General features: G+C 65.9%; 40 protein-coding genes and 1 riboswitch. Of the genes, 21 read left to right on the forward strand and 19 right to left on the reverse strand.

The window, feature by feature from the left end:
* A partial coding sequence (locus HU735_RS00005; protein ID WP_186711939.1) for a PAAR domain-containing protein occupies positions 1-231 on the forward strand: 231 nt, incomplete at its 5' end.
* A 101-nt stretch (positions 232-332) separates the two neighbouring features.
* On the opposite strand, the gene HU735_RS00010 is transcribed toward HU735_RS00005, so the two are convergent.
* Positions 333-1,520, reverse strand: a complete 1,188-nt coding sequence (locus HU735_RS00010) for an MFS transporter (RefSeq protein WP_186711940.1) — start codon at positions 1,518-1,520, stop codon at positions 333-335.
* A gap of 112 nt (positions 1,521-1,632) precedes the next feature.
* On the opposite strand from HU735_RS00010, the gene HU735_RS00015 reads away from it, so the two are divergent.
* The 5 genes from HU735_RS00015 (at position 1,633) to HU735_RS00035 (ending at position 6,969) form a co-directional block, all read left to right on the forward strand.
* Positions 1,633-2,553 carry a LysR family transcriptional regulator gene (locus HU735_RS00015; RefSeq protein WP_028691647.1) on the forward strand — a complete coding sequence of 307 codons (921 nt, stop codon included), beginning with the start codon at positions 1,633-1,635 and terminating at the stop codon, positions 2,551-2,553.
* A 98-nt stretch (positions 2,554-2,651) separates the two neighbouring features.
* Entirely contained in the window at positions 2,652-3,821 is a 1,170-nt protein-coding gene (locus tag HU735_RS00020; RefSeq protein ID WP_186711941.1) for a heparan-alpha-glucosaminide N-acetyltransferase domain-containing protein, read from the forward strand.
* Between the two features lie 27 nt (positions 3,822-3,848).
* Positions 3,849-4,047: riboswitch (cobalamin riboswitch) on the forward strand.
* Positions 4,048-4,160: 113 nt separating this feature from the next.
* Positions 4,161-5,174: an ABC transporter substrate-binding protein gene (locus HU735_RS00025; protein ID WP_186711942.1), complete on the forward strand. Its 1,014-nt coding sequence runs from the start codon at positions 4,161-4,163 to the stop codon at positions 5,172-5,174.
* Entirely contained in the window at positions 5,171-6,187 is a 1,017-nt protein-coding gene (locus tag HU735_RS00030; protein ID WP_186711943.1) for an iron ABC transporter permease, read from the forward strand. The genes HU735_RS00025 and HU735_RS00030 overlap by 4 nt, the downstream gene beginning before the upstream one ends.
* Complete coding sequence (locus HU735_RS00035; RefSeq protein WP_186711944.1) at positions 6,184-6,969, forward strand: ABC transporter ATP-binding protein; 786 nt, start codon at positions 6,184-6,186, stop codon at positions 6,967-6,969. The genes HU735_RS00030 and HU735_RS00035 overlap by 4 nt, the downstream gene beginning before the upstream one ends.
* A 415-nt stretch (positions 6,970-7,384) precedes the next feature.
* Here HU735_RS00035 and HU735_RS00040 read toward each other — a convergent pair whose 3' ends face one another.
* On the reverse strand, positions 7,385-7,756 hold the full coding sequence (locus HU735_RS00040) for a GFA family protein (protein ID WP_186711945.1): 372 nt from the start codon (positions 7,754-7,756) through the stop codon (positions 7,385-7,387).
* Between the two features lie 167 nt (positions 7,757-7,923).
* Here HU735_RS00040 and HU735_RS00045 point away from each other — a divergent pair, with 167 nt between their 5' ends.
* From HU735_RS00045 to HU735_RS00055, 3 genes are all read left to right on the forward strand, one after another.
* Positions 7,924-8,079, forward strand: a complete 156-nt coding sequence (locus tag HU735_RS00045) for a hypothetical protein (RefSeq protein ID WP_155952705.1) — start codon at positions 7,924-7,926, stop codon at positions 8,077-8,079.
* Between the two features lie 59 nt (positions 8,080-8,138).
* Positions 8,139-8,618 carry a hypothetical protein gene (locus HU735_RS00050; RefSeq protein WP_186711946.1) on the forward strand — a complete coding sequence of 160 codons (480 nt, stop codon included), beginning with the start codon at positions 8,139-8,141 and terminating at the stop codon, positions 8,616-8,618.
* A gap of 230 nt (positions 8,619-8,848) precedes the next feature.
* The gene (locus tag HU735_RS00055) at positions 8,849-10,351 is read left to right on the forward strand and encodes a sensor domain-containing diguanylate cyclase (RefSeq protein WP_186712317.1); all 1,503 of its coding nucleotides are present in this window, start codon (positions 8,849-8,851) and stop codon (positions 10,349-10,351) included.
* A gap of 41 nt (positions 10,352-10,392) precedes the next feature.
* On the opposite strand, the gene HU735_RS00060 is transcribed toward HU735_RS00055, so the two are convergent.
* The 5 genes from HU735_RS00060 to mqo all read right to left on the reverse strand — a co-directional run bounded on the left by HU735_RS00060 (position 10,393) and on the right by mqo (position 27,593).
* Positions 10,393-10,698, reverse strand: coding sequence for a hypothetical protein (locus HU735_RS00060; RefSeq protein WP_186711947.1), 306 nt, complete (start codon positions 10,696-10,698; stop codon positions 10,393-10,395).
* Between the two features lie 134 nt (positions 10,699-10,832).
* A complete protein-coding gene (locus HU735_RS00065; protein WP_238349724.1) occupies positions 10,833-23,084 on the reverse strand; it encodes a filamentous hemagglutinin family protein in 12,252 nt (4,083 codons plus the stop codon).
* A 161-nt stretch (positions 23,085-23,245) separates the two neighbouring features.
* Positions 23,246-24,397 (reverse strand): substrate-binding domain-containing protein, encoded by a 1,152-nt coding sequence (locus tag HU735_RS00070; protein WP_238349725.1) that lies wholly within the window; start codon positions 24,395-24,397, stop codon positions 23,246-23,248.
* 125 nt (positions 24,398-24,522) lie between these two features.
* Positions 24,523-25,668, reverse strand: coding sequence for a substrate-binding domain-containing protein (locus HU735_RS00075; RefSeq protein ID WP_186711949.1), 1,146 nt, complete (start codon positions 25,666-25,668; stop codon positions 24,523-24,525).
* Positions 25,669-26,018: 350 nt separating this feature from the next.
* The gene (gene mqo / locus HU735_RS00080) at positions 26,019-27,593 is read right to left on the reverse strand and encodes a malate dehydrogenase (quinone) (RefSeq protein WP_186711950.1); all 1,575 of its coding nucleotides are present in this window, start codon (positions 27,591-27,593) and stop codon (positions 26,019-26,021) included.
* A 351-nt stretch (positions 27,594-27,944) separates the two neighbouring features.
* Between mqo and aroQ (HU735_RS00085) the strand changes: the two genes are divergently transcribed.
* Positions 27,945-28,394, forward strand: a complete 450-nt coding sequence (gene aroQ / locus HU735_RS00085; RefSeq protein WP_186711951.1) for a type II 3-dehydroquinate dehydratase — start codon at positions 27,945-27,947, stop codon at positions 28,392-28,394.
* The gene (locus HU735_RS00090) at positions 28,391-29,236 is read left to right on the forward strand and encodes a shikimate dehydrogenase (RefSeq protein WP_186711952.1); all 846 of its coding nucleotides are present in this window, start codon (positions 28,391-28,393) and stop codon (positions 29,234-29,236) included. Before aroQ (HU735_RS00085) ends, HU735_RS00090 begins: the two co-directional genes overlap by 4 nt.
* A 52-nt stretch (positions 29,237-29,288) precedes the next feature.
* Here HU735_RS00090 and HU735_RS00095 read toward each other — a convergent pair whose 3' ends face one another.
* From HU735_RS00095 to HU735_RS00110, 4 genes are read right to left on the reverse strand one after another with little or no spacing between them, the layout of a single operon-like run.
* On the reverse strand, positions 29,289-30,023 hold the full coding sequence (locus tag HU735_RS00095) for an amino acid ABC transporter ATP-binding protein (RefSeq protein ID WP_186711953.1): 735 nt from the start codon (positions 30,021-30,023) through the stop codon (positions 29,289-29,291).
* Entirely contained in the window at positions 30,010-30,657 is a 648-nt protein-coding gene (locus HU735_RS00100) for an amino acid ABC transporter permease (RefSeq protein ID WP_050706137.1), read from the reverse strand. The genes HU735_RS00095 and HU735_RS00100 overlap by 14 nt, the downstream gene beginning before the upstream one ends.
* A complete protein-coding gene (locus tag HU735_RS00105) occupies positions 30,658-31,323 on the reverse strand; it encodes an amino acid ABC transporter permease (RefSeq protein WP_186711954.1) in 666 nt (221 codons plus the stop codon).
* Positions 31,324-31,334: 11 nt separating this feature from the next.
* Complete coding sequence (locus HU735_RS00110) at positions 31,335-32,120, reverse strand: transporter substrate-binding domain-containing protein (protein WP_110739216.1); 786 nt, start codon at positions 32,118-32,120, stop codon at positions 31,335-31,337.
* Positions 32,121-32,381: 261 nt separating this feature from the next.
* Between HU735_RS00110 and HU735_RS00115 the strand changes: the two genes are divergently transcribed.
* The gene (locus HU735_RS00115) at positions 32,382-33,080 is read left to right on the forward strand and encodes a FadR/GntR family transcriptional regulator (protein ID WP_186711955.1); all 699 of its coding nucleotides are present in this window, start codon (positions 32,382-32,384) and stop codon (positions 33,078-33,080) included.
* 6 nt (positions 33,081-33,086) lie between these two features.
* Here HU735_RS00115 and HU735_RS00120 read toward each other — a convergent pair whose 3' ends face one another.
* Positions 33,087-33,749 carry a TetR/AcrR family transcriptional regulator gene (locus HU735_RS00120; protein ID WP_186711956.1) on the reverse strand — a complete coding sequence of 221 codons (663 nt, stop codon included), beginning with the start codon at positions 33,747-33,749 and terminating at the stop codon, positions 33,087-33,089.
* Positions 33,750-33,972: 223 nt separating this feature from the next.
* A complete protein-coding gene (quiC, locus tag HU735_RS00125; RefSeq protein ID WP_186711957.1) occupies positions 33,973-35,880 on the reverse strand; it encodes a 3-dehydroshikimate dehydratase QuiC in 1,908 nt (635 codons plus the stop codon).
* A gap of 513 nt (positions 35,881-36,393) precedes the next feature.
* Here quiC and HU735_RS00130 point away from each other — a divergent pair.
* Positions 36,394-37,767, forward strand: coding sequence for an MFS transporter (locus HU735_RS00130; protein ID WP_186711958.1), 1,374 nt, complete (start codon positions 36,394-36,396; stop codon positions 37,765-37,767).
* 93 nt (positions 37,768-37,860) lie between these two features.
* Positions 37,861-39,771: a hypothetical protein gene (locus HU735_RS00135; RefSeq protein WP_186711959.1), complete on the forward strand. Its 1,911-nt coding sequence runs from the start codon at positions 37,861-37,863 to the stop codon at positions 39,769-39,771.
* Between the two features lie 60 nt (positions 39,772-39,831).
* On the opposite strand, the gene HU735_RS00140 is transcribed toward HU735_RS00135, so the two are convergent.
* Positions 39,832-40,743: a LysR substrate-binding domain-containing protein gene (locus HU735_RS00140; RefSeq protein WP_186711960.1), complete on the reverse strand. Its 912-nt coding sequence runs from the start codon at positions 40,741-40,743 to the stop codon at positions 39,832-39,834.
* A gap of 94 nt (positions 40,744-40,837) precedes the next feature.
* Here HU735_RS00140 and HU735_RS00145 point away from each other — a divergent pair, with 94 nt between their 5' ends.
* A complete protein-coding gene (locus tag HU735_RS00145) occupies positions 40,838-41,929 on the forward strand; it encodes a tartrate dehydrogenase (RefSeq protein ID WP_186711961.1) in 1,092 nt (363 codons plus the stop codon).
* Between the two features lie 282 nt (positions 41,930-42,211).
* Entirely contained in the window at positions 42,212-43,810 is a 1,599-nt protein-coding gene (locus HU735_RS00150; RefSeq protein WP_186711962.1) for a BCCT family transporter, read from the forward strand.
* 93 nt (positions 43,811-43,903) lie between these two features.
* Here the strand turns inward: HU735_RS00150 and HU735_RS00155 are convergent, their stop codons facing one another.
* From HU735_RS00155 to HU735_RS00165, 3 genes are all read right to left on the reverse strand, one after another.
* A complete protein-coding gene (locus HU735_RS00155; protein WP_050707286.1) occupies positions 43,904-44,500 on the reverse strand; it encodes a DUF924 family protein in 597 nt (198 codons plus the stop codon).
* Between the two features lie 3 nt (positions 44,501-44,503).
* On the reverse strand, positions 44,504-45,514 hold the full coding sequence (locus HU735_RS00160) for a class 1 fructose-bisphosphatase (RefSeq protein ID WP_050707287.1): 1,011 nt from the start codon (positions 45,512-45,514) through the stop codon (positions 44,504-44,506).
* A gap of 167 nt (positions 45,515-45,681) precedes the next feature.
* Positions 45,682-48,147 (reverse strand): glycogen/starch/alpha-glucan phosphorylase, encoded by a 2,466-nt coding sequence (locus HU735_RS00165; RefSeq protein WP_186711963.1) that lies wholly within the window; start codon positions 48,145-48,147, stop codon positions 45,682-45,684.
* A gap of 198 nt (positions 48,148-48,345) precedes the next feature.
* Here HU735_RS00165 and HU735_RS00170 point away from each other — a divergent pair, with 198 nt between their 5' ends.
* A complete protein-coding gene (locus HU735_RS00170; RefSeq protein WP_028688402.1) occupies positions 48,346-48,750 on the forward strand; it encodes a YkgJ family cysteine cluster protein in 405 nt (134 codons plus the stop codon).
* Between the two features lie 115 nt (positions 48,751-48,865).
* Here HU735_RS00170 and typA read toward each other — a convergent pair whose 3' ends face one another.
* On the reverse strand, positions 48,866-50,686 hold the full coding sequence (gene typA, locus HU735_RS00175) for a translational GTPase TypA (protein WP_050707290.1): 1,821 nt from the start codon (positions 50,684-50,686) through the stop codon (positions 48,866-48,868).
* Positions 50,687-50,813: 127 nt separating this feature from the next.
* Complete coding sequence (thiI, locus tag HU735_RS00180; protein ID WP_186711964.1) at positions 50,814-52,268, reverse strand: tRNA uracil 4-sulfurtransferase ThiI; 1,455 nt, start codon at positions 52,266-52,268, stop codon at positions 50,814-50,816.
* Positions 52,269-52,682: 414 nt separating this feature from the next.
* On the opposite strand from thiI, the gene glnA reads away from it, so the two are divergent.
* The 4 genes from glnA (at position 52,683) to ntrC (ending at position 57,550) form a co-directional block, all read left to right on the forward strand.
* Positions 52,683-54,089 carry a type I glutamate--ammonia ligase gene (gene glnA / locus HU735_RS00185; RefSeq protein WP_028688405.1) on the forward strand — a complete coding sequence of 469 codons (1,407 nt, stop codon included), beginning with the start codon at positions 52,683-52,685 and terminating at the stop codon, positions 54,087-54,089.
* 145 nt (positions 54,090-54,234) lie between these two features.
* Positions 54,235-54,777 (forward strand): gamma subclass chorismate mutase AroQ, encoded by a 543-nt coding sequence (gene aroQ / locus HU735_RS00190; RefSeq protein WP_186711965.1) that lies wholly within the window; start codon positions 54,235-54,237, stop codon positions 54,775-54,777.
* 254 nt (positions 54,778-55,031) lie between these two features.
* Positions 55,032-56,117, forward strand: a complete 1,086-nt coding sequence (glnL, locus tag HU735_RS00195; protein ID WP_186711966.1) for a nitrogen regulation protein NR(II) — start codon at positions 55,032-55,034, stop codon at positions 56,115-56,117.
* Positions 56,114-57,550, forward strand: coding sequence for a nitrogen regulation protein NR(I) (gene ntrC, locus HU735_RS00200; RefSeq protein WP_186711967.1), 1,437 nt, complete (start codon positions 56,114-56,116; stop codon positions 57,548-57,550). The genes glnL and ntrC overlap by 4 nt, the downstream gene beginning before the upstream one ends.
* Positions 57,551-57,671 lie beyond the last annotated feature (121 nt).

The raw sequence follows: 57,671 nt of genomic DNA on the forward strand, positions 1-57,671 counted from the left end.
CGCCACCTTTGCCCTCTCCACGGGGAAGGCACTGTCATCAGTGGCGCGGCCAATGCCACAGTGAATGGTCGTGCAATCGCACGCATGGGGGATGAGCTCAGCTGCGGTGCGGTCATCGAGACCGGTGCCGCGCATACGCTCATTGAGGGCAGCCCTGCGGCGCGCCAGGGAGACAAGACCAGCCATGGCGGTGTCCTGATCGAAGGCGACCCTGCCTGGCTGATCGAATAAGGATCGGCAGGATTGCAACAAGCCGCCCTGCAGTCATCTCAAACCCGGCAACCGTCCCATCCAAGGTATGAACGCGCCTTGGCTGGACGGTGGAACAGGCCTCACTCGCTCCGTTGCAGTACCAACGTGGCCACCAACGCCAGCACCGCAAACCCACAAGCCACATAACCCAGTGCAGCCAGACCAAGCCCCTGGATCGCCGCGCCCCCCAGCGCGGCACCGGCGGCGATACCCGCGTTGGCCGCCGACACGTTGAGGGTCCCGGCCAGGGCCTGGGCCTTGGCGCCGGCGCGCATCACCCGCACCTGGCACACCGGGAACAGCGCCGTGTAGGCGATGCCCCACAGTGCCAGGGCGCCCACCAGCAGCAGCGGGTTGCCGATCACCGGGGTGACCAGGCCCATGCCCAAGGCCAGCATCGCCAACAGCAGCAGCGTGGCCCGCAGCGGGCTGCGATCGACGATCCGTCCGGCCAGGGCGTTGCCGAGCATGCCCACCAGGCCAAAGCCCATCAGCCACCAACCGACCGCGTTGGCCGGCACGGCGGCAAGCTGCTCGAGGATCTCGGCCAGGTAGGTGTAGGCAGTAAACATGGCGGTGAACACCAGCGCCGAAAGCAGCACATGGGCGATGAAACGACGGTCCTTGAGAATCACCGTCTGCCGCTCCCCTGCGGCGCGGGCCGGAACCTTCGGCAGAGGCGGCAGCCAGGCCCACATCAGCAGCGCCACCAGCAGGCACAGCCCGGCGAGCAACCAGAAGCTGCCGCGCCAGCCGACCAGCCCGGCGGCCAGGGTGCCCAGCGGGATACCGAAGACGAACGCCGCGGTGATCCCCAGGTAGACCCGCGCCACCGCCCAGCCCTCGCGCCCCTGGCCGGCCAGTTGCCCGGCGCTTTCGCTGGCGGTGCCCCAGTACACCGGCAAGGCCAGCGCGGCGAGGAACCGCGCCAGGGCCAGTACCCAGACGTTCGGCGCCAGCGCCGACAGCGCATTGGAGGCGGCGAACAACAGCAGGATGGCGATGAACAGCCCCTTGCGTGGCAGGGCCGACAGCCAGGCGGTGAGCGGCGGCCCGAACAGCATCACGGTCACCGCGAACAGGGTGACCAACTGGCCCGCGCCTGCGACCGACAGTCCCAGGTCGCGTGCCAGCGCGGGCAGCAGGCCAAGAATCAGGAACTCGGTGGTCAGCACCGCGAAGCCGCCGACGGCGAACAGGCCGATCGACAGCCCCACGCGCGGTGCCGGCCGCGTCAAGGTGGCATGGGTCAAGCTGGAGGTGGACATCTACTGCAATCCTCGATGAATGGCAGGCCAGCTTAATCTGGAATCTTGTTCCGATTACTGGTAGATATTCCCTTATCAAGTGAACCAAATTCAGTAATCGCGAGCCCCCGCCATGTCCGCCTCGGAACGCCTGAAAGACATCGACTTCTTCGTCAGCGTGGCCAACGCCGGCAGCTTCATCGCCGCCGCCGAGCGCATGAACCTCACCAGCTCCGCCGTAAGCAAGGGCGTGGCCCGCCTGGAGAAACGCCTCCAGGTGCGCCTGTTCGAGCGCACCACCCGACGCCTGGCCCTGACCGACAGCGGCGCCGACTACTACCGCACCTGCACCCGCGTGCTGGCGGAAATCGAAGAGGCCGAACTGGCCCTCAACGACGAGCACAAGACCCCCTGCGGCAAGCTGCGCATCGACCTGCCGGCCACCTTCGGCCGCCTGCACGGGCTGCCCGCCGTGCTCGACTTCGCCGCGCTGCATCCGCGATTGCAACCGCACATCACCCTCTCCGACCGCTTCGTTGACCTGGCCGAGGACGGCATCGACATCGTCGTGCGCATCGGTGGACCACAGACTTGGCAGCCGGGCATCGAGCACCGCTACCTGGGCAGCCAGCGCCTGGTGTTCTGCGCCGCCCCCGCCTACCTCGCCCGACACGGCACGCCCCGCGACCTGCAGCAGTTGCAGGCCCAGGGCTGCGTGCTCTACGCCTGCGCCGACGGCAGCACGCCGGCCCTGCATTTCGCCGGCGCCCGCCCGGGCCTGGCGCAGCTGCGGCCGATGCCGGGCCGCCTGGCCATCGGCGATGCCGAGGGGCAGGCCCTGGCCATCAGCGCCGGGCACGGCATCGCCCAGCTGCCGACCTGGCTGGTGCAGCGCCAGCTCGACGCCGGGACCTTGCAGCAGGTGTTGCCGGAGTACGCGATGGAGGGGTTGCCGATCAACCTGGCCTGGCGCCGCAACCGCGGGCATCTGCCCAAGGTAAGCGCGACGGTCCAGGCCCTGGCCGAGCGGCTGGGGCCGCTGATTCAGGGCTGATTCAAGTGGAGTGCCAGCGCATGCCTGTATCCAGGCACACACAAATGAAATAAAATAACATTTCATTTGAATGTTATTCCTGCCTGCGACCCGCCTCGATGACCAGCCTCCCGACCGCCCTCCCCAGCCAACGCCTGCACAGCATCGACGCCCTGCGCGGCCTGGTGATCCTGTTCATGCTGCTGGACCACGTGCGCGAAACCTTCTTCCTGCACCGCCAGGTCAGCGACCCGATGACCATCGACGCAATCGACGCCACCGACCCCTGCCTGTTCGTCAGCCGCACCCTGGCGCACCTGTGCGCGCCAGTGTTCGTGCTGCTCACCGGGTTGTCGGCCTGGCTCTACGGCGAAAAGCACCAGGGCCGGAGCGATGTAGCGGCATTCCTGTTCAAGCGCGGCCTGTTCCTGGTGCTGCTGGAGCTCACCCTGGTCAACTTCGCCTGGACCTTCCAGTTGCCGCCGGGCGTGATCTACCTGCAGGTGATCTGGGCCATCGGCCTGAGCATGATCGCCCTGTCGCTGCTGGTGTGGCTGCCACGCCCGCTGCTGCTGGCCCTGGGCGCGCTGATCGTCGTCGGCCACAACCTGCTCGATGGCCTGCACTTCGCGCCACACTCGGCGCTGCATGTGCCCTGGGCGATCCTGCACGAGCGCAGCTGGCTGGAGCTGTCCGACAGCCTGCGCCTGCGCACCTCCTACCCGGTGCTGCCGTGGGTCGGGGTGATCGCCCTGGGCTATGGGCTCGGCCCCTGGTTCAGCCGCGCCAGCGATGCCGGCGAGCGCCAGCAGCGCCTGCTGCTGGGCGGCGTGATGCTGCTGCTCGGTTTTGTCGTCTTGCGCCTGCTCAACGGCTACGGCGAAGCGCCGTGGGCCTTCTACCCCAGCGTCGGGCAAACGCTGATGAGCTTCTTCAACATCACCAAGTACCCACCGTCGCTGCTGTTCCTGGCCATTACCCTGGGCGTCGGCCTGTTGCTGCTGCGCGGTTTCGAGCGGGCCGGCGAGGCCCGCTGGATCGGCCCGCTGGCGGTGTTCGGGGCCGCGCCGATGTTCTTCTACCTGCTGCACCTGTATGTGCTCAAGCTGCTGTATGTGGCCTGCGTGGCGCTGTTCGGCCTGAACCAGGGCAGCCATTTCGGCTTCGACGGCATCGGCGCGGTGTGGCTGGTCGCGGTGCTGCTGGCAGTCGCCCTGTACCTGCCGGTGCGCGGCTTCGCCCGGCTCAAGGCGCGGCGGCGCGACATCGCCTGGCTCAAGTACCTGTAAAAGCGTTTTCAGCCGATGGCCCGATGGTCTACCATGCCGCCCGCCGGTTTCCACACGGAATCAAAAGGGAATCCCGGGCGCGCCGAGGGCGGGCCAAAGGGAACTGCCCCCGCAACTGTAGGTGCCGAGCCTGCGCCATCGATGCCACTGGGTCTGCCGACCCGGGAAGGCCGGCGCCGGCCAGGACGCACCAGTCAGGAGACCTGCCGGCACGCATTCACCAACCGGCGGGGTGTCCGGGATGGTCATCCGCCCCTGGCCGCGTGCTTGCCGCACGACGCCTGGCGATGCCTGTCCGTGGGCCATTCCGTGCACCACCCGACAGGAGATCACCCCACCATGCCGCACCGCCTCGCCACCCTGCTCGCCGGCCTGTCACTGGCGGGCCTGGCCCACGCCGACGCCACCCGCTACCCGCTGACCGTCGACAACTGCGGCCTGCCGCAGACCTTCGCCCAGGCCCCGCAGCGCGCGGTGACCATCGGCCAGGCCGGCACCGAGCTGCTCTATGCCCTGGGCCTGGGCGAGCGGCTGGCGGGCACCTCGCTGTGGTTCAACAACGTGCTGCCCGAGTTCAAGGCGCAGAATGACAAGGTCGAGCGCCTGGCCGACAACGAGCCGGGCTTCGAGGCGGTAGTCGGCAAGCGCCCGCAGCTGGTGACGGCGCAGTTCGAATGGATGGTCGGCCCCCAGGGCGCGGTCGGCACCCGCGAACAGTTCGCGGAGCTGGGCATCCCCACCTACCTGCTGCCCTCGGACTGCGAAGGCAAGGACAACCTGGTGGGCGCCGACGGTACCCGCCTGCAACCGTTCAGGATCGACACCATCTACAAGAGCGTCAGCCAGCTGGCCGAGATCTTCGACGTGCAGGATCGCGGCGAACGGCTCAATGCCGAGCTCAAGGGCCAGCTGAACCAGGCCCGGCAACGCCTGGCCGGCCAGGACCTGAGCCACACCAGCGCGCTGTTCTGGTTCTCCAGCGCCGACCTCAAGGTCGACCCTTACGTCGCCGGTCGCCAGGGCGTGGCCGACTTCATGTTGCAGACCCTTGGCGTGCGCAACGTGGTGGAGTCCAGCGAAGAATGGCCGGCAGTGGGCTGGGAGACCCTGGCCAGGGCCAACCCCACCTGGCTGATCGTCGCGCGCATGGACCGCCGCCGCTACCCCGCCGACGACTACCGGAGAAAGCTCGAGTTCCTGCGCAGCGACCCGGTGACCCGCAACATGGACGCGGTCAAGCAAGGCCGGATCATCGTCCTCGACGCCGACGCCATGCAGGCCGGCATCCGCCTGTTCCGTGGCCTGGAGGTGCTGTCCAGCGCCTTTGCCAGCGGTAAAGCGCCACAACCATGAGCCGTTTGCTGCCCATCAGTGCCTTCGCGCTGTTCGCCCTGTGCCTGGCCATGCTCGCCGGGATCGCCATCGGCGAGACGCGGATCAGCGCCGAGGTGGTCTGGCAGGTGCTGGCCAACCAGTTGTGGCAGGCCGGTCATGCCCTCGACCCGATCGACGCCGGCATCGTCTGGAACTACCGCCTGCCGCGCACCCTGGTGGCCGCCGCCTGCGGCGCGGGGCTGGCGACCTGCGGGGTGATCCTCCAGGCGCTGCTGCGCAATCCGCTGGCCGAGCCGTACCTGCTGGGCCTGTCGGCGGGCGCCTCGACCGGCGCCGTGGCGGTGGGTCTGTTCGGCCTAGGTGGTGCGGTGCTGTCGCTGTCGGCCGGCGCCTTCATCGGCGCGCTGGCCGCCTTCGCCCTGGTGCTGGTGTTGTCGCGGGCCAGCGGCAGCCGCCACGACAATGCGCAGGTGATCCTCGCTGGCATCGCCGGCTCGCAGCTGTTCAACGCGTTGACGGCCTTTCTCATCACCAAGTCTGCTACCGCCGAACAGGCCCGGGGCATCCTGTTCTGGCTGCTGGGCAACCTCAGCGGCGTGCGCTGGCCGGCGGTGTGGCTGGCGCTGCCGGTGGCCCTGGTCGGGCTGGCGGTGTGCCTGTGGCACCGCCGGGCGCTGGACGCCTTCACCTTCGGCGCCGACTCGGCGGCCTCGCTGGGCGTGCCGGTGCGACGCACGCAACTGTTGCTGATCAGCTGCACGGCGCTGGTGACCGCGGTGATGGTCTCGATCGTCGGCGCCATCGGCTTCGTCGGCCTGGTCATCCCCCATGCCCTGCGCCTGCTGCTCGGCCCCGGGCACAGCCGTCTGCTGCCGGCCAGCGCCCTGGGCGGCGCGTTGTTCCTGATCGTCGCCGACATCCTCTCGCGCACCCTGATCGCCGGCCAGGTGATCCCGGTGGGCGTGGTCACCGCCTTGATCGGCGCGCCGGTGTTCGCGTTGATCCTGGTCAGCCGCCGGGGGCGTCCATGACCGTGATGACCGCCCTCGCCCACGCCCCGCTTGCCTGCGAGGGCCTAAGCCTGCGCCTGGGCGACCGCGAAGTGCTGCAAGACATCGACCTGAGCGTTATGCCCGGCGAGACCCTCGGCGTGGTCGGCCCCAACGGCTCGGGCAAGTCCACCCTGCTCAAGCTGCTCGCCGGCCTGCGCACGCCCAACAGTGGCAGCGTGCGTTTGCTGGGCGAGGCGCTGGAGCGCATGCCGCGTCGCCGGGTTGCACAAAGCCTGGCGCTGGTCGAACAGCAGGCCGACACCCTGGACGCCATCAGCGTCTACGACGCCGTGGCCCTCGGCCGCACGCCGTGGCTGTCGGCCCTGGCGCCGTTCGGCGCGGACGACCGTGCCATCGTCGAGCAGGCGCTGGCTGACGCCGATGCCGGCCACCTGCGTCGGCGCCTGTGGGGCGAGCTGTCCGGCGGCGAACGCCAGCGCGTGCACATCGCCCGGGCGTTAGCCCAGCGGCCACAGGTGCTGCTGCTGGACGAGCCGACCAATCATCTTGATATCCAGCATCAGCTGAGCCTGTTGCGACAGGTTCAAGCGCTGCCGGTGACTACCCTGGTGGCCTTGCATGATCTCAACCAGGCGTTGACTTGTGACCGCTTGGCTGTGCTGGACCAAGGGTGGTTGGTGGCCTTGGGGAAGCCTGAAATGGTGCTGACGCCGGAGCGGTTACTGGGGACGTTTGGGGTTCAGGCTCATTATCTGGTCGATCCGTATGATGGGGCGCGGGTGCTGCGGTTTCGTGCCTGAAATGGTTGGGGTTGCTTTGTGGCCCTTTCTAGGTCTTGGACGCGAGGGTTATTGACCGCATCAAGGCCACCAGGTGCTCGCCACGCCCCTTGCAGCGCCTAGGAGATCGAGCGCCGCCCGCGCGGCGCATCGCGACGCAAGGCCGCTCCTACATCTGTTTCGGGCCAGTCAATCCTGTGCCATTACCGGGTCCGCCTTGTTGGTACGACGCGGTTTCAGCGTGGGCACCACTGCCGCTCCACCTGTCTCAAGACGAGCACCAAGGCGGGCAACCATGGCCTGACAGGTTCGGCACGTTGCAACAAATGTAGGAGCGGCCTTGCGCCGCGATGCGCCGCGCGGGCGGCGCTCGATCTCACAGGCGCTGCAAGGCCCTCGCCGAACACCTGTCAGCCTCCCCCCAAATCCCCAACCATCACCCCACCTTCCACCACCGCGGCCGACAAGCCCGAAACGAATGCGAGGTCGGCCGCAGGGCCTGGTCACCCTTGGCATCGAAGCAGCCCAGCAGCAAGGCCACCGTCGGCGCATCGTCAATGGCCCCGAGGGAACTGCCGCAGGTGGCACAGAACGCACGGCTGGAGCCCTCGGACGAGCGATACAGCGCCGGCAAACCACCCTCCCCGGTCCAGGCGACCGCTGCCTTGTCGAACTCCACCCAGCACAGGGTCAGGCTGCCGGAATGTCGCTGGCACTGCCCGCACGAGCAGGTATGCGGAAAACGCGGCTCGCCGCTGGCGGCGAAACGAATGCGGCCGCACAGGCAGCCACCTTTGTAGAGGGTCATGGGGTTACCTTCCTTGGCTGCCGGGATTGCCGCACAATAGCCAACCTGGCGCCCGACGGCGGCGCAAAAGTGTTACGCCGTGTGGCATGCCGACCTGCGCTGCCTTCGTCACCTGCTACAGTGCGCCCCGCGGCCCTTCCGGCCCCTGCAATGATGGAAACCTGCTGATGGAAAGAATGATCCAGTTCGTGGCCGTGGTGGTGGTCTGCACCCTCATCGGCGTCGCCTGCGAACACTACGAAGTGAACCGCTACCTGAAATGGCTGCTGATGGCCCTGCCGGCGATCCTCTGGGTGCGCCTGCGCAATCCGCTGCAACGCTGATTCCTCCGCCACGGGTTTGCAGTACACTCCCAGGCCTTACCGTGCCCCAAGGCCCCGCCATGCCCCGCCTGCCTCGTCTACTGCTCCCCGTGTTGCTGCTCGGCGCCCTCGCCGCCTGCGACCAGAAACCCAGCCGCGAGGAAAAGATCCTCGCCAACCTGCCCCTGCAGGAAGCCTACGACCACAACATCGAGCGCATGGCCGGGCTGCTGGCCATGACCCATGCGCAGGTGCCCGAGGACAAGATCAAGGACGTGCTGCGCAAGCACCTGACCGTCGACGACCAGCGCCAGGACCTGTTCAGGCTGTACAGCGAGGAGCACTTCAGCGACGCCGAGTTCGATCTCATCACTCAGGCCACCCGCGATCCGGCCAAGGCCAGGGAACTGGGCCAGAGCGAGGAAGGCAAGCGCCTGAGCGAGAAGCTCACCACGCTGATGCGTGAAAGCGCCAGCGACGCCAAGGTCCAGGCACTGGTGCAGGAGCGCATGCGACAGGTCGAGGATGACCTGCGGGCGCTGGAGCAGACTGCGCCCTGAGCCTGGATAACAAGGAAGGATAATTCCGCGAGCTCCGTGGGAAACCGGAGTCCCCCTTGTGCTCCAACCCTGCAATTGCGCTCAAGCATGGTCCACCTTGCGCCAAGCGCGTAAGGTGCGTTTTCCGCTGTATCCGACGAGGCCAAGGATTGCGATATTTCACCCCGCACGGACCGCGCCCCGACCTGCGCACGCTCATACTCGCCCTGTGCGCCACCACGGCCCTGGTCATGCTGCTGGCCAGCTACTTCGCCAGTTACCGGGTACAACGGCAACTGCTGATAGACAGCGCCCTGGAAGCCAACCGGGCCTATGCCGCCAAGCTGGCCGCCGTGACCGAGACCACCCTGGGCAACGCCCTGCAGCAACTGGCCTACAGCGCCAGGCAATCTGGCCTGCACCCGGACGACGACAGCCTGGTGCAAGCTGAGATCGACCGCTTGCAGCAGCAGGGCAACCTGTTCAACTCCACCTTGCGAATCGACGCCAAGGGGACCTTGCGCGCACTCTCGCCCGCCCCGCTGCAGCACCTGGCCGGGACCCAGGCGTCCTCACCCGGCGCCCTGGAAGCACTGCGCACACGCCACACGCTGATCTCCACACCCTTCCTGTCGGCGGCCGACAACCTGCTGGTGGTGCTGTCACAACCAATCTTCGACGCCGACGGCCACTATCACGGCTATATCGGCGGCAGCCTGTACCTGCGCGAGCGCAACCTGCTCAACAGCCTGCTGGGCACGCACTTCTACCAGAACGGCGCGTACCTCTATGTCGTCGATCGCAACCGCCGGCTGCTGTTTCACCCTGACAGCAAACGGGTCGGCACCCTGGTCGGCGACAACGCGCTGCTCGACGACCTGCCGAACCTCGACCATGGCACCCGGCGCCTGGTCAACAGCCAGGGCGTCGAGATGCTGGCCGGCTTCGCCACGGTGCCCAGCGCCGGCTGGACCATCGTCGCCCAGCAGCCACTGCGCAACACCGTAGCCCCGCTGCGCCAACTGGTCCTCAATGTGATGGCCATCTCCGCGCCGCTGGCCCTGCTTGGCTGCCTGCTGCTGTACTGGCTGACACAGGTCATCGCCCACCCGCTGCGACAGTTGACCCACGTTGCCCGGGGCATGGGCCAGCAACAGACTACCGAACGCATCCACCAGGTCCGCGCCTGGTACGCCGAGGCCGCCGAGCTCAAGCGCGCACTGCTGTTCGGCGTCAACCTGCTGCAGGAACGTATCGGCCGACTCAACCGTGATGCCCAGACCGACCCGCTCACCGGACTGGTCAATCGTCGTGGCCTGCAACAGGCCCTGCGCCTGTTACAGGCCGAAAAGCGCGGCTTCGCCGTGGTGGTGCTGGACATCGATCACTTCAAGCGGATCAACGACAGCCATGGCCATGATATCGGCGATCAGGTCCTGCAGCAGTTGGCCGGCCTGATGCGCGGGACCTGTCGCGAAGGTGACCTGCTGTGTCGCACCGGCGGCGAGGAGTTCCTGATGCTGCTACCGGGGGCGGGCCTGGAGGTAGCGACCGCTATCGCCGGCCACCTGCGCCTGACCGTCGAACATGCCACCGTCGCACCGATCGGAGGCGTCACCATCTCCCTGGGCGTAGCCAGCTGGCGGCCTGGCGACGGCTGCGACCCCGCCGATGCGTTGAGCAATGCCGACAGGGCGCTGTACCGGGCCAAGCAGAAGGGGCGCAACCGCGTCTGTATCGACAGCCCGGCCTGACGCCTGCTTGTCGGCGGCCCGCCCAGCCGCATCCGTCACGCTCAGGCCAGGCGCCTGCGCGGCACCTGTTCCGGCAGCGGCAAGGCGCCGGTCGCCAGCGCGCGAGCGCGGTCCACGCCCCACACCAGCGCCCGGGTCATGGTCTCGCCCGGCCGCGAGGGGTAGTACTCCTCCAGCAGGGCCTTGCCACCTCGGGCATACAGCCCGAGAAACAGCTGCGTGGCACCAACCCTGGACAGGCGCACCTGCACATCGATGCTGGTGCCGTCGCTCAGTTCCTCGTCATGGCAGCGACTGTGCAACTGCGCATCGGCCCACTGCCAGTAGGTCTCTTCCCTGATTCGCATTGCGCTCGATACTCCGTGTCTGAAATGCCGCGCAAGAAAAGCACAGCCACGAAGCCGCGACGAGGGCCACTCGCCGAAACCATGAGCGGGATCAAGAAACCACAGGAAAAGCCTGCCGTTGGGCGGTTTTGCACTCATAGCAACAGGTTGCCCCGCTCCTCCTCGGTCAACTGCGCCTTCGCCCGTTCGTCCAGCGCCCCCGCGCCCAGCACCTGCACCGGGCTCTGGCGGTTGTACTGGGGATTGAGGCTCGCCCCATCCTGGCCCGGCACCAGACGCTCGCCGCCGAAACCCAGCACCTGCACGGTGATCACCGAAGGCTGGCGCTGCCTGGACGCAGCCTGCTGCTGGCGGCCCGCCTCTTCGGCAGCCTGGCTGGCCGACGATGCCGCGGCACTGGCCGAGGCGATCGCGCCGGTGTTCACCGAGGCCACCACCGGCATGCCCTTGGCATCGCCCTGGACCTGGATGTTGGCAGCGTTGACCACCTGCAGCGCGGCGATGTTGACGTTGCCGGACACGCGGATCCCGGCCTCGCCGGCATCGATGGTGCCCAGCGGCGCAATCAGGTCGATATCCCCCGGTGGCACCTCGGCGATCGGATTGAGCGTGGCGATGCCGGCGCCGGTGCTCGGCACGCTCGGCGCCAGGCCGACGTTGCCCCAGCGGTCGTAGGTGCGCTTGGGCGGGGTGTAGACCACGGTGGTCTTCGAACCGCGACCGGCGTTGATGTCGCCCTGGGCCGACCAGCCGAGGATCGAGCCGCCAAAGGTGGTCATGATCCGGCTCTGGCCGAGCAGGATGCTGCCTTGCGAATACAGCTGGATGTTGCCGCTGCCCTGGGTGATCACCCCGGCGGTGGACGGCGGGGCCTCGCCTTCGATGCCGAACACTTGCTGGCCACCCGGCGTCAGTACCTGAATATCGCCGCCGAAGTCGGTGTGGATGCCCGCACCGCCGTAGAAGGTGGCGCTACCGCCATAGCTGATCGGGTTGCCGGCCACATCGCGCTCCGGGAACAGCGCGGCGATCGCCTGGCGACCGCGCAGGTAGCTGCCGGTGCGCGGGCCGTTGACGTCGTTGTATTCGCGGCCACCCTCGCGCAGTTCGGCGAAGTACACCTGGCGGGCGAAGATCCGCTGCTGCTCGGCAGGCAGCGTGGCGAGGAACGCCCTGCCCGCCTCGGCGTCCCCCTCGAAGGCAAAGCGCGCGCGCAGCCAGGCCAGCAGGTCCTGGTCGTAGACCTTGACGACCTGGCCCGGTTGCCCCGTCAATGACCGGGAAGGATCGGCCAGGTGCTGCGGATCCAGGTAGCGTGCCAACAGGCCGGCGTAGTCCGGCCCCTGCTGACCGGCCCCGACGATAATGGCGATGGACGCCCCGTCGTTACCGGCACCACTGCCGCCGACCCGACCGATGCTGGTGATCGCCGCCTCCTGATAGGCCGAGTCGACTCCCGGTCCGGACTGGTACAGGTTGCGCCCGGCGACCACCTCGAGCTGGCCGGGGCCGGCGACGTTGAAGCTGCTCAGGCGGATGTCGCGACCAGCGCTGACCAGCGAGACATCGCGGCTGTCGGCATGGATGAACAGGTTGCCGCTGGAGTGTGTGCTGGAGTCGTTGCCACCGCCCACCATGCCATCGGCGGCCTGACGCTGGCTGCCCAGCGCGGTGCCGGCGTTGACGATGTCTCGCCCGGCCATGATGCGAACCGCCCCGCTTCCCTGGTAGAGCTTCAGGCCGCGCAAGCTGTAGTCGATGATTTCGCCGCTGTTCAAACCCAGGATGTCACCGTCCAGCGCGTAGAAACGCACGGGGTCTGAGGGTCGCACACTGCCGTCGACATGGGTGTTGAGACCAAAGGTATACAGCGGATACTCCCAGGTGCTGCGCGGCAGGTCACCGTGCAGGTTGGTCGACAGGACCAGGTTCCCCGTACTGGTGCCCAGGAAGGCGGGACGCAGCGGCGTGGGCAGCGCCGATTCGTCGGTACCGCTCTGGCTGACGGCATAGCCGCCGGCATAGATCGAATTACCGGCAAGCAACTGCAAGCGGGTACTGCCCGAAGGCGCGGTCATCAGGGAAGTGGCCGAGGCCAGATCCGCCGAGCTCTGCACCGAGTTGCCGTAGTACAGGTTGCCACTGACTGCGGTGGCACTGAGCGCGGTGGGGTAGAACACTCGACCGCCATGAATCGGCAGGTTACGGGTAGCGATCCGCAGGTTGTCATGAACGATCGGCGCCAGGTTGCCGCCCAGACTGACCAGCTCGACCGACGTGCGTGGCGTCCAGAGCGAGAACCAGCTGCTGCCGCGTCCGGTCATCCGCGCACCATTGTCAGCATTGAACGGCGTACTGTTGAACATCGGCACCCGCCCCGGATCGCCAACCCCCTGCACCACCAGGTCGCCACGGCTGCGCAGGCGCACGCCAGCATCCCCCGGCATCAGCGTGATCCCGCCCCAGGCCTTGGCCCGGGTGGCGGTGTACGGATCGTAGGCGCGTGACTCACTGTTGTCATGCTCGACCCCGTAGCTGCCGTAGATCGACTGCAGCAGCCCCATGTTGGCCGCCTCCACCTGCAGGGCACCACGCAGGTTGACCAGCGCGCCCTGCAGATCGACCAGCGTGTCCGCGGCGGTCACGGCGGACACCCCCGAGTTGAGACCGCCACCGACGCGCAGGTCGAGGTCGCCACCGCCGCTCTGCACCAGGCGCCCATCGGCGGTCACCCGCCCCGTACTGGCCACCACCAGGTTCAACCCCTGACTACGCTGCACATCGACCACATCGACACCACTGCTGCGCACCAGGCCCGCCGCGCCTGCAACACGCACGTCGAGATTGCCGCCGCCGAGCGTGCCGAAACCGGTGAAACCGACCAGATAAGGCAAGGCCTGGCTGCTTGCCGGGTCCTGGGCGAAGCTGCCAAAGTTGAGCCACCAGGCCGCCGGCGTGCCGGCGTCGACCTGGCCCTGGCGCCACAGCCAGTTGCCGACGGCCGCCGACGATGCCTGGCGGCGCGTCACCAGGTCGGTGGGCTTGGGCCCGACCAGGTTGCCGGTCAGGTCGCCGCCAGCGGCGATCAACAGGTTGCCGCCCTGCTGCGGATACCAGGCCCGGTACTGGCCGGTGGTCGATTCGTAGGCCGCGCCCAGGGCGCCAAGCACGCTGCCATCGGCCTGGCGACCGCGGGCCAGCTGATGCGGATCGATGCCCTGCTCGAGCAGGGCCGGCGCCTGGGTACCGGCGGTGTAGACCCCATACAGCGAATCCATGCGCCAGTCGCCGGCACTGAGCAGTTCAAGGTCGCCGGTACCGGTGCGCAAGACGCTGTACAGCTGGGTCTGCGGGGTGATCTCGGCCTTGGTGACGCCGCCCGGCGTTTCGACCTTCAGGCACCAGGTCGGCCGGGCGGTACACAGCGCCAGCAGGTTGGAGGGCACCGGTTGGCCGGGTACCCGCCCAACCGCCAGGTTGGTCCAGAAATAGCTGATGATGGGTTTGGAAGTCTCGATCACCCGCGTGGCGATGTAGTGCTGGTCGGCCAGGCGCAATGCGCCGGCGTCCGGCTCCGGGCGGGTGATGCGGCTGTCGGCGGCGCCCATGTCGGCGCCGGCCACCAGGCGCATCGACCAGGATTGCGAGCCCTCCGGCAGCATCTGCCCAAGCGCCCAGTTGCGTCCCTGCTGACCGGCGATCTCCTGGCGCAGGTCGACCCAGAATACACCTGTGGGCAGCTTGACGTCGGTGCCTGCCGGCAGCAGCGCGCCCACCGCCAGGGCCAGGGCGCCACGCTGGGTCAGCCCTCCCGCAGGCAGGGCGGCGCCCTTGCGCCAGACCCCGCCGCGCACCGCCACGCTTACTGGCAGGCGGCTGCCGGCATCCAGCTGGGTATCGGCGGCGAGGGTCACCGCCTGCTCGAGCAAGGTGCCGGCGGCATACAGGAGATTGCCGGAAGCATCGCGCACGGCGGCATCAAGCACGGTACCGGCCGGCAGGGTCACGGCGCTTGCCAGGGTCAACACGCCGGGCAAGCGGGTGTTGGCCGGCAGCGAGGTGTCGGCGAACGGCAGGTCGAAATTCAGCGTGCTGCCCGCAGGGTAGCGCGTGCCAGCGGCCAGTTCGACACCGCTGCGTGGAATCACCAGGTCACTGTCGAACGGCTGCTTGCCGGGAATCAGGATCCAGCCACGGCCATCCATGCGTTCGCTGCCGGTGGCCAGTTCCGGCGGCAGGAAGCCGTCGCTGATGCTGCCATGGACTTCCAGGTTGCCGCCGGCACGCAAGGCCAGGTGGCCGACCTCGCCGGAACCGCGCAGGAGGGTCTGCGCCGTGGCCGGGTTGAGGCTGGCGTAACGATGGCCGGACAGGTCGAGGTCGCCGCGCACCACCAGGTCGGTCTGGCCATCGCGGGTGGCGATCTCCACGCCGGGGCGCAGGTGCAGGGCCTTGGCGTAGGCGGCGTTGTTCAGGCCGGCCAGGCGGTTGTCGAGCAGGTCGCGATTGGCCAGCGCGGCATTGACGAACAGCACGCTGCGCGCATGCTTGGCGTCGAGATAAGCCTGGTCGATGTACTGGTACGGTCGACCACTGGCCGCGGTGCCGCCATTCGGCGCGTCGGTATAGCGCTGCTGGCCGACCACGGCGATGGACTGCGCACCTTGGATGTCCAGCCTGCCACGGGCGTCGATGGCGATATCGCCGGCGATGTCGCCGCCCACGCGCGGCGCCGTCAATACCAGCGAGCCACGGGCACGGCCGTCGTGTTGCGCGGCGGCGGTGCCGTGGCGCAAGTCCAGGCGAACGCCGGGGCTCAGGGTCAGCAGCCCGTCGCCGCTGGCCAGCTCGATCTGCGCCCGGTTCGGCGCATCGATGATCGCGCCATTGCTGTCGACCCGCAGCAGGCTGCCATGGGCATCGAGCACCGCCCCGGCGGCCAGGGTCAGGCCATGCCCGGCCGCCAGGCGGATGCTGCCGACCTGGGCGCCGCTGGCATCGACGGTACCGGTCACGGTCAACTGGCCGTTGTCCAGCGAGAGGCTGATCTCCCGCGCCTTGAGCTCGCTGCCGATGACCAGGTCGCCCTGGGTGATCTGGAAGCTGCGGGCGCCGAATACCTGGTCGCGGTTCAGGCGCTGGTTGAGCCCGGCAAAATCGTCCACCTGGCGGGCACGGACCGCCACCGATCCCTCGGCGTACGGTACCCGCGTGCCACCGGCGTCATAATCGCCGCTGGCGCTGCCGAGGATCTGGCCCAGCAGGCTGACCTGCCCACCCAGGGCAGTGGCGCTCAGGCGGCCGGCGCGGTTGTTGACGGCGCGAAGGTCGACCAGGCTGCCACTGGCCTGGCGGATGTCACCGGCCGTGCTGGCCAGCAGCAGCTCGCCGCCCCAGCTGTACTGGGTCACGTCGTTGAAGGTCAGGCTGCGCCCGGCCAGGTCGATGCGCGAACGCTCCCCCAGGACCAGCGCCTGTTGCGCCGAAACGCTCAGCTTGCCGCTGGGCAGGCTGAAGGTACCGTCGAGGAGCACCTGCTGGCCACTGAGCGCGAGCTCCGCGCCCACGCCATCGCGGCCGCTGGCCAGCGCGCCGCCCCCACCGCTCACGCGTAACAGGCCACCGGCGCTGATGCGGTTGATCGAACCAGCGCCGCCGGTCCACAGCGGCGTATCCACCAGCAGGTCGCCGCCGCTGTACTGGAAGCCGCCCTCGCTTTGCCAGGCGCCGCGCTGGTGGTACACCTGCAACGCCCCGCTGTGGTTGGCGCTGACCTGGCGGCTGGCGCGGATGTCGACCTGGCTGAAGCCCAGGGTCTGGCGGCTCATGCTGGCGGTGCCGTCGGGCTGGCTGGCCGGCCCGTAGCCGAAGGTCAGGTTTTCCACCCGCAGTTCGAGCACGCCATCGCCACTGCCCGCGCCACCGGCGATGGGTGCGCCGGGCAGCGTGCGGGCGCCGTTCCACACCAGGTTGGCGGTGTGGATGGTCGCCCGTTCGCCGGCCTGACCGAGGCCGTAGATGGCCGGCGTGCCGAGGATCAGTTGCTGCACGCGGTTGCGTCCGGTCAGCGGATCATAGGTGTCGAGCACGCTGTTGCCGAAGAAGTTCAACGAGTCGGCCGCCGTCAGCGACAGGGTCTCCAGAGCAGGAATGCCGCCCTCGGTGCTGCCCTGGAACAGGCGGTCGAGCACTTGCTGGTTGAGTGTCAGCCCCTGGCCCAGCACCCCGGCGTTGGCCGCAGCGGCCAGCGCGGCGGTGGAGCCGACGTTGATCCGGCCCACCGCCAGGCCCAGGTGGCGGGTGCCGAAGCTGACCTGGTCATCGAGGTTGAAGGTACGGTCGGTCGCGGCGAACAGCGAGCCGTCCGAGTACAGGCGGGTCATCCCCGCGCAGTTGCCCGAGGGGCAACCGCCAATGAGGATGCTGCCGGGCGCAAAGACATCGCCTGCCACCGATGGCAGCACGTCCAGGCGGCCGTTGGACAGCGCCAGCAAGCCGTGGGCGTTGGGGTCGATAAGGAAACCGTCATTGGCATCGAACGGCACCGCCCCCTGGCCCAGGGTGATGATACCGGCACCCTGCTCGACGACGATGGCGCCACGCGCCCTGTCGGTGGCAAGGAATACCTCGCCGGCGCGCAGTTCGGCGCCACTGCGCACCAGGATGTCAGCGGTCGACTCCTTGAAGCGCAGCATGTTACCACCCTGGCCGTAGAGCACCTCAGGACGGGCGCCGATGCTCAGTCGCGGCGCCTTGAGCGCGCTAAGGTCACTGGCGCGCAGCGCGACCCGATTGGGTTGCAGCCAGTCGCTGACCTGGCCGTCGGCGAGGATCTCGATGGCCTCCACGCCCAATACCGCTACGCTGCCGCCACGCCCCTCGCGGGCGGCGTCGAAGCGCGCCTGACCGGCAAAGCGGAATGCACTCTCGGGGTCGGTATTGGGTTTTAGGCGCAAGGTCAGCCACTTGCCATCAGCCTCGAGTGCCGCCCGCGGAACACCCTTGGCCAGGGCATCGGCCTTGACGAAGCTGGCGTAGGACATTTCGTTGTACTGGCTATAGCGGCGTAGGGTGTCGGCCGCGGTGAGGATCACCTGCCCCGACAACGGCTGGCGGATATCGGTGTTGGCCACCGACAGGCTGCCCGAGGTGGTCCAGGAACCATTGCGCATGACCTGGCTGATTCCTCGCTGGCCGGCCATGGCCAAGCCGTTGAGCTCGACGCGGAAGGCGCCCGGCAACAGCGCGTAGCTGGCCGGCAGCAAGGTGTAGGTACCCGCCGCCAGCCCCGGGACGCCCTGGTCGAGGGTGATGCGCTGGCCGATGGCCGGGTCGGCCACGCCGGCCTCCCCGGCCAGCGGCGCGTAGTCGCCGGCCAGGCCAGGGACGATGGCATAGATCGGATTGCTCGACAGCGACGGCAGTACCAGGCGGCCATCGGCATCGAGCTGCATCAACGGATGGTAGCGGGCGTCGGTGGAGCCGCCGCGCCCGGAGACGAAGCCGGCGCCGCTCAGTTCGCCGCCGCCGGCCAGGTCGATCAGCGCCCCGGCCTGCACATCGATGCGCTTGCCCGCCAGGACCACCCCGTGGTCGCTATCGCCGGTGCCGCCGATCAGGTTCACCGGCTTGCCGCCGTACAGGTAGCTCAGGCCATCGACCGTGCCACCGTAAGGCATGCGCAGCCCCGCCGCGCTGACCGAAGTGATACTGCCGGGCAGCAGGCGCACATCCTGGCCGTTCTCGCCGGTATCCCCCAGCAGCACCTGGCCAAGCGGCGCCCGCACCACCCCGCCCTGCTCCACCGTGCCAGCGCCCAGGTGCAGGCGGCCGAACACCGACAGCGGCACGCCTGGCGTGGCCTCGCCGACCCGTCCGATCCGCAGGGTGGCGTCGCGGGTGCTCAGCACGCGAGCGTAGGCACCGCTTACCGGATACAGTTGCGCGGCCAGCAATTCAATATCGGCATTGCTGCTCAGCTGGGTCGGCAGCGAGGCGATGTCGCGGCCGAGGAAGCGGATATCCCCTTCACTGCGCAGACGGGTCAGGGCAAAGCCCCGACGGTCGAACTCAAGCTGTCGCCCACCACTGAGGGCCAGGTTGCCGCGAGCGCCCAGGCTCAGTTCGTCGCGCACTTCGAGCAGGTTGGCCTTGACCTGCAACAGTGCGTGCGACGCCTGCTGCGACAGCCCGCCCTTGACCGTCGGGCGCACGGTCTGGTCGCCGCCCAGGTGGTTGCTGCCTGCCAGTCGCACGTAGGGCGCACGCAGGCGGATGCTGCTGTCGTTGGCACTGCCGTCCGCGAGCACCAGGGACCCGGCGTACAGTTGCAGACCCTGGGCCAGGTCCAGCGCCAGCGAGCCATCGAAGGCCAGCACACCGTCGCTGAGCAGGGCGAGGTTGGCGAAGCCACCGCGCTCGACGGTGTCCGCATCCAGGCGCGCATGGCCATAGCGCAAGCGCTGGTCGGTACCGGCCGCGCGGCCGAGTACCAGCTCGCGCGGCACGTTCAGGCCATCCTCCAGGCCATCCTTGCGGTACAGGCCGGTATCCAGGGCCACGCCGAGGCTGCCGCCCGCCGCGCCGACACCGCCGGACCTGGCGCTGAGCGTGCCGTCCAGGCGCAGGCCATAGCTGGAGGCCAGGCTGATGTTGCCACCGGCGCTGGCCATTGCCAGTGGGCCCTGGCCCCGGATGTCCAGCACGGCGCTGGCGCCATCGGCGCGCAAGCGGGCGCCACGGGCGATATCAACGAAGAGGTAGGCGCCGTCGCTGATGCCCTTGGCGTAGTCGATCTGCCCACCAATGACGATGTTGCCGCCGGCGGTGACCCGTCCGTAGCGCCGGCCCTGGCTGTCGAGGGCGGTAAGCGCCTGGCCGGAGACATCGATCAACGCCTCGCTGCCCAGGCGGATCGCACGGTTGTGCAGGCTTTCCTGCACCCCGCTCCCTACCGTTTCGGGCAATGCCTGCAACAGGCTCACCTTGCCACCGGCGGCCAGCAGCGAACCGTCGAGGTTCAATTGCGCGGTACTGCTCAGGGCGATCGACTGCAACGGGTCGACACCGATGCTGGCGCCACGGCGCACTTCCAGCAGCGCGGCCTCGCGGTCCGCCTGGGCCAGCCGGGTATCGCCGGCGGCAAGGCTCAGGCTGGCACCGGCACGCAGGCCCAGCTCGCCCTTGATCGCGTTCTCGCGCACCTGCGGCGGCAGCCACAGGGTGGCCTGGTCGCCGACCGGCAGGCTGGCGTCGAGCAGTTCCACGGGCCGGGTGACCTGCACCTGGGCGCCTTCGGCCACGGTCAACTGTCGCGTGCCACGTACGGTGTAATGGGCGAAGCCGCGGTTGAAGAAATCCTCGCCGAGGGACAAGGCGCTGGCGTCGGCCACGCCGCCGATGCGCACGCGCTCGGCCTGCAGGTCGAGGGTGCCGGCGCCGTTGCTGCCATGGCCGCGCAGCTCGCCATCGAGGCGCAGGCGCCCGTCACCGCTGGTGTTGAACACACCGGCCTGCAACGTCAGGTTGCCGCCGCTGCCACCGCGCAGCTGGTTGCGCTCACCGCGCACCACCCCGCCGGAAACATCCAGCACGCTGGCCTGCCCCAGCAGCACATCGCCGGAGCTGCGCAGCGACAGGCTGCCGCCGTTGCGCCAGGCCATGGCCCCTGCGTCTTCGCGGTCGCTGCGCGCACCACCGACATCCAGGCGCACACCTTCGCCAACCAGCACCTGCGCACGCAATCCGGCCGGCGTGGCCAGGGCGATATCGCGCAGGTCGGCGCCGTCACGCTGGCGCAGCACATCGCCCAACATCATCTGCCCGCCCTTGGCGGTAAGGTCGGCCGCGACCCGCACCTGCGGCGCATACAGGGTCAGTTGCCCGCCGTCGGCCAGGTGCAGCGCCTGGTCGACCTGCACCGACTCGCTGGCGGCAATGCTCAGGCCGCCCAGCGCGAAGCCGTTGAGCAATTCGCTGTCCAGCACCAGTCGCCCGCGCCGCTGCTCGTCCAACGGCGCCTGCAACTGCACATCGGCACTGGCCCCACGGTTGCCGCCAGCCAACGTCACCTGGCGCAGCACCGGGGTCAGGCTGAAGGCCAGGTCCTTGCTGGCGGTGAGGTAGCCCGGCAGCTGCTGGCCGATGACCAGCTGGGCGCCTCGGGCGCGAGCACTATGGACCTGCTTGTAGCCATCCAGCCCGGCCACCGGCGCCTGCACCTGGCGCTCGTCCTGCCAGGTATCGCCGACCAGCCGACCGTCGAGCAATGCGCCCTGGGTGGCCACCACCAGGCTGCCGGCGTCGCGCCCGACGGTGTAGCCCTGTTCGAAGCGCTGCTGCGGCGCGATCAGCGGGTTGTAGAACACACGGGTCTGGGCCCAGCGCGCCGAATGGTCCTCGAAGCCCTGGTACAGGCCGCTGTAAAGCAAGTCGCCCGGCGCCCGCGACAACTCGTACAGGCGCCCGTCCTCGCCACGCAGCCAGCTCTGGCGCACATAGCCGTCCTGCACCGCCAGGGTGCCGCCGGACAGGTTGATCTCGGCGCCAGCGCGGGTGACCAGGTCCTGGCCGGTAAAGGTCACGGTGCCGCCCTGGGCCATCCATTCACCCACACCGTGGCTGCGAGTGCCCAGGTAGCCGCCTACCTCCAGCAGGCCACCCGCGGTGTACCAGCGGTCGCTGGCATGGCCATTGACACCGGCCGCGACGTGCACCAGCTCACGCACATCGACCCACACATCGCTGTTGATCAGCCCGCCCTTGTCACGGTTGCCGGCGGCATCGCGCTGCTCGTTGCCCTGGACATTGATCTTGATGACATTGCTTTCCATCGCCACCTTGACCCCGAGGGCGCCGGCCACATCGAGGCGCGCGCCATCGTCGACCAGGCTGCGCCGGCCGGCGCTGACCGCCACCTGGCCACCAGTGGCCAGGGTCAGCGAACCGCCCTGGAAGTGCACGGTGCCGCCGCTGACCACTTCCACCCGTGACTGCTCGGGACGGTCGATGACCGTGCTGAGGTTGTCGAAGCGCCCCGTGGCCAGGTTGCCGTTGCTGCCGTTGACCACCGCCCTCGAGGCTTCGCGCTGGCTGTCGAGCGCCGCGCTGTCGTCGAGCAGCACGGCGGTGACGCTGCCGCGCTCGAAGCTGACGCTGCCGGTGGCATCGCTGGCGGCATTGAGCAGGTGGATGCTGCCGCGCCGATCCACCGAGGTGCTGGCCAGGATCACACCCTGCTGGCGCACCTGGTGACCGGTCAGGGTGACATCGCCGCCACTGGCCTGGATCAGCCCGCTGTTGCTCACCGTACCGGCGCTGCTGCCGGGCCTGAGGCTGCCCGCCACCTCATTGCCGCGGGTGGTCGAGTAGCGGTTGGCCTCGGTGCCCTGGCCGCGACGAATGTAGAAATCGTCCGCCGCCGCCAGGGTCGCCTGGCCCTTGCCGGCGATGATCTGGCCGTCGTTGCCCACTTCGCTGCCCAGCAGCAGCACGTAGCCGCCAGCGCTGGTGGAGCTGCCCGGTTCCTGGGTACGAATCTGCGCGCCGCGCTCGACCAGCACCTTGCCGGCGGCATTGGTGAAGGTGGCCTGGCTGGCGCTGCTGTCGACGTAAAGCCCGCGCTGGCTGAACTGCTCGTCGCTGACCTGGGCGGCGGCGGCCACCAGGTTGCGCACGTTGACCTGGCTGGTGCCGTTGAACACCACGCCGTTGCGGTTGATCAGCATCACCGTGCCGGGCGCTTCGATCTGGCCATGGATCTGGCTCGGTCGTGCAGCCGGGTCATTGACCCGGTTAAGCACGGCCCAGTCTGCCTGCTGCTCGAAGCGCACGGTGGTGTCGCGGCCGACGTTGAAGGTCTCCCAGTTGAGGATGGCCTTATCGGCGGTCTGCTCGATACGCACCTGGGTCTTGCCATCGGCCTGGCTCTGCTGCGGCGCCTTGGCATTGAGCCAGCCCTGGGTCAGCGGGTTCTGGTCGACCTTCAGGCCGCCCTCGCCCAAGCCGTTGGGCACCACCTGCGGCTGCACCTGGGCCAGGGTCCGACCGTTGGCCTGGGCCGCCTGCTGGGCGGCAATGGCCGCCACCGTGTTGTTGAGGTTGTTCACCGAACGCTGGAACTGCTGGTTCAGTCGCTGCTGCTGGGCCAGGGGCGGTGGCGATCCCGGCAGCACCTGCCCCGCACCGCCAGCACCGGCGCCGCCGCTCGGGGCGCTGGAGGCGCCCTTGGCGGCAAACCAGCCCGAGCTGAACGGCTGCGCCGCGTGGGCGCTGCCCGCCAGCATCAGCAGGGCGATGGCCTGGGCCAGGGGCTTGAGCCGCGGCGGCTCGCCGCGACGCTGGATGGCGGAGGCTGAAAGGGCTGGCTTGGGCATGCCGCGCGACATCGCAGGGTTCCTTGTGCTGGTTCTCGAGATCAGGGGATGGCGGTCGTGATGCCGCTTTGCCATAAGGCGCTCCGGCTGCCGGGGGACCGAAGCTTTGTCATGCAAAGTTCATGGTGCTGGGGTATGGCGTCCGCCTGCGCCCGGCGCAGGCGGCGTGCAGGTCAGGGCCGACCGATGCCGTTGCACACCGACGGGTTGCCGATGTCGGTGCCTTCGCCATAGGCGTTGAACAGGAAGGTCCGACGGATTTCGTCGGCATAGGTCTGGGGCAGCGGCACGAAGATGTTGCCCATCACCGCAATGCGCTTCTGCCCGGCATACAGTTCACCGAGAAAATCGCGGATCGCCTGGGTGTCTGCGGGGTTCTGATAGCACTGGCCGAGCAACAGGTTGCTGTAGCCAACAATGGGATAACCACTGCTGGCGACCGGCAGGCTGCCCGCGCCGCTGCCATAGGTCGGCACCCAGTCGAGCGGGCTGGTGCGCCGGGCCGCGCTGCCCGGAGCCACTGGCGTACCCAATCCAGCCTGGGCGGCAAGTATGGTCGGCAGCGCCGCACTGCCCGGCGCCATGGGCTGCTTGCTCACCCGGGCAACCGCGCTGTTCTTGCCGGCCTCGGTGTAGCTGGCCGCCACGTAGCCGATCGTGCCGTCGTTGAGGCTGACCTGGGCAGTCACTTCGGCGCTGGTGCCGACCGCCAGCCAGTGGGCCGGCTGGGTACCGAGGCTGGCCGTGGCGAACCGGGTCGAGACCCTGAACGCCGTCGGGCAGCTGTCATTGAGGAAGCGCGACAGCACCTCGGTGGTGCCGCTGTCACCGGCGCGGTACACCACCCGGATCGGCGTGGTGTCGGTCGTGCCGAGCAACTGGCCCCAGGTGGCCAGCGAGCCGGAGAACACACCGCACAGCTGCTGGCCGCTGAGCTGGAGATTGTCAGTACCGCTCTTCTTGTAGGGGATACTCACCGCCATGCCTGCCACCGGCACCTGGATCATCGGGCCGTAGGCGCCCTGCCGGGCACTTTGGTAGGTTGCCAGTTCAGTGGCCGTAAGCACCGACTCGCTGGCGGCGAAGTCGACCGGGCTGCCTGCAGCCTGCCAGATCAGCGCCGCATCGTTGGCGAGGAACGCCTGCTTGCCGGCAACGCTGTTGACAGTGGTGTAGTTGAAACCATCCGGCAACAGCCTGGGCAGCTTGATGTTCACCGGATGGCCGGTGTAAAGGAATTTGACTGCCGTAGAGCCGCCGCCATTGACGCCGGCGTGAACCCCTGGGGCCAGCAACGTGGCCAGCGCCAGGGCAGTGAGTTGCAAGCATCGTTCCTTGAACACGGGGAGGACTCCTTCTGCGCGAAATGAAAAGACCCCGACGCCACCCACGGGTGCCGCCAGGGTCCATGCCCGCGCCCAAGGACGCGGGCCACCGGGGGGCTTGCGTATTACGAACGACCGATACCGTTGCACACGTTGGTGTTGGCGATATCCAGGCCTTCGTTGCCTGCGTTGGTCAGGAAGGCCTTCTTGATTTCATCGGCGAAGGCGGCGGGCACGGGTACGAACGAGTGGATACCGATGGCCAGGTCGTGGTTGCCGCTGTACAGGTCGTTGAGGAAGCCACGAACAGCGGTGGCGTCGGCGGCGTCCTTGTAGCACTGGCCAACCAGCAGGTTGGTGTAGCCGACGATCGGGTAGCCAGTGGTTGGGACCGGCTTGTCGCTGGCGCCACGGCCGAAGGTGACAGCCCAGCTGGCCGGGTTGGCGCGGTTGGCGGTCGGCGCGGTGGCGCTGGCCAGGGCGGCCTGGGCGTTGTCGACGGTCGGCAGCACGGCGGTGCCGCTGGCCAGCTTGCTGACACGGGCAACCTGGGCGTTGTTGGCGGTATCGACGAAGTCGGGGCTGACGTAGCCGATGGCGCCGTCGGTGGCATTGACTGCGTTGATCACGTCAGCGCTGCCGGCCACGCCCTGCCAGGTGCTCGGCTCGGTGCCGACGTTGGCGCTGGTGAAGGTGCTGCTGACCGAGAAGGCGGTCGGGCAGCTGTCGTTGAGGAAGCGTGCCAGCAGCTCGGTGGTGCCGCTGCTGCCGGAACGGTAGATCACCTTGATCGGGGTGGTGTCGGCGGTGCCGAGCAGTTGGCCCCAGGTGGAGATGCTGCCGGAGAACACGCCGCACAGCTGCGAAGCGTTGACCTGCAGGTCGCTGACACCGTTGCGGTGGTAAGGGATGGTAACGGTGGTGCCGACGGCCGGGATCTGGATCAGCTTGCCCCAGGTGGCGGCGCGGTTAGTGTCGTAGGTCGACAGTTCGCTGGCGCTGAGCACCGAGTCGGAACCGGCGAAGTCGACGTTGGTGCCGGCCGGCTGGTTGATCGACGCAGGGGCGTTGGTCAGGAAAGCGGTCTTGCCACCGCCGCTGCCCACGCCGGTGTAGCTGAAGCCGCTTGGCAGGATGCCTTCCCAGGTGGCGTTGCCGTTGTACAGCGGCTCAGGCAGGGTGGCGCCGCCACCGACAACAGCAGCCATGGATTGGGCCGAAGCCAGGGTAGCAGCCACCAGGGAGGCGGCGATCACAGTACGCTTAAACATGAAGCAATCTCCTATCGTCGTGTTCGTACGTTGAGTGGGTCGCGCATTGCTGTGGCCACAGGCTGCATACCCTGATCCAGAGGGGCTGGCGGCCTGTCCACGGAGGCAACATTCGCAGCTTGTGGTGACAGGCAGAGGAAAAAACATCGGGAGTTCGGCGGGGAAAAGCTCGGGTGTCGGGGGGCAGTTTGCGGGCTTGCGGCGGGCTGGCCAGGGGCCGGGGCAGGCAGTACGGGAGGGATCGATCCGGAGGATGGCGGATCAGGCACTCGGGAGATTGGTCAGGGGAGAAAAAAACATTGCGCCAGTGCCGGCCACTTCACAGTGGCCGGTTGGTCATGGGCGAGTCTTCAGGGTGCGGCGACCTCGCTGGGCGTCGCCAGTTGCAGGACCTCGCTGGTGTAGGCCCACTCTTGCTGGACCTTGTCCGGGTGCTCGTTCAGGCGGATGCCATAGGACGGAATGATCTGCTTGATCTTCGCCTGCCACTCGGGCGTGGCCACCTTGTCCTTGAACACCTTGTTCAGCAGGTCGAGCATGATCGGCGGCGCGGTCGAAGCGCCCGGCGAGGCGCCGAGCAGCCCGGCGATGCTGCCATCCTTGGATGTCACCACTTCGGTGCCCAGCTTCAGCACCCCGCCCTGGTTTTCGTCCTTCTTGATGATCTGCACCCGCTGGCCGGCCTGCCACAGGCGCCAATCTTCCTTCTTGGCCTCGGGGAAATAGGTCTGCAGCGCGGCGAAGCGGTCATCGTCGGACTGCATCAGCTGGCCGATCAGGTACTGCACCAAGTCGAACTCGCGTACCCCGACCCGCACCATCGGCCAGGTGTTGTGCAACGACATGCTGGCAAACAGGTCGAGCAGCGAACCTTCCTTGAGGAACTTGGTGGAGAAGGTGGCGAACGGCCCGAACAGGATCATGCGCTTGCCGTCGAGCACCCGGGTGTCCAGGTGCGGCACCGACATCGGCGGCGCGCCGGTGGCGGCGATGCCGTAGGCCTTGGCCATGTGACGCTGGGCGATGGCCGGGTTGTCGGTGACCAGGAACGAGCCACCCACCGGGAAACCGGCATAGTCCTTGGCCTCGTCGATGCCGGACTTCTGCAGCAACGGCAGCGCCGCGCCACCAGCGCCGATGAACAGGAACTTGGCGTCGGTAGTCGAGGTGCTGCCGTCCTTGAGGTTCTTGTACTCGACGTGCCAACTGCCGTCGTCGTTGCGGGTGATGTTCTCGACCTCGCTGGACAGCTTGAGGTCGAAGTTGGGCCGGGTCTGCAGGTAGCCCACGTACTGGCGGGTAATCTCGCCGAAGTTGACGTCGGTGCCGATCGGCGTCCAGGTGACGGCGAGTTTCTGGTTGGGGTCGCGCCCTTCCATCATCAGCGGCACCCACTTGGCGATCTGCGCGTGGTCCTCGGAGTACTGCATGGGTTTGAACAGCGGGCTGGCCTGCAGCGCTTCGTAGCGTTTCCTGAGGAAGCGGATGTTGTCGTCGCCCCAGACGAAGCTCATGTGCGGCGTGGTGTTGATGAACGAGCGCGGGTTCTTCAGCACCCCCTGCTTGACCTGCCAGGCGAGGAACTGGCGGGTGACCTGGAACGACTCGTTGATCTCCACCGCCTTGCTGATGTCGATCTTGCCGTCCTTCTCCGGGGTGTAGTTGAGCTCGGCCAGCGCCGAGTGGCCGGTCCCGGCGTTGTTCCAGCCGTTGGAGCTTTCCTCGGCGACCTTGTCCAGGCGCTCGACCATCTCCATCGACCAGCCCGGCTCCAGCTCGTTGAGCCAGACCGCCAGCGTGGAACTCATGATGCCGCCGCCCACCAGCAGCACATCGACCCGCTTGCTGTCGGCGGCATGGGCGTGAAGGCCCAGGGCCAGGACCAGTGCCGCGACTGCCCACCTGGGCGTTTTGCTGATGTTCATGTGCTCTCCCGTATTGGTCGTTCCGTGCGTCTGCGCAAACAAGCTTAGCCGACTGATTTAATCGGGTATGGTCAGGGTGCTGGTTATCGCCTGTACCGGCCCTATCGCGGGGCAAGCCCGCCCCCACGCTGGAACCCTGTTCCCTGCGTGACAGCGCAGCCCGCAAAGGCTGTGTGATCTCCTGCAGGGAGCAGAGTTGCAGGCATCACCAGCGTGGGAGCGGGCTTGCCCCGCGATAGGGCCGGTACAAGCAGCCGATAATCGCCCGCTTTATACGGTCCACCATTTGACCAAACTAACTGGATAGTACAATTATCGAAACATCCAAAAACAACAAAGCGACTCCCCGTCATGACACCCCGAATCCTCGTGCTCAACGGCCCCAACCTCAACCTGCTGGGCACCCGCGAACCCACCCAGTACGGCCACGAAACCCTCGCCGACCTGGCCCGCCTGTGCGCCGCCAGCGCCGCCGAGCTCGGCCTGGAACTGGAGTTCCGCCAGACCAACCACGAAGGCGAGCTGCTCGACTGGATCCATGCCGCCCGTGGCCGCTGCCACGGCATCCTGATCAACCCCGCCGCCTGGACCCACACCTCGGTGGCCATCCGCGACGCCCTGGTGGCCAGCGAGCTGCCGGTGATCGAGGTACACCTGTCCAACGTGCACAAGCGCGAGCCGTTCCGCCACCTGTCGTTTGTCTCCAGCATCGCCGTGGGGGTGATCTGCGGCCTCGGCAGCCAGGGCTACCGCATGGCCCTGAGCTACTTCAGCGAACACCTGCGCGAGCACACGGCATGAACGGCCCGGGCATCCTCGCCGGCCTCATCGGCCGTGGCATCCAGGCTTCGCGCACCCCGGCGCTGCACGAGCGTGAAGGCGACGCCCAGGCGCTGCGCTACCTGTACCGGCTGATCGACGCCGACCAGCTGGGCCTGGACGACAGCGCCCTGCCCGCCCTGCTCGATGCCGCCGAGCGCACCGGGTTCACCGGGCTCAACATCACCTTCCCGTTCAAGCAGGCGATCCTGCCGCTGCTCGACGCGCTGTCGGACGAAGCCCGCGGCATTGGCGCGGTGAACACCGTGGTATTGCGCGAGGGCCGGCGGGTGGGCCACAACACCGACTGCCTGGGCTTCGCCGAAGGCTTGCGGCGCGGCTTGCCCGGCGTCGCGCGGCGTCAGGTGGTACAGCTGGGCGCGGGCGGCGCGGGCGCGGCGGTGGCCCATGCGCTGCTGGCCGAAGGTGTCGAGCGCTTGCAGTTGTTCGAAGTGGACCAGACCCGCGCCCGGGCGCTGGTGGACAATCTCACCCAGCGTTTCGGCGCCGGTCGCGCCGTGCTCGGCGAGGACCTGGCCAGCGCGGTGGCCGACGCCGATGGCCTGGTCAACACCACGCCCGTGGGCATGGCCAAGCTGCCCGGTACCCCCTTGCCACCCGCGCTGCTGCACCCACGGCTGTGGGTGGCGGAGATCATCTACTTCCCCCTGGAGACCGAGCTGCTGCGCCATGCCCGGGCCCTGGGCTGCCGCACCCTGGATGGCGGCACCATGGCGGTGTTCCAGGCGGTCAAGGCCTTCGAGCTGTTCAGCGGGCGCCCGGCCGATGCCGAGCGCATGCAGGCGCACTTCGCCAGTTTCTAGCAAGGCCGCGCTTGCGCAATCTGGGCTGCTCCGCAATGAAGCGATGCAGCCCTCAGGTCCCCGCCACCGCACCGATGAAGTTGGCCAGTTCCACCGTGCGCGGCGCAGCGAACACTTCGCGCGGGTGACCGGTCTCGTGCACCTTGCCCTGGTGCATGAACACCAGCTTGTCGCCCACCTCGCGGGCGAAGCGCATCTCGTGGGTGACCATGACCAGGGTCATGCCCTCCTTCGCCAGCTGGCGCACCACGCCCAGCACCTCGTTGACCAGCTCCGGGTCCAGCGCCGAGGTGATCTCGTCGCACAGCAGCACCTTGGGCGACATGGCCAGCGCCCGGGCGATGGCCACCCGCTGCTGCTGTCCGCCGGAAAGGCGGTCGGGGTAGGCGTCGATCTTGTCGCCCAGCCCTACCCGCTCCAGCATCCGCTCGGCCAGTTGGCGCGCCTCGGCCCTGCCGGCCTTCTTCACCACCTGGGGCGCCAGCATCACGTTCTCGCCCACGGTCAGGTGCGGGAACAGGTTGAACTGCTGGAACACCATGCCGACTTTCTGGCGCAGCGCGCGCAGGTCGGCACGGCCGGCGTCGAGGTACTCGCCATCCACCTCGATCACCCCGTCGCTGATCGACTCCAGGCCATTGAGGGTGCGCAGGAAGGTGCTCTTGCCCGAGCCACTGCGGCCGATGATGGCCACCACCTCGCCCTCCTCGATGCTCAGGTCGACCCCCTTGAGCACGTGGTTGTCGCCGTAGTATTTGTGCAGCGCGGACACTCTAAGCAGGGGCATGCAGCCTCCTTTCCAGGTAACGGGCGCTCAGCGAGAGCGGGTAGCAGAGGATGAAGTAGCCCACGGCCACCAGGCCGTAGATCAGGAATGGCTCGAAGGTGGCATTGGCCAGCATGCCGCCGGTCTTGGTCAGCTCGGTGAAACCGATGATCGAGGTGACCGCGGTGCCCTTGACCACCTGCACCGAGAAGCCCACGGTCGGGGCGATGGCAATGCGCAGGGCCTGGGGCAGGATCACATGGCGCAACTGCTCCAGGCGGCTCATGGCCAGGCTGCCGGCGGCCTCCCACTGGCCCCGTGGGATCGCCTCCACGCAGCCACGCCAGATCTCGGCGAGAAAGGCGCTGGTGAACAAGGTCAGGGCGATGGCCGCGGCCATCCACGCCGACACGTCGATGCCGAACAGGGCGATGCCGAAGAACACCATGAACAGCTGCATCAGCAGCGGCGTGCCCTGGAACAGCTCGATGAACGCGCGCGCGGCTCCGCGCAGCAGTGGCCGGTCACTGATCCGCGCCACCAGCAAGATCAGCCCGGCGACGCTGCCGCAGGCGAACGCCACCAGCGACAGCAGCAAGGTCCACTGCAACCCGGTCATGAGGTTGCGCACGATATCCCACAGGGTGAAGTCCATTCAGCGTCTCCCCATCAGCAGGCGCTGGCCGATCCAGGCCAGCAGCTGGCGCACGACGATGGCCATCAGCAGGTACAGCAACGTGGTCAACAGGTAGGTCTCGAAGGCGCGGAAATTGCGCGACTGGATGAAGTTGGCGGCGAACGACAGCTCTTCGGTGGCGATCTGCGAACACACCGCCGAACCGAGCATGACGATCACGATCTGGCTCGACAGCGCCGGCCACACCTTGGCCAGGGCCGGTTGCAAGACCACGTGGCGAAATGCCTCGAAACGGCTCAGCGCCAGCGCGGCCGCGGCTTCGAGCTGGCCCTTGGGGATCGCCTGGATACCGGCGCGGATGATCTCGGTCGAATAGGCGCCCAGGTTGATCACCATTGCCAGCACCGCCGCCTGCCACTCGCTCAGGCGCACGCCCAGCGCCGGCAGGCCGAAGAAGATGAAGAACAGCTGGACGATGAACGGCGTGTTGCGGATCAGTTCGACGTACAGCCCGAACAGCGCGTCGAACGGCCGCAGACGCCAGGCCCGGGTCACCGCGCCGAGCACGCCGATGGCGACCCCGAGCACGGTGCCGACCAGGGTCAGCTCCAGGGTGAACAGCATGCCCCGCAGCAACAGGTCGCCCTGCGCCAGCACCGGGGCGAAGTCGAATTGATAGGCCATCGCTCAAATGCTCAGAGGTCAGCCGGCAGCGGCTGCTTGAGCCACTTCTCGGCGTTGCGGTTCAGGCTGCCGTCAGTCCTGGCGGCGTCGAGGGTGGCGTTGACCTTCTGCAACAGCGCCGGCTCGTTCTTGGCCAGGCCCACGTAGACCGGAGAGTCCTTGAGCTTGATCTTGAGCACCGGCACCTTGGCCGGATTCTTCGCGGCGATGGCGGCCATCACCACGCTGCCGCTGGCGATCAGCTCGACCTGGCCGGACAGATAGGCGGCGATGGTCGAGTTGTTGTCCTCGAAGCGCTTGATGATCGCGCCCTTGGGCGCCACGGCGCTCAGTTCCATGTCCTCGATGGCGCCGCGGGTGACGCTGATGGTCTTGCCAGCAAGGGCGTCGATAGCGTCGACCGGTGCCTCGGCCGGGCCGAACACCGCCAGGTAGAACGGCGCATAGGGGCGCGAGAAGTCGATCACCGCGGCGCGCTCGGGGTTCTTGCCCAGGCTCGAGATCACCAGGTCGACCTTGCCGGTGGTAAGGAACGGGATGCGGTTGGTGCTGTTGACCGGGGTCAGGGCCAGCTTGACGCCAAGCTTGTCGGCCAGCAGTTGCGCGGTGTCGATGTCCAGGCCGCGGGGCTTGAGGTCCGGGCCGACCGAGCCGAACGGCGGGAAGTCCTGGGGCACGGCAACCTTGAGCACGCCGCGGGCGGTGATGTCGGCCAGCGCGTCGGCCTGGGCCAGGGGCATTGCCAGAGGGGTGGCGCAGAACAGGGTGGCCAGGAACAGGGAGCGGAACGTCTTCATCGAAAGGCCTCGCAGGAGTCCGGAAAGGGGCTGCGATGCCAGTGCACGGGCCATGCCAGCCGTGGGCAAAACACCCGCGATCGGCGTGCCGCAAGGCGCCGATCAGGTCTTACTGGTCTGAACAGTTGTGACCTCGAAGCATCCCGTGCCCCGCTTTCGCGCAACGGCCGCAGGGCCTGCGCCAGGACGAGGCAAGGCTTGCCACGCCGTGCCGATTGCCCGTAAAAGGGAGGCCATCGCCCTCAGACCGGTCTGAACAGCATGCTCGCCACCGCCACGCGTCCCGTCCCGGAAATCGCCCTGCAGGCCATCCGCCAACTGATCGAGCAGGACGGCTACCAGCCCGGCGACGCCCTGCCTTCACAGCGCGACCTGGCCGAACGCCTGGGCGTGAGCCGGGCGTCGCTGCGCGAGGCGTTGTCGTCGCTCAGCGCCCTGGGACTGGTCAGCGTGCAACCGGGCAAGGGGGTGTTCGTCCAGGCTCCGGCCACCGGCCAGCCATCGCCGGGCGGCTTCGCCTGGCCCTATGCCGAACAGGTCTCGGCCGCCGACACCTTCCAGCTGCGCTACGCCCTGGAAGGCTTCGCCGCCGGCCAGGCGGCCCTGGCGTTGACCGCCGATGACCTGGACGCGTTGCAGGCCAACGTCGAGGCAATGGCCGTGGAGTTGCGCGCCGGGCGCTTCGAGGCCGCCGCACGCCTGGACTTCGCCTTCCACCAGCGCTTGCTGCAGGCCAGCGGCAACCGCGCGATGCTGCAGGTGATCACCGCCAGCCAGGATATTTTCCTGGAAAGCCAGAAGCTGCCGTTCATTCGCCCCGAGCGGGCCATGGAAACCTGGCAGGAGCACCGCAAGATCCTCCGCGCCCTCGCCCGCCGCTCCCAGGCCGGTTCGCAACGGGCGATGCAAGAGCATATCCGCAACGCCGCGGCGCGCACCGGGGTGGTGTTCGCCGGTTGAGCGGGGTCAGGCCTTGATGTAGCGCATCACCGCCTCGCAGATCACCTGCTTTTGACGCTGCTTGACCTGCTCGTCAGCCAGGTCGATCTGGAAGATGTCGCCGAAGGTGTGGCGGTTCGATACCCGGTAGAAGCAGAACGAGCTCATCAGCATGTGCAGGTCGATCACCTCGATCCCCGGGCGGAACACACCCTGCTCCACGCCACGGGCGAGGATCTTGCCCAGCGCGTCGAGCACCATGCTGCTCATCTCGCGGATCACCGGCGACTGCTTGACGTATTCGCCGTAGTGGATGTTCTCGGTGCAGACGATGCGCACGAAGTCGACGTTGTCGGCATGGTGGTCGAAGGTGAACTCCACCAGGCGCTGGATCGCCTGCTCGGGCGACAGCGAGTCGAGGTCCAGGCTGTGCTCGGTCTTGCGGATGTCGCCGTAGAGCTTGACCAGGCATTCGACGTAGAGCTGCTCCTTGCTGCCGAAGTAGTAGTAGATCATGCGCTTGGAGGTGGCGGTGCGCTCGGCGATGGCGTCGACCCGGGCGCCGGCCAGGCCCTGCTGGACAAACTCGGTGATGGCGGCCTGGAGAATGTTCTCGCGGGTCTTTTCCGGGTTGTTCTTGCGCGATCTGCGCAGCCCTTCGATTTCAGGCTTGGCTACCGAATCACTCATACCGACTCACAGGCTCGTTATAGGAATCCGGGCGATTATCCGTGAGCCGGGCGGTGCAGGGAAGCGTGGTGTTGTGAGCGGCTGCCGCCCCCATCGCGGGGCAAGCCCGTTCCCACGCTTCGTGCGTGATTGTCCAGCCCTAGAGGCTGCGCAGTAGTGCAAAGAACAGAACAGCGAGCATCACCAGCGTGGGAGCGGGCTTGCCCCGCGATGGGCCCCTGATTCACAACACCGCCGTGCGCCCCGCCCCGCTGCGCGCCTTGGCCATCGCCGCCAGGCGCACCGCCACGTTGGCCGCGCCATACCCGGCGTAACCGCCCTTGCGCTGCAGGATCTCGAAGAAGAAGCGCCCCTCGAACGGCTCGGTATACACATGGAACAGCTCGCCACCCTGGCCATCGCGGTCATACAGCACGTTGTAGTACGCCAACTCGCTGAGGAACTCGTCATCGAACTCGAACCGCGCCGCCAGGTCGTCGTAGTAGTTCAGCGGGATCTCCAGCAACGGCACGCCGGCCTCCTTGGCCCGGGCCACCTCGCGGAAGATGTCGTCGCAGTCGAAGGCGACATGGTGCACACCCGAGCCGCGATAGCTGTCCAGGGCATGGGCGATGGCGGTGTTGCGGTTCTCCGAGATGTTCAACGGCAGGCGCAGGCTGCCGCACTGGCTGCGCAGGGCACGGCTCTTGACCAGGCCATAGGGATCGGGCAGCACCACCTCGTCGTCGGCGGTGAAGTCGAACAGGCTCTTGTAGAACAGCACCCAGCTGTCCAGCGCCTCGGCCGGCAGCGCCAGGGCCATGTGGTCGATGCGCTTGAGCCCTCCGCTGGCGCGGGCGTTCTGGTCCAGGTGGAAATCGGTGTCGTAGAGGCTCGGGCCGCCAACGTCCGGCTCCACCAGGTACAGCAGACTGCCGTCGGGCGCGCGCACCGCCGGGATCTCGCGTTCGTTGGGGCCGACCAGGCCACGGAACGGCTGGCCACGGTAGGCGGTGGCGCGCCGCAGCGCGGCTTGGCCGTCACTCACCCGCAGCGCCGTGGCGCACAACGACGGGCCATGGGCCTCGAAGAAGTTATGGGCGAACGAGTAAGGCTCGGCGTTGAGCACGATGTTGATATCGCCCTGGCGCAGCAGGCGCACCGCCTTGCTGCGGTGTTCGCCGGCCTCGGCGAAGCCCAGGCGCTTGAGCCACACGCCCAGGCGCGCGCCGACCGCCTCGTCGACGGCGAACTCGAGAAACTCCACGCCGTCGTAGCGGCTTGCGGCAGGCGGTGCGAACAGCACGCCAGGCTCGGCGGCCCGTGCCTCACGCTCCAACTGAAGGCGGGTCTTCTCCTCCAGGTACAGCAGTGAACGCAAGCCATCGGCAGCGTTTTGCCGGGGCGGCGCTGCACGGAAACCGTCGTTGAAGATCTCCAGCGACAGCGGACCGCGATAACCGGTGGCGAGGATCGGCGCAAGGAAACCCGCCAGGTCCATCTCGCCCTGCCCTGGGAAGCAGCGGAAATGCCGGCTCCACTCCAGCACGTCCATGGCCAGGATCGGGGCGTCGGCCATCTGCACGAAGAAGATCTTCTCGCCGGGGATGTCGCGGATACCGCTGGGATCGCCCTTGACCGACAAGGTGTGGAAGCTGTCGAGGATCACCCCCAGCGCCGGATGATCGGCCTGGCGCACCAGGTTCCACACCTGCTGCCAGGTATTGACGTGACGGCCCCAGGCCAGCGCCTCGTAGCCAATGCGCAGGCCCCGGTCGCCGGCATGTTCGGCGAGCAGGCGCAGGTCGTCCACCAGCAATTGCTCATCGCCCAGGGCGTCGGGCTGAACGTTGCTGCACAGCAGCACCAGGTCGGTGCCCAGTTCCTGCATCAGGTCGAACTTGCGCTCGGCGCGGTCGAGGTTCTTGTGCAGCCGATCGCGGCGGCAGCCCTCGAAATCGCGAAACGGCTGAAACAGGGTGATCGCCAGCCCCAGGTCCGCGCACAGCTGGCGGATCTCGCGAGGGCTGCCGGCGTAGTACAGCAGGTCGTTCTCGAAGATCTCGACGCCGTCGAAACCCGCGGCGGCGATGGCTTCGAGTTTTTCCGGCAGGGTGCCGCTCAAGGAAACGGTGGCGATCGAACGGTGCATGGCGGGTATTCCTTGTTATTGAGGGAGGCCTGGGCAGGTCCGGCCCTATCGCGGGGCAAGCCCGCTCCCACGTGCGCAATGCTCTCGTGTAAGCGGCTCACGTGGGAGCGGGCTTGCCCCGCGATAGGGCCGGTACGGACAACACCTGGCACGATCGATTATTCGCAGGTAAAGTCGCCCCGGCAACGCACTTTGTACGGAACAGTTAGTTTTTGTTCGATTACCGAACAAAACCCGTTCCGGCGAATTGATTCACCCACCCCCGTGAACAACCATGAACACCAGTCGCAGGCCCCGCCGGCCCTTCTCGCTGCCACGCCGGTCGTTCGGCGGGCCCTGTGCTGCAACGCCCAACGTCACCACATAATAAGTTCAAGAAAACGGGTACCGACCTATGCACACCTTGCTCGCCCTGCGCTCCGCACCGCCGCGTTCGTCTTCTCCCTACAGCCCCGTTGCCGTGCCCTGCGCGCGCTGACCATCCGGCCCCCTGACAAGAACAACGGAGACAACATGGCCCGCTCAAGCTCCCAAGCCAAGAAAGCCACCGCCAGCGGATGGATCGGCTCTGCCCTCGAGTACTACGACTTCTTCATCTACGCCCAGGCCGCGGCGCTGATCTTCCCGCAGATCTTCTTCCCCTCCAGCGACCCGAAGATGGCCATCATCGCCTCGCTGGCCACCTACGGCGTGGGTTACCTGGCGCGCCCGATCGGCGCCTGCGTGCTCGGCCACTGGGGCGACACCCGCGGGCGCAAGAACGTGCTGCTGCTGTGCATGTTCCTGATGGGCCTGTCGACCATGGCCGTGGGCCTGCTGCCCACCTACCACGACATCGGCCTGCTGGCCCCGGCGCTGCTGGTGGTGCTGCGCCTGGTCCAGGGCTTCGCCGTGGCCGGCGAGATCTCCGGGGCCAGCTCGATGATCATGGAACACGCGCCGTTCGGCCGCCGCGGCTACTACGCCAGCTACACCCTGCAGGGCGTGCAGGCCGGCCAGGTGATGGCGGCGGCGGTGTTCCTGCCGCTGGCCTACTTCATGCCCAGCGAGGCCTTCAACGAGTGGGGCTGGCGCATCCCGTTCCTGATGAGCGCGGTGGTGCTGATCGCCGGCTTCATCATCCGCAAGGAGGTGCACGAGACCCCGGCCTTCGTCCAGGAGGAGAAACAGGACAAGGTCGCCAAGTCGCCGATCGGCGAAGCCTTCCGCCACAGCTGGAAGCACATGGTGCTGGTGATGTTCATGGCGTTGATGAACGTGATCCCGGTGGTTGCCACCATCTTCGGCGCGGCCTACGCGGTGCAGCCGGCCTACGGCATCGGCTTCGACAAGAGCGTGTACCTGTGGATCCCAGTGGTGGGCAACATCGTCGCGGTGCTGGTGATCCCCTTCGTCGGCAACCTGTCCGACCGCATCGGCCGTCGCCCGACCATGATCGCCGGCTGCCTGGGCTCGGGCCTGCTGGCCTTCGCCTACCTGTACGCGATCAGCATCCAGAACGTGCCGCTGGCCTTCGCCGCCTCGATCCTCATGTGGGGCATGGTCTACCAGGGCTACAACGCGGTGTTCCCAAGCTTCTACCCGGAGCTGTTCCACACCCGCTACCGCGTCTCGGCCATGGCCATCGCGCAGAACATCGGCACCATGATCACCGCCATGCTGCCGGCGCTGTTCGCCGCCGTGGCGCCACCGGGCTCGGAGCATATCTGGCTGGTGGTCGGCGGGCTGGCGTTCCTGGTCACCTGCGTGTGTGCGTTCGCCGCGTACCTGGCGCCGGAGACCCATCGACTGGCCATGGAAGACCTGGGCAACCCGCAGGCGCGGCCGATGGATCGCGAGGTCTATGAATCCGGCCGCAAGGCCACCGCGAAAGTGATGAGCCACTGATGGCATAGCCAGTCACCTGACATTATTGCCAGGTGACTGGTTTTTCACAAACTGCTCTGCTGTGGGCGAGGGTTAAACCACAGGAGCAATCCGATGAAAGTGCGCAATTGGAAAACAGCGTGGGCGGGGGTATTGCTGGCGATGGTCTCGGTAATGTCCGCGCAGGCGGCCACGCCACTGTTCACTGTAGAAGCCGGGCAGGATACCGCCCAGTTGAAGAAGACCGCGACAGGTTACCTGAAACAATTGTTGGCTGAACCTGCCAACGTCGAGATCAATCTGGTCAAAGTGGATGCGCAGTTGGTCAATCCACAGACCCAGGAAATCACCGTCACGACACCCGATGGCAAAACTGCAGCTTTCCACTTGCGACCCTCCAAACCCTTGAAGTCCGGATTCGACAGCTGGGTGGGCTACAAGGCCTCTGAGTGGAAGAAAAAACACGCCAGCCAATCGAAGAACGAGATCGATTACGACCCGCGCTACTATCTTTCGCTCGTGCGTCAGCAGGACAAGGTTGTCGGCAGGCTGATCGTCGATGGGCAGGTCTATCGTCTTGACTACATAAGCCCTGGCCAGCATGCACTCATAAAGGTGGATGAGTCGAAACTACCGGCGGAATCCAAACCGTTACCGGCCCCTGGGGCCAGCGAAAAAATCCCAGCGTCCGATAAGACCAAACGTCCTGACTACTACGTCGTTCGTGTGCTGCTGGTATCGACCAAACCTGTGCGCGAGAGCAAGCCAAACTACAAAGAGGAACTGATTGGGGCGTTACAGGATGCCAACCAGTACTTTGCAAACAGCAGGATGAACGTCCTCTATGACCTTGCTGCTATATACGACTCCAACTACGAAGGCGACGGTAGTGACCTGGACGAGCTGAAAAGCAAGGACACCGAGCTGGGCAGGATGGTCTGGAAATACCGCAACGCGCTGAGCGCAGACCTGGTCTCGCTGTATGGCACCTTCACCGAGTCCTGTGGGGTCGCGTACAGCTGGTCGACCAAAGACACCGCGTACAGCGCCATCAGTTGCCCTTCGTCACTGGCCCATGTCCTTGGCCAGAACTATGGCGGCACCGTTGGCTGGAACCCCGCGCCTACCAATCCACTCAACCATGGCTACAAGCACGAGACCGCCCCTGAGTTCCATACCCAGATGGTCACTGCCCACGACGCCCTGCCCAACTTCTCCAACCCCAGGGTGGAATATCAGGGCAAGCCCATGGGTGACGCGCTGCATGACATGGCTCAGTTCATTGAGGATAAGAGGGCAGAATATGTGAGCAGTTTCTACGGCCCGCTCAGTGCAATCAGTCTGTCACTATTTGAACAACCGGACTTCCAGGGAAAGGAATGCTACCTTCAGATTCGCTCCGGGCAACCTCTGAATATTTCCAGCGCGTGCGATGAGCAACCTGTGCGGTCCTTCAGGCTGACCAATATCGGCATTGCACAGAGACTTTGCCTCTATGATGGACCAGGAGAACGCCACGTGTGCTACACGAGAACCGCCGAAGGTGCAGATGATGTCAGTGTCAAGAATATTGACGATTCAAAAGATGTGCCCGCTGGCTACACACGCAAGCAGAAAGGCAGAGCACTGGATGGCGCCGTTGCAGATGCCCTGCATGGAGGTAATGCTGTCCTGCTGTTTGCAGAGAAAAATTTCAAATCCCCGATGTGCGGCTTTAGCACTTACTTTGACGATTACCTGATAACTGAAGAAGTTGGCTGCCCTCACGACGCGGGCGGCAAGGCACTTTCAGCACGTATCTTCTACTATTCACCTGACGGTGGCTCCCACACTAACTACTGGACTTTCTACAATGAAGACCGTAGTCGGGCATTGAATTTCAAAGGCGATCTCTACGGTAAATTCGGGATAGCCGACTTCGATTCCCCCGATGGTATTCCAGCCACTATCGAGAGGACTCAGACAGGCGGTGCCATGAACGGTAACGTGTTTCGCTTCAGGTTCAGCAATCTTCCGCCCAATTAAACGTAGCTCGAACGCGCCAAGTCATTGAAGGCGGTGGGGTCGCTACGCGGCCCGCTGCCTTCAATCAGGCAACCGATACCGCTCGGCAAAGTACTGCCGAAAAAACTCCACCGCCACCCGCACCTTGGCCGAACCGGCCAAGGGCGCGGTGTACACCGCCCAGATATCCGCCGCCTGCTGGTAGTCCGGCAACACCTGCACCAGCCGTCCCTCGGCGATGCTGTCGTGCACGTCCCACCACGAGCGCAGCAGGATGCCCCGCCCATCCAGGCACCACTGGTGCGCCACCTCGCCATGGTTGCTCGACAGCCCGCCGGTCACCCGCACGCTCTCCTCGCCCTGCGGCCCTTCCAGGTGCCATAGCCCGAACGGGTGGTCACGCTCCTTGATCACCAGGCAGTCATGGCTGGCCAGGTCCGCCAGCACCCGCGGCGTGCCATGCTCGGCCAGGTACGCAGGCGCCGCGCACAACACCCGGCGGTTGCGCGCCAGGGGCTTGGCGATCAGGTGCGGGGCGATCACGTTGCCCACGCGGATGTCCAGGTCGACGCCTTCGGCGATCAGGTCCACCAGGCGGTCGTGCACGTCCAGGCGGATGTCCAGGCGCGGGTAGCGCGCCGCCAGTTCCGACAGCGCCGGCGCCACGAAGCGTCGTCCCAGGCCCAGGCTGCTGGCGATGCGCAACTGCCCGACCGGCTCGCGCTGGCCGGCGTTGAGGTCGTCGTCCATGCGCTGCAGGGTCTCGAAGATCTGCTGCGCCCACTGGTATACCCGCTCGCCCTCCTCGCTCACCGTCACCCGCCGGGTGGTGCGGTGCAGCAGGCGCACGCCCAGGCTGTCCTCCAGCAGGCGGATGCGCTTGCTGACGAACGCCGCCGACATGCCGCGCTCGTCAGCCACCGCGGCGAAGCTGGCGCGGCGGGCCACCTGCAGAAAGATGTCGAGGTCGTCCAGGTTCGGCAGATTATTCACGATTCGTGCACCAAGAATTGATGGATTGCCGGATTATCTCCGAAGCACAGCCTTATAGCATGGCCGCATCTTCCCTGAACACGAGAGGCGCCCCATGACCAAGACCTTCAAGATCGCCGCCATCCCCGGTGACGGCATCGGCAACGAAGTCCTCCCCGAAGGCCTGCGCGTGGTCGAGGCCGCCGCCCGCAAGCACGGCCTGAACCTTGAGTTCGAGTTCTTCGAGTGGGCCAGCTGCGACTACTACCTGGCCCACGGCAAGATGATGCCCGACGACTGGTTCGACCAGCTCAAGGGCTTCGACGCCCTGTACTTCGGCGCCGTCGGCTGGCCGGACAAGGTCCCGGACCATATCTCGCTGTGGGGATCCTTGCTCAAGTTCCGCCGTGACTTCGACCAGTACGTGAACATCCGCCCGGTGCGCCTGTTCCCCGGCGTGCCCTGCCCGCTGGCGAACAAGCAGCCCGGCGACATCGACTTCGTGGTGATCCGCGAGAACACCGAGGGTGAGTATTCGTCCCTGGGCGGGCGCATGTTCGAAGGCACCGACAACGAGTTCGTGCTGCAGGAGTCGGTGTTCACCCGCCGTGGCGTGGACCGCATCCTCAAGTACGCCTTCGACGTGGCGCAGACCCGCGAACGCAAGCACGTCACCTCGGCAACCAAGTCCAACGGCATGGCCGTGAGCATGCCCTACTGGGACGAGCGCACCGCCGCCATGGCCGCCCACTACCCCGAGATCAGCTGGGACAAGCAGCACATCGACATCCTCTGCGCCCGTTTCGTGCTGCAGCCGGAGCGCTTCGACGTGGTGGTGGCCTCCAACCTGTTCGGCGACATCCTCTCCGACCTCGGCCCGGCCTGCGCCGGCACCATCGGCATCGCGCCGTCGGCCAACCTCAACCCTGAGCGCAAGTTCCCGTCGCTGTTCGAGCCGGTGCACGGTTCGGCGCCGGACATCTACGGCAAGAACATCGCCAACCCGATCGCGATGATCTGGTCCGGCGCGCTGATGCTCGAGTTCCTCGGCCAGGCCGGCAACGACGCCCGCTACCAGGCGGCTCATGACGACATCCTCAAGGCCATCGAGACGGTGATCGCCAACGGCGACACCACCCGCGACATGGGTGGCAGCCGCTCGACCCAGGAAGTGGGCAAGGCCATCGCCGAGCTGCTCGGGGCCTGAGTCGGCGTCAGGTCATCGCGGGGCAAGCCCGCTTCCACAAAGAAGCAATGCGTCTTTCTGTATGCGGGAGCGGGCTTGCCCCGCGATAGCGCCAGCCCAGACAACACCCAACCATCCGGATTGTCCGACGATCCTATTGCCACCCACTTCGATTCAATGCAGAATCTGTAAACCAAAAGATACTTGTTATCTGATAGTTAACAGAAAGGAAAACCCAGCCTCGATACGGACTTCCCCAACGCCTGACGCCTACTACAAAAAAAATGCTCCAGGAGACAATTGATGTCCCCCAATAACAAAAAGATCGACGTGTTCCTGATCGCCGTGAGCCTGCTGGCCGTGCTGCTCACCGTGATCGGCCTTGCTGCCTTCCCCGCCCAGGCCGAAAGCCTGGCCAACCAGCTGTTCGAAGTGGCCACCCGCACCTTCGGCACCAGCGTCCAGGTGCTGGTGTTCGGCAGCTCCCTGGCCGTGCTGTACCTGGCCTTCAGCAAGTACGGCAACATCCGCCTGGGCGCCGGCAAGCCGGAGTATTCCACCACCACCTGGGTGTTCATGTTCATCTGCGCCGGCATGGGTTCCTCGACCCTGTACTGGGGCGTGATGGAATGGGCCTACTACTACCAGACCCCGGGCCTGAACATCACGCCGATGTCGGCCAAGGCCCTGGAGTACAGCGTCAGCTACTCGTTCTTCCACTGGGGCATCAGCGCCTGGTCGATCTACGCCCTGGCCTCGCTGGCCATGGCCTACCACTTCCACGTGCGCAAGAAGAGCGGCCTGAACCTGGCCTCGATCATCGAGGCGGTCACCGGCTTCAAGGCCACCGGCCCCGTCGGGCGCGCCGTCGACCTGATCTTCCTGCTGACCATGATGGGCGCGCTGACCGTGTCGCTGGCACTCACCGCCTCGACCCTGACCCGTGGCCTTGCCGACCTGGCCGGCACCCCCAACACCTTCACCGTGCAACTGCTGGTGATCGGCGCGGTGGCGCTGCTGTTCTCGCTGAGTTCGTACATCGGCATCGACGGCGGCCTGCAGCGCCTGTCGAAGATGGTCTGCATCGGCGCCCTGGTGTTCGCCGCCATCGTCCTGCTGGTCGGCCCGACCCAGTTCACCCTGAACAACACCGCCAACTCCATCGGCCTGATGCTGCAGCACTACGTGCAGATGAGCCTGTTCACCGACCCGGCCGGCGACGGCGCCTTCACCCGTAACTGGACGGTGTTCTACTGGCTGTGGTGGGTGTCCTACGCGCCGGGCGTGGCCATGTTCGTCGCCCGCGTCTCGCGTGGCCGGCTGATCAAGGAAGTGGTGTTCGCCCTGTTGCTGGGCGGCAGCTTCGGTTGCTGGTTCTTCTTCGGCGCGCTGGAAAGCTACAGCATGCACCAGTTCATCAACGGCCAGATCGACGTGCCCAAGCTGCTCGGCACCCTCGGTGGCGAAGCGGCGGTGACCGATCTCTTGCTGGCCCTGCCATGGGGCACGCTGTTCCTCGCCGCGTACCTGTTCATCATGGCGGTGTTCTGCGCCTCGCACATGGACGCCGCCGCCTACGCCGTGGCCGCCACCAGCACCCGCAACCTGCGCGAGGGCGAGGACCCGAGCCCGACCCTGCGCCTGTTCTGGTGCGTGGTGCTGACCCTGGTGCCGCTGGCCATGCTGTTCGCCAAGGCCTCGCTGTCGACCATGAAGACCGCCGTGGTGCTCACCGCGATCCCGTTCATGGTGATCCTGCTGGTGAAGATCTACGGCTTCTTCAAATGGCTGGCGGCCGACTACGGCCAGGTGCCGGCGTACCGTATCGAGGAAGAGGCTACCCGCCTGGCCGGCGAGGAGCCCCAAGAGCAAGCGCCTCGCAGCGCGGCGGCGGTGCACTGAGTCTGGATTTGTCGTGGGAGCGGGCTTGCCCCGCAATATGGGCTGCCATCGCTATCGCGGGGCAAGCCCGCTCCCACGCCCTGTCACGAAGCCTTAAAAGCGGGAACCAGGCTCCAGCAAGAAATCCATCTCCTCGCTGGTACTGGGCCGCTCCAGCACCAGGTTACGGTGCGGGAAACGCCCGAAGCGGGCAATCACCCGCTGGTGCTGCTCGGCATAGTCGAGGAAGCCTTCGAACAACCGGCGGTTGGCCTCGGGCTGCTCAGCCAGCAGCATCTGGTAACGCTCGACACACAGGTTCTGCCAGTCCAGCACCTCGGCGTGCTCCAGCACCAGCAGCACGAACACCCGTTGGATCGGCAGCAACTGGTAGTCCCAGCCCTTCTGCAGGCCTTGCATGGCCACCACCTGCGCCCGCCGATCGCCTTCGAAGGCGCGCGGCGTGTCGCGGTGGATCATGCGCGGCAGCTGATCCAGCAGGATCAGCAGGCCAAGCCAGCCCTGCGGGCTCTGCTGCCACTCATCGAGCCCGCCCGAGAGGGCCTGCTCGACCAGGTGGCCGAACTGAGCCTGGGCTTCGGCGTCATGGTGCTTGCCGAACCACAGCGTGTTCTTCTCGTCAGCCACGGCCTGGGCACTAGTGCCCCAACCGAACCACCACTCCAGCAACGGCTGCCAAGGTGCGAGCATGACTTACTCCTTGTGATAGGCGGTGACGCGCTCGACCTCTTCCTTCGAGCCGAGGATCACCGACACGCGCTGGTGCAGGCTCTCCGGCTTGATGTCGAGGATGCGCTCGTAACCGTTGGTGGAGGCGCCGCCGGCCTGTTCGATGATGAACGACATCGGGTTGGCTTCGTACATCAGGCGCAGCTTGCCCGGCTTGCTCGGCTCGCGGGCATCGCGCGGGTACATGAACAGGCCGCCACGGGTCAGGATGCGGTGTACGTCGGCCACCATCGAGGCGATCCAGCGCATGTTGTAGTTCTTCTTCAGCGGACCGGTCTCGCCGGCCAGCAACTCGCCCACGTAGCGCTGCACCGGGGCTTCCCAGTGACGCTGGTTGGACATGTTGATGGCGAACTCGGCGGTGGTTTCCGGGACGCGGATGTTCTCGTGGGTCAGGACGAAGCTGCCCAGTTCGCGGTCCAGGGTGAAGCCCTTGACGCCGTTGCCCAGGGTCAGGATCAGCATGGTCTGCGGGCCGTAGATGGCGTAACCGGCGGCGACCTGCTCTGTGCCTGGCTGCAGGAAGGCATTCTCGTTCAGGCTTTCGTTCTGGCTCAGGTACTGGTTAGGGCAACGCAGTACCGAGAAGATGGTGCCGACCGAAACGTTGACGTCGATGTTCGACGAGCCGTCCAGCGGGTCGAAGACCAGCAGGTAGGCGCCTTTCGGGTATTTGCCCGGGATCTGGTAGGCGTTGTCCATTTCCTCGGACGCCATGCCGGCCAGGTGGCCGCCCCACTCGTTGGCCTCGAGCAGGATGTCGTTGGAGATCACGTCGAGCTTCTTCTGCACTTCGCCCTGCACGTTTTCGGTGCCCATGCTGCCCAGCACGCCGCCGAGGGCGCCCTTGGACACGTGGTGGCTGATCTCCTTGCACGCACGCGCCACCACCTCGATCAGGAAGCGCAGATCGGCAGGGGTATTGTTGCTGCGGGTCTGCTCAATCAGATAGCGACTCAGGGTAACGCGGGACATGTATGGCTCCGAAAGGAATAGGGGGAGAAAAACCCCCGCAGTTTACAGGGAGAGTTGCAGGCTAGCGAGCAAAGAGACTCGTCGGGTGGGGTTGAGTTCAGCAAGCTGCCGGCCAGTGGTCGGTTTAAGCCATCGCGCGGCCCGACTTGCCCCGCGATGCCCCTGGCTCAATCCAACGCCTTCCAGATCTCGGTCGCATACTCGCGAATCGTCCGGTCCGACGAGAACCAGCCCATCCGCGCGGTGTTGAGCACCGCCATGCGCCACCAGTCCTGCGGCGCATGCCACAGCTCCTCGACCCGTCGCTGGGCATCCCAGTAGGCATCGAAGTCGGCGCATACCAGAAAGCGGTCATAAGCGATCAATCCATCCACCAACCCGGCATAACGCGCCGGGTCGTCCGGCGAGAACACCCCGCTGCGGATCGCCTGCAGCACATCCCCCAGGCGATGGGAGGCAGCGACCGCCGCCGCGGCGCCGAAATCGCCGCTGCGCTTGCGCGCCTCCACTTGCTGGGCGGTCAGGCCGAAGATGAACATGTTCTCGGCGCCCACCTGCTCGCACATCTCGACATTGGCGCCATCCAGGGTGCCGATGGTCAGCGCGCCATTGAGGCCGAACTTCATGTTGCTGGTACCGGACGCCTCGTAGCCGGCGGTGGAGATCTGCTCGGACAGGTCCGCCGCCGGGATGATGCTCTCGGCCAGGCTGACGTTGTAGTTGGGCAGGAACACCACCTTGAGCAGGCCACGCACTGTGGGGTCGTTGTTGACCACCCGGGCGATGTCGTTGGCCAGCTTGATGATCAGCTTGGCCTGGTGGTAGCTGGCCGCCGCCTTGCCGGCGAAGATCTTCACCCGCGGCACCCAGTCGGTGCCGGGGTCGTTGCGAATGGCCTGGTACAGCGCCACCGTGTGCAGCAGGTTGAGCAGCTGGCGCTTGTACTCGTGGATGCGCTTGACCTGGACGTCGAACAGCGCCTGCGGATTGACCGTCACCCCCAGACGGTCCTGGATGATGCTGGCCAGGGCGCGCTTGCTGTGCAGGCGCTGGGCGGCGAACTGCTTGCGGAAGGTGGCCTTGTCGGCGAAAGGCGCCAAGGCCTTGAGCCTGCCTTCCGGGTCGTCCAGCACCTCTGGCCCCAGCGCTTCGATCAGCATCGCCGTGAGCTGCGGGTTGGACTGGTACAGCCAGCGACGGAAGGTGATGCCGTTGGTCTTGTTGTTGATCCGCTGCGGGTAGAGCTTGTGCAACTCGGCGAACACCGTGCTCTTCATCAGCTTGCTGTGCAGCGCCGACACGCCGTTGACGCTGTGCGAGCCGAGAAACGCCAGGTTGCCCATACGCACCCGCCGGCCATTGTCCTCCTCGATCAGCGACACCGCGCGCAGCACGTCGAAGTCATGCAGGCCTTTGGCCCGCAGGGCATCGATATGGTAGGCGTTGATCAGGTAGATGATCTGCATGTGCCGCGGCAGCATGCGTTCCATCAGCGCCACCGGCCAGGTTTCCAGGGCTTCGGGCAGCAGGGTGTGGTTGGTGTAGGCCAAGGTTCCGACGGTCAGCTCCCAGGCCTTGTCCCAGGGGATTTCGTGCTGGTCCACCAACAGTCGCATCAGTTCGGCCACGGCGATCGACGGGTGGGTGTCATTGAGCTGGATCGCCGCGGCGTCCGGCAGGTTGAGCAGATCCTTGTGCATGTTCAGGTGGCGGCGCAGCAGGTCCTGCAGCGAGGCAGAGACGAAGAAATACTCCTGGCGCAGGCGCAGCTCCTGGCCAGCCTCAGTGCTATCGGCCGGATACAGCACCCGCGAGATGCTCTCGGCGCGGGCCACCTCGGCCACCGCGCCCAGGTGGTCGCCGGCGTTGAAGCGCTCCAGGTGCAGTTCTTCCAAGGCCCGGGCCCGCCACAGGCGCAGGGTGTTGACGCTGGAGCCGCGCCAGCCGACCACCGGTGTGTCGTAGGCCACCGCCCGCACCGTCTCGCCCGGCCACCAGACCTGGCGCTGCTGGCCATTGCCCTCATGCACGGTCTCGACGCTGCCGCCGAAGCTGATCGGGTAGATCACCTCGGCGCGCTCGAACTCCCAGGGGTTGCCGAAATCCAGCCAGTTCTCGGTCTGCTCCTGTTGCCAGCCATCGACCACCGCCTGGCGGAACAAGCCATGCTCGTAGCGGATGCCGTAGCCATGGGCGGCGATGCCCAGGGTCGACATGCTTTCCATGAAACACGCCGCCAACCGACCCAGGCCGCCGTTGCCCAGCGCCGCGTCGGGCTCGAGCAGACGAATGCGCTCGAGGTCCACGTCCAGCCCCTGCAGGGCCTCGCGGGCGATCTCCAGGTAGCCGAGGTTGCTCAGGCTGTCGTACAGCAAGCGACCGATGAGGAACTCGAGAGAGAGGTAATAGACGCGCTTCTGGCTGCGTCGGTAGGCCCGCCGGGTGTGGTCCATCCAGTGATCGACCATGTGGTCGCGGGCCGCCAGGGCGATGGCTTCGAACCAGTCGTGGTCGAAGGCGTGTTCCGGGTCCTTGCCAACCGCGTAGGTCAGCTTGGCCAGCACGGCGGCGCGAAAGGCCGCCACCTCTGCACTATGGTCCTTTTCGTCACGGGCTTCGGTTTCCTGGGACATGAGGCATCCTCGGGCAAATGGGCGAAAGCGCAGGGAGATTGTTCAGCCTAGACGCTCTGACACGGAGCGACAGCGACGGTTCGCGGTTTTCATCCACCGCTGGCGAAACCGGCAAAAGGTTGTTCACAAATTGAACAACTCCGGTATCATCGCGCGCCCCAAAACCGTGATTTCCCTTGCAAGAATAAAACCGCAACCATGAAACCGACCCTGATCGCCGCCGCCGAAGTCGACCGCCTGGAGACCTGGCAGCGCTATGCCAGCCACATGTGCGGTGGCTGCCACTCGACCTGCTGCACCCTGCCGGTGGAGGTGAAGATCAAGGATCTGATCCGCATCGGCGTGGTGGACGAGTTCGAGAAGGACGAGCCACCGAAGAACATTGCCAAGCGCCTGCAGAAGGACGGCATCATCGAACGCTTCAACCAGAAGTCGGGGATCTTCACCCTGACCCGGATGAGCAACGACGACTGCCTCTATCTGGACCGCAAGAGCCGGCTGTGCACCATTTATGACAAGCGCCCGGATACCTGCCGTAATCACCCGAAGATCGGGCCGCGGCCGGGGTATTGTGCGTACAAGCCCAAGGTGGCTACCCGCTGATCCTGTTTTGTTTTTGAAATCCCGGGGCTGCTGTGCAGCCCCAAATTCTCAAGGCAAACAAAAACGCCCCCGGCCTTTCGACCGGGGGCGTTTTCATTCAGCCTGAACTAATGACTCAGTTCTTGGCTTTCTTGGCAGCGCGGGTACGCTCGCCTTCGTCGAGGATCTTCTTGCGCAGACGGATCGACTTCGGCGTAACTTCGCACAGCTCGTCGTCCTGGATGAATTCCAGGGCCTGCTCGAGGGTGTGGCGAACCGGCGGAACCAGGGCGATGACTTCGTCCTTGCCCGAAGCACGCATGTTGTCGAGCTTCTTGCCTTTGGTCGGGTTCACGCCCAGGTCGTTGTCACGGCTGTTCAGGCCGATGATCTGACCGTTGTAGATCTCCTGGCCGTGTTCAACGAACAGCTTGCCGCGAGCCTGCAGGGTTTCCAGCGAGTAGGTCAGGGCCTTGCCGGTCTCGACCGAAACCAGGACACCGTTCAGACGGCCGGACATCTGGCCCGACTTCATGGTGTCGTAGCGATCGAAGATCGAGGTCAGGATGCCTGCACCGTTGGTCAGGGTCAGGAACTGGTTACGGAAACCGATCAGACCACGGGCTGGAATGTTGTATTCCAGGCGAACACGGCCCTTGCCATCCGGAACCATGTTGGTCAGGTCGCCTTTACGCAGGCCCATCTCTTCCATGACCTTGCCCTGGGATTCTTCAGGGATGTCGATGGTGACGTTCTCGAACGGCTCCTGCTTGACGCCGTCGACTTCGCGGATGATCACTTCAGGACGGCCCACGGCCATCTCGAAGCCTTCACGGCGCATGGTTTCGATCAGTACCGACAGGTGCAGTTCACCACGGCCCGATACCTTGAACTTGTCAGGGGAATCGGTTTCCTGAACGCGCAGGGCTACGTTGTACAGCAGCTCTTTGTCCAGACGGTCCTTGATGTTACGGCTGGTGACGAACTTGCCTTCCTTGCCGCAGAACGGCGAGTCGTTGACCTGGAAGGTCATCGAAACGGTTGGCTCGTCAACGGTCAGCGGCTTCATCGCCTCGACGGTATCCGGGGCGCACAGGGTGTCGGAGATGAACAGCTCGTCGAAACCGCTGATGCAGACGATGTCGCCAGCCTGGGCTTCTTCGACGTCGACGCGGTGCAGGCCGTGGTGGCCCATCAGCTTGAGGATACGACCGTTGCGCTTCTTGCCTTCGGTGTCGATGGCAACAACCGGGGTGTTCGGCTTGACGCGACCACGGGCGATGCGGCCAACGCCGATAACACCGAGGAAGCTGTTGTAGTCCAGTGCCGAGATCTGCATCTGGAACGGGCCGTCACGGTCAACCGACGGGGCTGGTACGTTGTCGACGATCGACTGGTACAGCGCGGTCATGTCTTCGCCCATGGCGGTGTGGTCCAGGCCGGCGATGCCGTTCAGGGCCGAGGCGTAGACGACTTTGAAGTCCAGCTGTTCGTCGGTGGCGCCGAGGTTGTCGAACAGGTCGAAGATCTGGTCCAGAACCCAGTCAGGACGCGCGCCCGGACGGTCGACCTTGTTGATCACGACAATCGGCTTCAGGCCGGCTTCGAAGGCCTTCTTGGTCACGAAGCGGGTTTGCGGCATCGGGCCGTCTTGCGCGTCGACCAGCAGCAGCACGGAGTCGACCATCGACATTACACGCTCAACCTCGCCACCGAAGTCGGCGTGGCCGGGGGTGTCGACGATGTTGATGTGGTAGCCGTTCCAGTTGATGGCGGTGTTCTTCGCCAGAATGGTAATGCCGCGCTCTTTTTCCTGGTCGTTGGAGTCCATGACGCGCTCGTCGTTGAGCTCGTTACGCTCCAGGGTGCCGGACTGACGCAGGAGTTTGTCGACCAGGGTGGTTTTACCATGGTCAACGTGGGCGATGATGGCGATGTTACGCAGATTTTCGATCACAACTGTATCTCGATCAGAGGATTCGGTTGCCGCCAGTGTAGGCGGCCAATATGTACTGTTTAAGGCTCAGCGGGCCCGGCGGTCGGGAGGGCGATGGCGGATGCTGCCGCCATACAGCCCTGGCGTCTTATGTCGGACGATAAACACGCACATTGGCATGTCCCTCACTGAGCAGGTGGTGTGCGTGCAGACGGCTCATCACACCCTTGTCGCAATACAGCAAGTACTGGCGCGTGGGGTCCAGGTGCTTGAACTTGCTGTTGATCGCGTAGAACGGCATGGCCTGGACTTCGATACCCTCCAGCGCCAGGGGTTCGTCTTCCTGGGCATCAGGGTGACGAATGTCGATGACGATCTGACCGGGCAGCGCCTCGGCCACTTCCTCGACTTCGATGTCCTTGCCCAGTTCATCGATCACGTGGTCGATGGAAATGAACTTGGCGCGCTCCAGGGCGCGCTCCAGCACTTCCATCTCGAACTGCTTCTCTTCGTGCTCCATGCGGTGACGCTTGGCATGGGTGGTCGGGTTCACCGAGATCACGCCGCAGTACTCGGGCATGTGCTTGGCGAAATCGGCGGTGCCGATTTCGGTGGCCTGGTCGATGATGTCCTGCTTGTGGCTGGCCAGCAGCGGACGCAGCACCAGCTTGTCGGTGGCCGAATCGATGATCGACAGGTTCGGCAACGTCTGGCTGGAGACCTGGGAAATCGCCTCGCCGGTGACCAGGGCGTCAATCTGCAGGCGGTCGGCCATGCGCGCAGCCGCGCGCAGCATCATGCGCTTGAGCGTAACGCCCATGTAGCTGTTGTCGACCTTGTTGAGGATTTCGCCGACCACTTCCTCGAACGGCACGCTGATGAACAGCACGCGCTGGCTGCTGCCGTACTTCTTCCACAGGAAATGGGCCACTTCCATCACACCCAGTTCGTGGGCGCGGCCACCGAGGTTGAAGAAGCAGAAGTGGGTCATCAGGCCACGGCGCATCATCTGGTAGGCCGCCACTGTGGAGTCGAAGCCACCGGACATCAGCACCAGGGTCTGCTCCAGGGCGCCCAGCGGATAACCGCCGATGCCATTGTGCTGATTGTGGATCACGTACAGGCGCTGGTCGCGGATCTCGATGCGCACCAGCACCTCTGGCTTCTTCAGCTCGATGCCGGCGGCGCCGCATTGCTGGCGCAGCTGGCTGCCGACGTAGCGGTCGACGTCCATCGAAGTGAAGTCGTGGTGGCCGCCGCGCTTGCAGCGCACGGCGAAGTACTTGCCGGCCAGCAGGTGACCGAAGTGGTGCTTGCACTTGGCGACGATGTCGTCGAAGTCGCCCAGTGGGTATTCCTCGACCTGCAGGAAGTGGGTGATACCCGGGGTGCAGGTCAGGCGCTCGATCATCTCACGCTGGATCTTCTCGTCCTCGACGCGGGTAACCACCTCGAGATTGTCCCAGACACCGTCAACCGCGAGCTCGGGATCCAGGTCCTTGAGCACGTTGCGGATGTTCTTGGCGAGCTGGCGGATGAAGCGCTTGCGCACCGGCCGGCTCTTGATGGTGATCTCTGGGAAGACTTTGACGATAAGTTTCATTGGTTTAACAGCGCGCGCAGGGCCTGCCGAAAATAGGGGGCGCGAATTATAGCGGAAATCGCTCAAGGTTTGAGCAACTTTTGTACAGAAGGTGCGATTTATGTTGGCCGCACCACCCCTCGTCGGCCTGCTGCGTGGGAGCGGGCTTGCCCCGCGATAAGGCCTGCGCCGGCACAAGAGCACCATAATGGTGCATGACAACCAAAAAACGCATCTTATGAGTGCAAGGCTACACTCCACATCTTCATGAAATGCCCGCCAACGCCACCTTTCATCCCACACTCGCCATTTTTGGGCACTGGCATGCAATTTGCTCCCTTGTGAGGCAGGTACGCTTGGCCGACTATCCGCGCCCAGCGACACCCTTTTTCCAGGGCAGCGGCCAACTGCGCCCTAGACCATCCGGAGGACAACATGTCGAAGTCGGTTCAACTCATCAAAGATCATGACGTCAAGTGGATTGATCTGCGTTTCACGGACACCAAGGGCATTCAGCATCACGTGACCATGCCGGCGCGCGATGGCCTGGACGAAGACTTCTTCGAAGTCGGCAAGATGTTCGACGGTTCCTCCATCGCTGGCTGGAAAGGCATCGAAGCCTCCGACATGATCCTGATGCCGGTCGACGAAACCGCCGTGCTGGACCCGTTCACCGAAGAGCCGACCCTGATCATCACCTGCGATATCGTCGATCCGTCGAGCATGCAGGGCTACGATCGCGACCCGCGCGGCATCGCCAAGCGCGCCGAAGAGTACCTGAAGAGCACCGGCATCGGTGACACCGTGTTCGCCGGCCCAGAGCCTGAGTTCTTCATCTTCGACGAAGTGAAGTTCCAGTCGGACATCTCCGGCTCGATGTTCAAGATCTTCTCCGAGCAAGGCTCGTGGATGACCGGCGCTGACGTCGAAGGCGGCAACAAAGGCCACCGTCCGGGCGTGAAAGGCGGCTACTTCCCGGTTCCGCCGTTCGACCACGACCACGAAATCCGCACCGCCATGTGCAACGCCCTGGAAGAAATGGGCCAGACCGTCGAAGTTCACCACCACGAAGTGGCGACTGCCGGCCAGAACGAGATCGGCGTCAAGTTCAACACCCTGGTCAAGAAAGCTGACGAAGTACAGGCCCTGAAATACGTCGTGCACAACGTTGCCGACGCCTACGGCCGTACTGCCACCTTCATGCCCAAGCCTCTGTACGGCGACAACGGCTCGGGCATGCACGTGCACATGTCGATCTGGAAAGACGGCAAGAACACCTTCTCCGGCGAAGGCTATGCCGGCCTGTCCGACACCGCTCTGTACTTCATCGGCGGCATCATCAAGCACGGCAAGGCCCTGAACGGCTTCACCAACCCTTCGACCAACTCCTACAAGCGTCTGGTCCCAGGTTTCGAAGCCCCGGTGATGCTGGCCTACTCGGCGCGCAACCGTTCCGCCTCGATCCGTATTCCTTACGTCGGCAGCCCGAAAGCCCGCCGTATCGAAGCACGCTTCCCGGACCCATCGGCCAACCCGTACCTGGCCTTCGCGGCCCTGCTGATGGCAGGCCTGGACGGCATCCAGAACAAGATCCACCCAGGCGATGCCGCGGACAAGAACCTGTACGACCTGCCGCCAGAAGAGGCCAAGGACATCCCGCAGGTGTGCGGCAGCCTGAAGGAAGCCCTGGAAGAGCTGGACAAGGGCCGTGCGTTCCTGACCAAGGGCGGCGTGTTCTCCGACGACTTCATCGATGCCTTCATCGAGCTGAAGAGCGAAGAAGAGATCAAGGTCCGCACCTTCGTGCACCCGCTGGAATACGAGCTGTACTACAGCTGCTGATCTGATCGGCGCCCCGCGTCGATGACATCAGGACGGCCTCCCTCGGGAGGCCGTTTCTTTTTCATACCCTCATCATCGGACAACACCTATTAGCCGCCACAACGCCAAAGGCGACACTCGAGGCTTCATACCCAAGGAGATCGCCATGCGTGCCACCACCTTCGCCCTGACCTGCTGTGTCGCCCTGTCCGGCTGCACAACCTCAACCAGCACCGCGCCCATTCTCGACCAGTTGTTGACCACCATTGATCGACGCCTGGACCTGGCCGAAGCGGTTGCCCTGCACAAGTGGGATCACCAGCAACCCGTGCAGGCCAGCGCCCGCGAGCAGCAGGTATTGCTCGGCGCACGCCAGGCCGCCGTCGCCCACCACCTGGATCCGGCACGCGTCGAGGCCTTCTTTGCCGACCAGATCGAAGCCAACAAGCTCCTGCAGTACCACCTGCTCGACACCTGGCATCGCGCCCGACAAGCGCCAGCCCTTCCACGCCGCGACCTGGCCAGCGAAGTGCGCCCTGAACTGGACCTGCTGCAGGAACAGCTATTGAGCGCCCTCGCCCGCTTTGACCAGACCCCGCCGGACAACTGCGCCAACCACTTGGCCGACGCCCTGCAACAACGCTCCCAGGACACCACCCGCCACCTCGCCCTGGTTCGCGCCAGCGCCCAGCTGTGCAAAATGCGCTGACCGCCCTATGCTCCATATTGGTGCATGACTGCGCGAAGCGCCCCATCATGCATCCCAATTTGGTTCACAAGAATCGATAAACCAGGGCTTTCTGGCTCGAATTCGCGCAAATCCAGGTCTTTATCCGGAATTTCCGCTTCTTTTCGGAGCCTTGGTTTGGTTCTTGCATTTTCACTGCATCCAGCACTCTTCCGTGCGCGCCCCAGGCCTGAGCCCTTGGGCGTCACTGTGCCAAAAGAGGTCAACGACGCCTTATGACCATCAGCGATGCACAGCACCGTCTGCTCCTGGACAACCTGACCACGGCCACGCTGCTGCTCAACTCTGAACTGCGCCTGGAGTACATGAACCCGGCGGCGGAGATGCTGTTGGCCGTCAGCGGCCAGCGCAGCCACGGGCAGTTCATCAGCGAGCTGTTCACCGAATCGACCGAGGCGCTCAATTCGTTGCGCCAGGCGGTGGAACAGGCGCACCCGTTCACCAAGCGTGAAGCGCAGCTGACCTCGCTGACCGGCCAGACCATCACCGTCGACTATGCCGTCACTCCCATCCTGCACCTGGGCCAGACCCTGCTGTTGCTGGAGGTGCACCCGCGCGACCGCCTGCTGCGCATCACCAAGGAAGAGGCCCAGCTGAGCAAGCAGGAGACCACCAAGATGCTGGTGCGCGGCCTGGCCCACGAGATCAAGAACCCCCTGGGTGGCATCCGCGGCGCGGCCCAGTTGCTGGCCCGCGAACTGCCGGAAGAAAGCCTGCGCGACTACACCAACGTGATCATCGAGGAAGCCGACCGCCTGCGTAACCTGGTCGACCGCATGCTCGGCTCGAACAAGCTGCCGTCGCTGGCCATGACCAACATCCACGAAGTGCTCGAGCGCGTGTGCAGCCTGGTCGAGGCCGAGAGCCAGGGCTGCATCACCTTGGTGCGCGACTACGACCCGAGCCTGCCGGACGTGCTGATCGACCGCGAGCAGATGATCCAGGCCGTGCTCAACATCGTGCGCAACGCCATGCAGGCCATTGGCGGGCAGAACGAGCTGCGCCTGGGCCGCATCACCCTGCGCAGCCGCGCCGTGCGCCAGTTCACCATCGGCCATGTGCGCCACCGCCTGGTCGCCAGGATCGAGATCGTCGACAACGGCCCCGGCATCCCCGCGGAACTGCAGGACACCCTCTTCTATCCCATGGTCAGCGGCCGCCCGGACGGTACCGGGCTGGGCCTGGCCATCACCCAGAACATCATCAGCCAGCACCAGGGCCTGATCGAGTGCGAGAGCCACCCCGGCCACACCACCTTCTCGATCTACCTGCCCCTGGAACAAGGAGCCACCGCCCCATGAGCCGAAGTGAAACCGTCTGGATCGTCGATGATGATCGTTCCATCCGCTGGGTCCTGGAAAAGGCCCTGCAGCAGGAAGGCATGACCACCCAGAGCTTCGACAGCGCCGACGGCGTCATGGGCCGCCTGGCCCGCCAGCAGCCGGACGTGATCATCTCGGACATCCGCATGCCGGGTGCAAGCGGCCTCGACCTGCTGGCCCAGATCCGCGAGCAGCACCCGGGGTTGCCGGTGATCATCATGACCGCCCACTCCGACCTGGACAGCGCCGTGGCCTCGTACCAGGGCGGCGCCTTCGAGTACCTGCCCAAGCCGTTCGATGTCGACGAAGCGGTGTCGCTGGTCAAGCGCGCCAACCAGCATGCCCAGGAGCAGCAAGCCCTGGAAGTGCCCCAGGCGCTGGCCCGCACGCCCGAGATCATCGGCGAGGCGCCGGCGATGCAGGAGGTGTTCCGAGCCATCGGTCGCTTAAGCCACTCCAATATCACCGTGCTGATCAACGGTGAATCCGGCACGGGCAAGGAGCTGGTGGCCCACGCCCTGCACCGCCACAGCCCGCGTGCGGCGTCGCCGTTCATCGCCCTGAACATGGCGGCGATCCCCAAGGACCTGATGGAATCCGAGCTGTTCGGCCATGAGAAAGGCGCCTTCACCGGCGCCGCCAACCTGCGCCGTGGCCGTTTCGAACAGGCCGACGGCGGCACGCTGTTCCTCGACGAGATCGGCGACATGCCCGCCGACACCCAGACCCGCCTGCTGCGGGTGCTGGCCGATGGCGAGTTCTACCGGGTCGGCGGCCATGTGCCGGTAAAAGTGGATGTGCGCATCATCGCCGCCACCCACCAGAACCTCGAGTCGCTGGTGCAGGCCGGCAAGTTCCGTGAAGACCTGTTCCACCGCCTCAACGTGATCCGTATCCATATCCCGCGTCTGGCCGATCGGCGCGAGGACATCCCGGCCCTGGCCCGCCACTTCCTCGGCCGCGCCGCCCAGGAGCTGGCGGTGGAACCCAAGCTGCTCAAGCCGGAGACCGAGGAGTTCATCCGCAACCTGCCGTGGCCGGGCAACGTGCGCCAGCTGGAGAACACCTGCCGCTGGATCACGGTGATGGCCTCCAGCCGCGAGGTGCTGGTCGGCGACCTGCCGCCGGAACTGCTCAACCTGCCCCAGGACGCAGCGCCCGTGACCAACTGGGAGCAGGCCCTGCGCCAGTGGGCCGACCAGGCCCTGGCCCGCGGCCAGTCAAGTTTGCTCGACAGCGCTGTGCCGAGCTTCGAGCGGATCATGATCGAGACCGCACTCAAGCATACGGCCGGGCGTCGTCGTGATGCGGCGTTGTTGCTGGGGTGGGGGCGAAATACCTTGACGCGCAAGATCAAGGAGTTGGGGATGAAGGTGGATGGGGGGGAGGATGATGAGGGGGAAGAGCACTGATCGTTGAATGAAAATGAGAAGAATGGGGGCTACCTGACCCCCATCAACGCGTTGCTTACCTACTGTCCTTATACGGCTCTTCCAAGTAACACTCCAACAGTCTCCGACCGGCTCACCCGAA

Origin of the sequence: Pseudomonas sp. BW16M2, assembly GCF_014268865.1 — a bacterium.
In the GTDB taxonomy this organism is placed as follows: Bacteria; Pseudomonadota; Gammaproteobacteria; order Pseudomonadales; family Pseudomonadaceae; genus Aquipseudomonas; species Aquipseudomonas peradeniyensis.

Bases quoted from the DNA above. Each gene is read 5' to 3' on its own strand.
- HU735_RS00010 (WP_186711940.1), bottom strand. From the start codon at position 1,520: ATGTCCACCTCCAGCTTGACCCATGCCACCTTGACGCGGCCGGCACCG.
- HU735_RS00015 (WP_028691647.1), top strand. From the start codon at position 1,633: ATGTCCGCCTCGGAACGCCTGAAAGACATCGACTTCTTCGTCAGCGTG.
- HU735_RS00020 (WP_186711941.1), top strand. From the start codon at position 2,652: ATGACCAGCCTCCCGACCGCCCTCCCCAGCCAACGCCTGCACAGCATC.
- HU735_RS00025 (WP_186711942.1), top strand. From the start codon at position 4,161: ATGCCGCACCGCCTCGCCACCCTGCTCGCCGGCCTGTCACTGGCGGGC.
- HU735_RS00030 (WP_186711943.1), top strand. From the start codon at position 5,171: ATGAGCCGTTTGCTGCCCATCAGTGCCTTCGCGCTGTTCGCCCTGTGC.
- HU735_RS00035 (WP_186711944.1), top strand. From the start codon at position 6,184: ATGACCGTGATGACCGCCCTCGCCCACGCCCCGCTTGCCTGCGAGGGC.
- HU735_RS00040 (WP_186711945.1), bottom strand. From the start codon at position 7,756: ATGACCCTCTACAAAGGTGGCTGCCTGTGCGGCCGCATTCGTTTCGCC.
- HU735_RS00045 (WP_155952705.1), top strand. From the start codon at position 7,924: ATGGAAAGAATGATCCAGTTCGTGGCCGTGGTGGTGGTCTGCACCCTC.
- HU735_RS00050 (WP_186711946.1), top strand. From the start codon at position 8,139: ATGCCCCGCCTGCCTCGTCTACTGCTCCCCGTGTTGCTGCTCGGCGCC.
- HU735_RS00055 (WP_186712317.1), top strand. From the start codon at position 8,849: ATGCTGCTGGCCAGCTACTTCGCCAGTTACCGGGTACAACGGCAACTG.
- HU735_RS00060 (WP_186711947.1), bottom strand. From the start codon at position 10,698: ATGCGAATCAGGGAAGAGACCTACTGGCAGTGGGCCGATGCGCAGTTG.
- HU735_RS00065 (WP_238349724.1), bottom strand. From the start codon at position 23,084: ATGTCGCGCGGCATGCCCAAGCCAGCCCTTTCAGCCTCCGCCATCCAG.
- HU735_RS00075 (WP_186711949.1), bottom strand. From the start codon at position 25,668: ATGTTTAAGCGTACTGTGATCGCCGCCTCCCTGGTGGCTGCTACCCTG.
- mqo (WP_186711950.1), bottom strand. From the start codon at position 27,593: ATGAACATCAGCAAAACGCCCAGGTGGGCAGTCGCGGCACTGGTCCTG.
- aroQ (WP_186711951.1), top strand. From the start codon at position 27,945: ATGACACCCCGAATCCTCGTGCTCAACGGCCCCAACCTCAACCTGCTG.
- HU735_RS00090 (WP_186711952.1), top strand. From the start codon at position 28,391: ATGAACGGCCCGGGCATCCTCGCCGGCCTCATCGGCCGTGGCATCCAG.
- HU735_RS00095 (WP_186711953.1), bottom strand. From the start codon at position 30,023: ATGCCCCTGCTTAGAGTGTCCGCGCTGCACAAATACTACGGCGACAAC.
- HU735_RS00100 (WP_050706137.1), bottom strand. From the start codon at position 30,657: ATGGACTTCACCCTGTGGGATATCGTGCGCAACCTCATGACCGGGTTG.
- HU735_RS00105 (WP_186711954.1), bottom strand. From the start codon at position 31,323: ATGGCCTATCAATTCGACTTCGCCCCGGTGCTGGCGCAGGGCGACCTG.
- HU735_RS00110 (WP_110739216.1), bottom strand. From the start codon at position 32,120: ATGAAGACGTTCCGCTCCCTGTTCCTGGCCACCCTGTTCTGCGCCACC.
- HU735_RS00115 (WP_186711955.1), top strand. From the start codon at position 32,382: ATGCTCGCCACCGCCACGCGTCCCGTCCCGGAAATCGCCCTGCAGGCC.
- HU735_RS00120 (WP_186711956.1), bottom strand. From the start codon at position 33,749: ATGAGTGATTCGGTAGCCAAGCCTGAAATCGAAGGGCTGCGCAGATCG.
- quiC (WP_186711957.1), bottom strand. From the start codon at position 35,880: ATGCACCGTTCGATCGCCACCGTTTCCTTGAGCGGCACCCTGCCGGAA.
- HU735_RS00130 (WP_186711958.1), top strand. From the start codon at position 36,394: ATGGCCCGCTCAAGCTCCCAAGCCAAGAAAGCCACCGCCAGCGGATGG.
- HU735_RS00135 (WP_186711959.1), top strand. From the start codon at position 37,861: ATGAAAGTGCGCAATTGGAAAACAGCGTGGGCGGGGGTATTGCTGGCG.
- HU735_RS00145 (WP_186711961.1), top strand. From the start codon at position 40,838: ATGACCAAGACCTTCAAGATCGCCGCCATCCCCGGTGACGGCATCGGC.
- HU735_RS00150 (WP_186711962.1), top strand. From the start codon at position 42,212: ATGTCCCCCAATAACAAAAAGATCGACGTGTTCCTGATCGCCGTGAGC.
- HU735_RS00155 (WP_050707286.1), bottom strand. From the start codon at position 44,500: ATGCTCGCACCTTGGCAGCCGTTGCTGGAGTGGTGGTTCGGTTGGGGC.
- HU735_RS00160 (WP_050707287.1), bottom strand. From the start codon at position 45,514: ATGTCCCGCGTTACCCTGAGTCGCTATCTGATTGAGCAGACCCGCAGC.
- HU735_RS00165 (WP_186711963.1), bottom strand. From the start codon at position 48,147: ATGTCCCAGGAAACCGAAGCCCGTGACGAAAAGGACCATAGTGCAGAG.
- HU735_RS00170 (WP_028688402.1), top strand. From the start codon at position 48,346: ATGAAACCGACCCTGATCGCCGCCGCCGAAGTCGACCGCCTGGAGACC.
- thiI (WP_186711964.1), bottom strand. From the start codon at position 52,268: ATGAAACTTATCGTCAAAGTCTTCCCAGAGATCACCATCAAGAGCCGG.
- glnA (WP_028688405.1), top strand. From the start codon at position 52,683: ATGTCGAAGTCGGTTCAACTCATCAAAGATCATGACGTCAAGTGGATT.
- aroQ (WP_186711965.1), top strand. From the start codon at position 54,235: ATGCGTGCCACCACCTTCGCCCTGACCTGCTGTGTCGCCCTGTCCGGC.
- glnL (WP_186711966.1), top strand. From the start codon at position 55,032: ATGACCATCAGCGATGCACAGCACCGTCTGCTCCTGGACAACCTGACC.
- ntrC (WP_186711967.1), top strand. From the start codon at position 56,114: ATGAGCCGAAGTGAAACCGTCTGGATCGTCGATGATGATCGTTCCATC.